Below are 57,671 nucleotides of genomic sequence, written 5' to 3'. Positions count from 1 at the left end.
AGCTATCGGTTTATAGCAGGTACGAATGGGTACAGAAATCGACGGAGGAATTAAATTTAAACAAAAATATTTATGGTAGTAATCTTTTCGGTGTAAACGCACTAAGTGCAGGTTTAAATTATGATGTGCTGAATCTAAAAAAATTTAGAGGCGCAGTTGGTGCCCAAACTTCTTTGTATAATACAAACAATGCTTTGAATAATTTATATGGAAAAAACCCGATTAGTGGACAGGTTTTTTTTAGGATTTATCCGGCTTTAATGAAAATGTAGAGAAGAAATTAAATTTCTGATTAACAACAATGTGTTGGTCAGAAATTTAATTATTTTATTGCCGATGCTCCAGCCTCAGCAACTGCATGATCATCATCAACACTACTTCCGGATACGCCTATTGCTCCAATAATTTCATTGCCTTTATTTTTCAAAATCACTCCTCCCGGAAAAGTAATTAGCCCACCATTGGATTGTTCAATATTAAATAATGGTTGACCTGGCTGAACTAAAGGTGAAAGTTCTTTAGTATCCATTTGAAACCATGCTGCTGTTTTGGCTTTTTTCATTGAAATATCTACCGAACCAATCCATCCACCGTCCATGTGAATAAAGGCAACTAAGTTGCTGCCCGAATCTACTACCGCAATGTTCATTTTGGTGTTAATTTCTACTGCTTTCTTTTTGGCTTCCGCGATTACAGCCTCTGCTTGCTCTAAAGTAATATTCATGATTTATCTTGATAAGTTGAAATACAACAACTTAAACAAGATAAAGTTTGCTAATTTTCAACTTTCAAAGCTTTTAAAACCGCAATAATATCTTCATCTCCATACTCGGTTTCTGCATTTTGAAAAGTAGTAAAAGCTGCAGCAGCCAATGGAGAAGAAAGTCCTTCGGCTTTAGCTAGCCTTAAATCTTTAACAATATGTTTGAGTGCAAATGCAGCCGAATAGTTATCTGCAATAATTGCATCGCCTTTAATTTTACCGAAAACAGTACCGATTGCACTATTACTTATTAATGTGAGTAAATCTTCTGGATTTATATGATTAGCCTGTGCAAAAAGCACCGTTTCTGCCAAGCCTTGCGCATGAATAGCCAGTAAAGAATTTATAGCTAGTTTTGTACTATTACCTGCACCATTAGCCCCAACTAGCATCGACAGTTTACCAAGTTTTTCGAAAACGGGTTTCACTTTTTCAAATGCTTCTTCATTTCCACCAGCCATAATTACCAATGTACCTGTTTCTGCTTGCTTTACACTTCCTGACACAGGCGCATCTAGGTAAAAATTCCCTTTACCCTCACACAAAGCAGCCATTTCTCTACTAATGCCAGGAGAAACGGTACTCATGTTGATAATGATTTTCCCTGTAGATTCATCAGCCAGTAACCCATCTTCAGCTTTAAAAATTTGGCTTACAGCTTCATCATCAGATACCATTAGGAATACAATATCGCATGTAGCCATTAAAGCCGATGGCGCCGACGCTGTTTGTGCACCCATTGTTTTTAAAGCAGCTTCCTTGTCTTTACTTCGGTTATAAACACTTAGCAAATATTTAGCTTTGAGCAATTGTTCTGCCATTGGAATACCCATTTTACCGAGACCAATCCATCCTATTTTTAAGTTCTGCATAACGCAAATATCAGTAATCCTATCCATAAACAAAATGTGCAAAAGGTTTTTATTAAGCTCTAAAATTTATCATTTAATTTGTGGTACAATTCTAATTTATGAGCTATTTGTTAAAAGACCTCTATTCTCCTCTTTTTTACGATAAACTATCGGATGTTTTAACTAAAACCATTCCTGATTTTGACAAAAAGAAATTCATCATACAAATTTACAGCACCGAATTTGAGTCGAAAGAATTAAAACAAAGGATGAAGCATACTACAAAGGTGATGAATAGTTTTATGCCTGAGGATTATGCAGAGGGCGTGAAGTTTATCGAAAAAACAATTAATCAATTAAGAGCAGAAGGCATTGGAGAAGATTCTTTACCGTATATGTTTATCCCCGATTATATAGAAACCTATGGTATACATGATTTTAAAAATTCGGTTAAGGCACTAGAGTTTACCACACAGTTTGTAAGTTGTGAATTTGCAGTTCGCCCCTTTATATTAAAATATGGAGAAGCGATGATTAGTGAAATGCAAAAATGGTCGAAACATAAAAATCATAAAGTAAGAAGGCTTGCCAGCGAAGGAAGCAGACCGCGTTTACCTTGGGCAATGGCTATTCCATTTTTAAAGAAAGACCCAAAAACCATCTTACCAATTTTAGAAACCTTAAGAAATGATGATTCTGAATATGTAAGAAGAAGCGTAGCGAATAGCATCAATGATATTGCTAAAGACCATCCATCAATTGTACTGGATATTGCAAGCAGATGGTCGGGTTTAAGCAAAGAAACCGATGCAATTGTGAAACATGGTAGTCGTACCCTTTTAAAACAAGGACATCCTGAAATTTTAAAACATTACGGTTTAAATGATAAAGGAATTCACCTACATGATTTTAAAATTTTAACGCCTAAAGTTAAAATTGGTAGTGACTTAATATTTTCTTTTTCTGTTGAAAACACAAACCTTACTGAACAGAAAGTTAGGATAGAATACGCTATTTATTATATGAAACAAAATGGGCAGCTCTCTAAAAAAGTATTTAAAATTTCTGAAAGGCCTTATCCAGCCGGAAGTAAAATAAGCATTATTAGAAAGCAAAAATTTGTATTGATTACTACAAGAAAGTTTTATACTGGTCTGCACAAAATCTCTTTAATCATTAACGGAATTGAAAAAGATGTTTATGTTTTTGAGTTGTTTTAAAATGTTAATGCTTATTAGTGTAGCGTTTTGAGTATTTTAAAAATGTTTACAAATGATATAATGAACTTTTATTTATCAGCTTTTAATATTCTAATATTATGGTAATTAAAAAGATTTACTGGTTTGCTCTCAAAAGTGTAACATAGCCCTTAAATGTTTTCCATTCAGAATCTTCTGATTCCTTAATCATTAACAAATAATAGTAATTACCTTCTTCAAGCCCTTCTCCAGTCCAATCATTCTTGTATTTTCTTCTTTTAAAAATTTCTTTTCCCCCACCTGTTAACAATATATAAATTACTATCGAAAAGACACTCAAGACCATTTATTTTAAAGCCTTCAAATATTCCATTCATTTCTGGAATAAATAAATTTGGTATTAAAATCTCATTCTCTTTTACCTGAATACAAAAGGTGAGTGAAATCACTATAATAATGAAAATCATTATTTTTATGGTAAGCTCCCATTTCCATGGTTATTTTTTAAATACGCAATTAGCGCAGCATATTTATTAAATTCAGACTACAGTGTGCCTGATATTTATTTTACCTCCATTTAAAGAAGTAATTCCTGCAAAAAAAGTTTGCTTTTCAGTATAGATATTAGCCAATATTCAAAAACTAATCCAAAATAATATGGTAGTTTTTAAATGCTTTAATAGGAGGAAAATAGGTTATAGTTTAAAATAACGGGGAAAATAGTCCTCTTAAAGAAAATAAAAGAGAAATAATGGGCAATTTGATTCCCAACAGATAAATACTTACAGAAGTAACATCTAACTATTTAAAATAAATTCAGAATGATTAAAAAAAAAGACAGAGCTGATTAGCATATCAGCTCTGCAATAAAGTATTTTATAACAAGCCGTACAAACCATGCGCATAGGTACGCAAAGAAGAAGAAACTGATTTCATTTTATCGGGCGCTGGTCCTTTAACTTTATAGGCTTCGGGATGCATTTCTAAAGATTGATTTTCTTCTATTTCTGAATTGTTTTTGTGAGTTAGCGTATCGTTTTGGATTTCGTTTATTTTCAAAGGAGCCATGTTCTAATATTTTTTATAAACACATAACACAGCATAATAGGATAAAGTTTTTCGGTCTGAAAAAGAAAAATCGATTTTACACAAAACATACAATTTACTCTTCTATTGATGAAATCCAGTTTTCAGTTTTTGATACTTTTTCTGGTACAGCTGATGCGGTAATTTTTAAAACTCCGCCTGCTTCGATATTCTGTTGGGTGATGTAGTTTTTATTAAAAGCGCTACCATTCAGCGTAACTGATTTAATATATTTATTTTTAGGGTTAAAGTTTTCTACTTCAACTTTGAAGGTTTTACCTTTTGGCAATCGGTAGGTAATCGATTGGAATAATGGCACATTTAAATAATAAACCGGCCAGCCAACACAAGCTGGAGAAAAACCACTTGCCGTAAAAATATACCAGGCACTCATTGCTCCAGCATCATCATCCATCGTTCTGATATAGGCTTTTGGTTCATTTTTATAAATCTTATCAATAAAAGAACCTATCCCTCTGCTGTTATCATTAAAATAATTCTGAATCACGGTATCGGCAGCTAAAGTATGCATCCAATATTGAGATTTATAACCAGATTTTGTGAAATTATACATCAATGGAACTTGTAAATCAGGCTCATTTGCATGGTTGTATAAGTCTTTCTCAAAAAACTCATCAAGCTTTGCCAAGTAAGCCTCTTCTCCTCCATCAAGTTCTACCAAGCCTTTAAAATCATAGGGAACAAACCACCTGTATTGCCAAATAGTGCCCTGATATAGGCCACGAGCCTGCATTCTATCTACATCTCCTCTAGTTATATCCTTAAAATCTTTGTTCCAATAGGTTTTATATTCTAAAGCTTTATTCAAATAGAAATCAGATTTTTCTTTATTCTTTAGGATTTTAAAAATTTGTGCCATTGCCCAGTTATCATAACTCGATTCTAAAGCTTTATCTGGGGATTTATAGTCTAAACCATTAACTTCTTTAACTAAAGAATCGGCAATTTTACTAAAATCTACTTTATAGCCTTTACTGTAAGCATCTAATAAAACAACAATTGCATGTTCTGTTCTTACGGTATTCGATGGCTCGGTTTGTGTAGCATAATCCTTTTTGCCCGAATTGTACAAATCTGCGATTGAATTAACCATTCCCTGATAACGTTCTGGTGTAACGATAGAAAGCAAAGGAAGCTGCGTACGGTAATTATCCCAAATTGCCCATCCATTGTAACGAACTTCATTATCCTGTTTAATTTCGCCCTTGGTATTTCGGTATCGGCCATCCTTTTCAGAAATTACGTAAGGCGATTGCATTGTACGATACAATAATGAATAGAAAAGTTTAGCATCTTCTAAATTACCTTCAACAGCAATTTTACTTAAATTGTTATTCCAATCATTACTACTTTCCGCCCGTAATTTTTCGAAAGAGCTTTTATTTAATGATGATTTTGCCGATTCAATGCTAACCGATGAAAATGCAACATTAACACCAATTGACGTAGAATTATTGCTTAACATTGCTACCAATTTATGTTCAGATAAGGCTTTCCAATCTGCATTTCCATCGAGCTCGATATAATAGAACAACTTATATTTGCCAACACTACAAGTTGTTTTTGAAACAATGTAACCACTCACCGAATTCCCCTTAATTTCATGTTCTTCGGCTACAAAAGCATTGTTAAACGCATAACTCAAATCTAAATATATGCCTTTTTCTCCCTTCGGGAATTGATACAAATGTTTGCCCGACTTACCTAAAACAGTTAGCTGCGCTTTAATTTTATTTTCAAAACCAACTTCATAATATCCTGGATATGCTCTTTCTGATATTTTTAAAAGTTCTGATTTTAACTCATCATTTCCTAAAAATGGTTTAATTAACATATTTCCACCCGAACCCTGACAGCCAACACCTTCGAAACGATTGTGGGTAAAACCCAAAAATTTCTTCGCCAAATACTCGTAGCCTGTATGTGTTTTGGGATAAGTTTGTGGCCCTATGCTTAACATACTAAAAGGATAAGATGCAGCCGGCGACATCTGACCATGATCTCCAGATGAGCCTAAAAAGACATTAACCAAATCTACTGGTCTTGTGTTTTTTATGGAAAAATTATTGACTTTAGTTTGAGCTAAAACGTTTAAATTAACAATCAAAGTCAGAATGATAAAAATTCTTTTCATAGGAAAAACTGGATTTATCGGCCTAAATTATACAATTTAAGATTAACTGAAAGTTATCTTTTTTAGATTCTTCACGCGCGAAATTTGGGCACAAAAAAAGTCCTGATAAATCAGAACTTTCATTTTAAAAAAATTGAAAATTATTTTATCGCTACCGGAACTGAAACTTTATCCCAATCCATAGTAAAACCAGCTTTGTTTACTTTGTAAACCAAAGTTTCTTGTGTTGCTTTTAATGGTTTAACTTTTACATCTACACGTAAAGCATCCTTAGCTTCTTCGTATTTGTAAGCGCCCCATTGCTTTGGTTCTTTATTAAAAATTGCGGTCCATGTTCCGCTTTCTCTTGGAATTAAGAAAAAGCTGTATTTTCCTGCTGGTAATGCTTTGCCTTGAACCATAATGTCGTTATCCGTTTCGAAAGTAGTTGCCTCATTTGCACCCGCACGCCAAACTGCATCGTATTTTTCTAAACCGCCCCAAATTTTACGTCCTTTTACCGATGGGCTGCTGTAAGCAATTGTAATAGTTGCATTTTTCACTTTGCCAGTTGCCGTTGCCGCTGGACTTGCTGGTGGAGCGGCAGCTTTTTTAGCATCTTGCGCAAATGTACTCACTGAAATTGTAACTGCCGTAAACAGCAATGCAATAGATTTTGTAATCGTTTTCATAGTATTTCTTATTTGTTTTTGTTGTTTAATTTTTACGAATCTAATTCTTTAGGTCGATAAAATAATAATCCGATTGTCGAAAAAATTATTACTGCAACTGCGCCAATAATGTTTAACCAAAGGAATGAAACTACATCGAGCTTATAAACGGTAATAACTGTAATTTCTGATAATATGGCAGAAATAAAAACATTTGCTCCGTTAATTTTTTTGAAATAAAACGCGACTAAGAAAATTCCTAAAATCGGGCCATAGAATAACGAACCCAAAACATTTACCGCTTCAATTAAGGAGCCCATTTGTGTGGCAAACATAGCAACAGCTATGGAGAAAATCCCCCAGGCTAAAGTATGTAACCTACTATATTTTAATTCTGTCGCATCATCTGGCTTGTTCTTATTGAATATTAAATGAACATCTTTTAATGAGCTTGACGCTAATGAATTTAAAGCTGCAGAAATAGAACCCCAGCTTGCCAAAAATATTACAGCGAAAAGTAAACCAATCATCCCAGCTGGAAGTGTGTTTTTTACAAAATATAGAAAGATGTAATTTGTATCTGTTTTTTCTGCATTATAATTTGAGCTGTTGATTGCCTCTTCTACTTTACTGTGCAAAGTTGCAACTTCTTTTTGTGTGGCTTTAAAACTTTCTATCGATTGATTTAAAGAGGAGGATTGGCTATCTTTTTTGGATAGAATTTCTTTTGATTCATTATTAAATTTTTCCTGCAAAGCCCGATGCTCTCGCTCAAAGACCGCAGCTTGTGCAGGCTTAGTTTCCTTTAAATATTGATAGGAACGTTCGTTAAAGTAAATTGGAGCAGGTTTTAAAGAGAAGAAAGCGAAAAGTAAAGCTCCTATCAATAAAATAGCAAACTGCATCGGAATCTTAACCAAACCATTTAACAGCAAGCCCATTTTTGCATTAGTATTATCTTTTGCAGTAATGTATCTTCCAACCTGACTTTGGTCCGTTCCGAAATAAGAGAGTGCAAGAAAAAATCCACCAAATATTCCACTCCAGATGTTGTATTTATCTTTCCAATCGAAATTTGTAGTAATTACGTTTAGTTTGCCCGATTTACCTGCTAGATAGAGTGCATCCTTAAAACCGATGCCATTAGGCATATTCTGAACCAACAGGTAACCAGCAAAAGCCATCGTTCCTAAAATAATTAAAAACTGTAACTTTTGAGTATGTGCTATCGCCTTTGCGCCACCAACGTAAGTGTAAATTAAAAGTATTCCACCAGTTAAAACATTGGTCATATAAATATTCCAGTTTAAAACGCTCGATAGTATTATACTTGGCGCATAAATACTAATTCCGGTTGATAAACCACGGGAAAACAAAAAAAGCAAAGACGTTAAAACCCTTGTCTTCTTATCGAACCGATTCTCCAGATATTCGTAAGCTGTGTAAACATTTAATCGTTGAAATATTGGTATAAAAGTTATACAAATTACAATCATTGCCAATGGTAAACCAAAGTAATATTGTACGAAACGCATGCCATCGGTATAAGCCTGGCCAGGAGCTGATAAAAATGTAATTGCACTTGCTTGCGTAGCCATAATACCCAAAAGCACAATGTACCAAGGCATTTTACTATCGGCCTTTAAATAAGATTCGTTGCTTTTTTGCCCGCGACCAATAAAAACGCCGTAGGCAACAACCGCAACAAGGGTGAAAATGAGTACAAACCAATCTAAATTACTCATGCCCAGAATTTAGTAAACAGATAATAAAACACTATCTGAAATACCAAAGCAAGTGCTAGTAAAATGTACCAGGTATTCCAGTTTTTAAATTGGTTTTTCATTTATTTCCCAGCCGATATAAAGTTAAAGAACAACCTTGCCGCACCTACATTACCCGCTGGCAACTGACGGAAAAATGCCAATGGCGTATAAATAAAATTTCCTTTGCCATATTTTGCATATAAAGTTGAGCCTTTTAAAGGTTCTTCTCCTGTATCATTCATTTCGAAAAGCGGTTCGTACTTCTCATCCCATTTATCTGGGAAATAAGCACCACGCTCTTGTACCCAGCCATTAAAATCTTCGGCGGTAATTTTGTTCGGGTAATTTAACAGTTTGTGATTTGGATCTAAAAATTTAACAGGAGCATTTTCTTCGGTTACTCTTTTGCTACTGATGCTGAAAGGGTAAATTCCAAAATCTTGCAAAGCCATATCTTGTGTTGTATTGTACTGCATTACAATTGTGCCTCCATTTTCTACATAAGTTTTTAATGCCGACTGCCAGTTTTTAATTCTCTTTTCGGTATTAATTACGCGAACACCAGTTACAATAGCATCGTAAGCAGCTAATTTAGTTTGGCTTAAAATATCTGCCTCACCTAGTATATCAACTTGTAAACCTGCTTGTCTTAAAAACTCAGGTATCAAATCTCCTGCTCCTTGAATGTAGCCTATTTTTTTCGCCAATACTTTAACATCGCCTTTTAACAACCAGGTTGTTGCGGGAATGAAATATTGCAGGGATGGCAAATGAGGATATTGAATCAAGACCTGACCTTTGGAAAATTCATCGCTTTCTGACGAAAAAACTGCTTCCAACTTATTCTGACTTGTTTTTATTTTTGCCAAATCTTCTGCAGGTATAACGAAATCTTTAATCGTAACAGTATTTTCAGCCAGATTAATTCCAGTAAAAGTTTTGATTATGGTATTTCCAATTTTGAAACTTACTTTACCGTAATTCAAATTTTTATTAGCTTTTAAGCTCAGTGAAACTGATAAACCCTCTTTATCTCTCGCAAAGTAAACGGGTTCTTTAAAACTTAAATCAAGCGCTGGCACAATACGAAGCTGCTCTACAACATCACCTTTAACCGGATCTGTCTTTTTGAAAGACAAAGGCAGTTTCAAACTGAATTTTTCAGTACCAACCCTTAGCGATAGTATTACATTCAATGCCGATTCATTCTCTGCCAAACCAATTAAAGTGTCGTTTGCAACACTAAACGTTGCTGCATTTTTTGCAGGTTTTTCTAACCAATATGGCTCTGTTAAAGCCGCATTTGTGGGAATCTGAATTTTTCTTTCTATTGTAAGTAAAGAATCGCCAGAAACTCTACGATTTAAATTATCTGTTTGATTTATCCAATTGACTTGTTCTAAAATTACAGGTTCTGATGACCTTGAAATCAAGTTTAAACGGAAATTATAGCTATTGCCAGCAATGGCCTCTGCTTGGTTGGTAACTACTTCACCCATAAATCCGGTGCAGCTTAAAATGATGTGGTCTATTGCTGCAAGCTTATCCTTTCTCAAATTTACATCTTGTAATTCAGCAATTCTTTTACGAAGCATTAGTAAGCCGTGTAAACTTTTATCAGGATGATTGTAATCAAAAGACAAAAGAACGATGTCTATCAATTCATCAATATCTCCAATTCCTTTATCAGACCAATTCATTGGAACCCTATCAAACAAAGATAACTTAGCAACATCACCTAAAACCGGAGAAAAATACTCGGTTCTAATGCCTGCTACAGATTGTGTCCCAGCGCCTTGACTTTTATGTAAACTTCTGCTTAAACCAGCCAATTCGCCATAACCCATACCTAATTGCGCATCATATTGGCCAACATTAATTTTCAGCTGACTTTCTGAAGTGGTATTGGTTGCCCCGAACCTGAAGGTATTCCAAAGCACTCTTTTAGGCTGCCAAACATCTACATATTTTAATTGATTTGGGAAAGCACTTTTATCACCAGCCAATTTAAAAGCCTTTTCTGCTACAACTGCAGATGCCGCATGTTGCCCATGCCCTGCCGCAGCAGTTGGCGGAAAGCGACAAATAATCACATCTGGTCTGAATTTTCTGATTACCCAAACTACATCAGCGGTAATACTATCTGCATCCCATTGTTTAAAGGTATCATTGGTATTTTTAGAAAAACCAAAATCAATTGCTCGGGTAAAAAACTGTTGAGCTCCATCTAATTTTCTGGCTTCTAAAAGCTCATGCGTTCTAATTAATCCTAAAGCTGCCCCCTGTTCTGTACCCAAAAGATTTTGGCCACCATCACCTCTGGTTAAGGACAAATAACCAGTTTCTACGTTTTGCTCATTAATTAACCAGGAGAGTAAACCCGTATTTTCATCGTCAGGATGAGCCGCCAAGTATAAAACCTTTGGTATGTGTTTAAGTGTTTTTAAATCGCGGTAAATTTCTGAGGATTTTGCAGGCCTAAATTGTTGAGCTGAACTTGCAATAGATAAGAAACAGAATATAAAAAGAACATTAATTATTTTAAACATACGATTTGCTTTGTAGTTTCAAATATGCTGAAAAAGGTTTTATTTCAAGCGATCGGAAACGAAAAAGGTACAAAGTACTTATGTTGTTTTCTCAAAAATAGATTCAAGTAAACGAATGTAAATCGTAATTCCTTCCTCAATCTCATCAATCAAAATGAATTCATCAGCCGTATGCGAGCGGGCAGAATCACCAGGCCCCATTTTTACAGATGGCATATCAAGCCATCCCTGATCTGAACTTGTTGGAGAAAGATACGTTTTACGACCCAAATTTAAACCATTTACAACAAGTGGATGCAGTAAATCGATGTTTGACGGACTCAAAATATTTGGCCGTACATTAAAGGTACACATGGTATGATTGATAATTACATTTAGAATTTCCCTCGGCGTATAATTATGATCGAATCTAATATCTACCGTAAAACTACACTCGCCAGGTATAATATTATGCTGCAAGCCTGCATTAATTTGCGTAACGGTCATTTTTACAGGTACTGGCAAGTTATCTTCTATCGGGAATTTATGCTGCGAAAACCACTCAATATCTTTTATTGCCTTATAAATGGCATTATCTCCTTCTGCTCTGGCGGCATGACCGGAGCGGCCTTTAGATATACAATCGATTACCATCGAGCCCATTTCTGCAATAGCCATGTGCATTCCGGTGGGTTCACCAACAATTGCAAATGCGATAGGTTTAAAATCATTAAGAATACTTTTTATACCATTCTCTCCCGAATTCTCTTCTTCTGCCGTGGCGGCTAAACAAAGGTTAAATGGCAGGTTTTCCGTATCGTAGAAATAGGTAAAAACAGCCATTAAAGAAACCAAAGATGCGCCTGCATCATTACTTCCTAATCCGTAAATCTTTTCATTTTCCATAATCGGATTAAATTGATTGAGCGTGTATTGCCCATTCGGTCGAACCGTATCGTGATGGGAATTAAGTAATATCGTTGGCTTTTCTGGATTATAAAACTTATTGTAACACCATACATTATTGTATTTGCGAATGGTACTAATTTGATGCTTGATAAAGAAATTTTCTATTTCTGCCGCTGTTTCTTGTTCTGAACCACTAAAAGATGGAATGGCAATCAGTTTTCGCAAAAGTGATATGGCTTCATTATACAATTGATTTAAATCTGGATGATTAGAAATTTTCCTTTCGGTAATGGTATTCATGTTTTTTTAGTTAATGGTTTGTAAAATGGTATCTGTATTTAATTCTTCTTTGGGTTGAAGAACTTGAATTGCCTGCCCGGCATTTTTTTCTGGAGTATAGAGCATGGCGGTACATAAACAATTACAATTTTTCTTTTGCTTAAGAATATCGTAATTGACACAGCTTTTGCAACCTTCCCAGAAATTAAAATCATGTGTAATCTCTTCAAAAGTTACAGGCTCAAAACCAAGGGCACTATTCATTTTCATAATTGCAGCCCCAGAGGTGATGCTGAAAATTTTTGCTTCTGGATAAATTCGGCGGGACATTCGAAAAACACGGTTTTTTATACACCTCGCAACACCCGAATTTCGAAATTTCGGCGCAACAATAAGCCCAGAATTTGAGACGAAATTACCATTCTCCCAGGTTTCGAAATAAGAAAAACCAACCCATTCACCCAAAGAGGTTAGCGCAATAACCGCCTTACCAGTAGTCATTTTTTCCACTACAGATGATATGCTTCGCTTTGAAATACCTGAACCCCTGGCAATCGCTGAACTTTCCGTTTCCTTTACAATTTCATCGGCATAACACGCATCTTCTGCAGTTGCGATGCGAACAAAAATTAATTGATTATTCATTTTAATAAAATTTCATCAACGGACTTCAAACGGAATGCCTTTCGGTAGATTTTATTATAAATAGCGTTTAAGAGTATCAATAGCCGATAAAAAAAAATATTCATCACCATCAGCGTTTTAAAAACACTACCATAATGGAAACTTAATTTTCATTATGGCAAGCTTTTTATTTTTTTGATAAAATGTAGCATTTTGAGATGTTAATATGTCCGAGCCAAGCAAATTTTCATTTTATTTTTTAGAAATTTTTATCCTTAATATTGCACCATAAATTATACCTATGAATGGGATTGTGCTCATCATTGATGATGAAAAGAAGATTTGCAGTTTACTTTCCAGAATTATAGAACTCGAAGGGTTTAAAACTTTACAGGCCAATACTGGAAAAGAGGGCATTAAACTTCTAAAAAACAATGAAGTTAGTCTTGTTATCAGCGATGTAAAATTGCCTGATGTAAACGGCGTTGCCTTGGTAAAAGAAATTAAATCAATTAAACCCTTTGTAGAAGTTATTAACCTTACCGCTTACGGAACCATTGCTGATGGCGTTTTAGCTATTAAAAATGGTGCTTTCGATTACCTTGTTAAAGGTGATGACAACGACAAGATTATCCCGCTGATTTACAAAGCAATGGAAAAAGCTAACCTGCAGCAAAGAGTTTTCGATTTAGAGCATAAGATTACAGGAAAACACAGTTTCAGCACAATTATCGGCCAATCCAAAGCCTTAAAAGAAGCTATAGATTTAGCCCGAAGGGTTAGCCAAACCGATACAACAGTTTTACTTTTAGGCGAGACTGGAACTGGAAAAGAAGTTTTCGCCCAATCTATTCATTATGAAAGTCCAAGGGCATTAAAACCTTTCGTTGCGCTTAATTGCAGCGGCTTTAGTCCTGAGCTGCTAGAAAGTGAGCTTTTTGGCTACAAGGCTGGCGCTTTTACTGGTGCGAATAAAGATAAAAAAGGCTTATTGGAAGAGGCTAACGGCGGCACGTTATTTCTGGATGAAATTGGAGAAATGAACCTTGATTTGCAGGCGAAATTGCTAAGGGTTTTAGAAAACCAGAGTTTCATTAAAGTCGGCGATACGCATACCCAGCAGGTAAATGTGCGTATTTTGGCTGCAACCAATAAAGATTTAAAAGCTGACGCTGCATCAGGTAGATTTCGTTCTGATTTATATTATCGACTTTCTGTTTTTAGCATAACTTTACCTCCATTGCGTGATAGAAAAGGCGATATTCCTGCTCTGGCAAAACATTATCTGAAAGAATTTTCTGATAAAGTAAACCTGACCGCACTTAAAATGGATGAAGAAACATTGTCTATTTTAACAGAGCATAGCTGGAAAGGTAATATCCGTGAGCTTAAAAATGTAATTGAGCGTCTGGTTATTTTATCAGATGGAAAACTACTAAATAAATCGGCATTGCCTCCTGAGTTCTTTGAATATACACCTATGGAAAACGATTACAATTTACAGCAAATCGAAAAACAACACATTCAAAAAGTGCTCATTCATACCAAAGGAAACAAGGCGGAAACTTCGCGATTATTAGGAATTGGATTGACAACACTCTACCGAAAAATTGAAGAATATCAAATTAAAGAATTCTGAAAAATATAAACGTACTTGGGAGAAAACAAAAAATATTGTCATTCTGAGCTTGTAGAAGGACAAATATTTTTTGTTTTTGACTTTAAAAAGGTTATTCGACAGGCTCAGAATGACACCCAACTTTGGTGTAGCTTAATGGCATTGGAAAGGTTCCTCGAGTACCATAAAAATTTAATCTAAAAAAAACCGTTCTATCTTTACATTCATTTTGATAAATAAATTATCTTTCGAAAAAAAATAAATATGCAGAAAAGCTTTCTAACCATCTTACTTTCCCTTATTTCAATATCGATTTTTGCACAACAAAATTATTTTCAACAACATTTAACTTATAATATTGATGTTACTTTAAACGACAAAGACAAATCTTTGAAAGGTTCTGAAAACATTGTTTATAAGAATAATTCGCCGTCTACGCTTGATTTTATCTGGTTTCATATTTGGCCAAATGCCTACAAAAACGAATCGACTGCTTTATTTCAGCAAATTAGAAATGATACTTCTCGCAAGGAAAAACTCAAAGATGTAGCTTATGGCAGTATTGATGGATTGGGTTTTAAAGTAAATGGAAAAGCGGCAAAAACTCAAGCGCATCCTAATCCTCAGTATATCGATATCGTTAAGGTTTTACTTCCAAATTCATTAAAGCCCGGCGATTCTATTACGATTTCGACAGATTTTAATGTAAAACTTCCAAGTTATTTTTCTCGTTCGGGTTATGCTGAAACAGAATTCATGGTTACACAATGGTACCCAAAGCCAGCAGTTTTTGATAAGGATGGCTGGCATGAGTTTCCATATTTAGATATGGGTGAATTTTATAGTGAATATGCAGATTACAAGGTAAACATTACTTTACCATCAAGCTATGTGGTTGGTGCGACAGGTGTTTTACAGAATGCAAATGAACTTGCCGCTTACAAAACCATAGGGGCAAAAAACAATGCTAACCGTGGTGATAAGCCCACAATTTATACACCAATCGAGAAATCCGCAACCAAAAAACTAAGCTATTCAATTAGCAATGTTCCAGATTTTGCCTGGTTTGCAGATAAGGATTTAGTTATCCAGTATGATACAGTAAAGCTTGCGTCTGGTAAAGTTGTAGATGCTTTTAGTTATTATCACAATAAAAAAAATACACTTTGGGTAAACAGCATCGATTATATTAAAGATGCCACTAAAAAATACAGTCAATGGGTTGGAGAATACGAATATCCTGTTGTTCAAGCTATCGAAGGGCCAAAAAATAATGCGAGTGGTGGCATGGAATATCCAACCATTACTTTAATTACAAGCCCTGATGCGAAAAAAGAAACTTTAGATGGTGTAATTACCCATGAGGTTGGACACAATTGGTTTATGAGTATGCTGGGAAGTAATGAAAGAATGCACACCTGGCAGGATGAAGGATTTAATACTTTTTATCAGTTCAGATACGAAGCTGAAAAGTATAAGGCCAATTCTATTTTCGGCGATGCCATTCCGGCAAAGATAAAAGAGCTTCCAACGGATAAATTCCTGGCAAGTATTTATGGCGCATTAACGAATGTACCAATGGAATCGGCAATTGAAACACCAGCGGCTGATTTTAAAACCTCAGAAGAATATGGCATAATTTCTTATGCCAAAACAGCATTGTGGCTATATATTATAGAATCACAAATCGGTCAGGAGAAATTTGACAAAGCATTTCAGGCTTACTTTAGCGAATGGAAAAACAAACATCCAAGCCCCGCTGATTTTAAAGCATCTTTCGAAAAATCATTAGGTGTTAATTTGGATAAGTATTTTGAATTATTAAATCAGAGAGGGAAGTTTTAGAGGAGCTGAAAGCAGAAAGATAAAAGCTGAAAGACTAAAGCGAAAAGAATGTATTTTATTAGGTCAAAAGCTTGGCCTAAGCGAACGGTATGTTTTATAGAAAAATTTTAAGCCGGCAATTCTGTGTTTTTATAAAATCTTTTCAAAACGATAAAAACCTTTCCAAAATGGAAAGGTTTTTTTATGCCCAAAATTTCAAAAACCACACAAAAACAAAACAAAACACTAATAACCAACAACTTAACTACAATTCGTTTTCTACGGCATAAGAGTTGGCAATAGGCATTTCATAAATCAATAAGTTATGACAATTATCCTGTTTCTAATTCTAATCCTGCTCTGTTGGGCAACTTACCTTTCTATCGATTGGTTCGAAAAAATCTAAAGAAAATGTTAGCACTATTCATCATCGCAGTCGCCGTATTTATCTATATGATTTACGTGTTGATCAAACCAGAAAAATTTTAAAGTCGATGTCATATTGAGATAGTCGAAACAAATTCTTCGATAAACTCACAATGACAATTACGTTGTAAAAACATTAAAAATGAACACTGAATTAACCGGCATCATTGCCACATTCTTGCTTACCTTAATCATAGCCATTCCTTTAGGAAAATATTTGGCAAAGGTTTTTGCAGGGGAAAAAGTCTGGACAGACTTTTTAAAACCGCTCGAAAACGGAATTTATAAACTCTCAGGCATCAACGTTAAAGAACAGATGAACTGGAAACAACAATTAAAAGCCTTATTAACCATCAATATTTTATGGTTGGTATATGGTTTTTTTGTATTAATATTTCAAGATAAACTGCCTTTCAATCCGGATGGTAACCCGGGAATGACACCAGACTTGGCTTTTAACACCGTTATCAGTTTTGTAGCCAACTGTAATCTTCAGCATTATTCTGGCGAAACTGGCGTAAGTTATTTAACGCAGCAATTCGTATTAATGTTTCTTCAATTTGTGAGTGCGGCGACAGGGATTGCTGCTGCAGTTGTGCTATTTAAAGCCTTCAGAGATAAAACAGCAACACAATTAGGTAACTTCTGGGAGTTTTTTGTAAAAGCAATTACCCGTTTGTTATTACCATTATCAATTGTAATGGCCTTGATTTTAACTTTCAATGGTACACCAGCAAGTTACGAAGGTAGAGATCAATTCATTTCGATGCAGGGCGATACCGTAAACGTTTCTCGTGGACCAGCAGCACAAATGATTGCTATAAAACACTTGGGAACGAATGGCGGAGGGTATTTCGGTGTGAATTCTGCCCACCCATTCGAAAACCCAAGTTATTTTACCAACATGGTTGAAGTTATTTCTCAAGTGATTATACCTATAGCAATGGTTATTGCTTTCGGTTATTTCGTCCGCAGAAGAAAATTAGGCTGGACTATATTCGGCGTAATGACCATTGGCTTATTTTTATTGCTAATTCCAATGCTAAGTTCAGAGTTAGGTGGTAACCCAGCTTTAGCTAAAATGGGTATCTCTCAAACCACAGGCGCAATGGAAGGCAAAGAAGTTCGCTTCGGTCCTGCCGCTTCTGCATATTGGAGTACAGTTACAACGATTATTTCTACAGGTTCTGTAAATAGTATGCACGATAGCACCATGCCAATGTCTGGCACATGGCAATTATTGGGCATGATGATTAATGCATTTTATGGTGGTTGTGGTGTGGGTTTGTTAAACTACTTCATCTACCTAATTATCGCAGTATTCATTTCTGGATTGATGGTTGGCAGAACGCCGGAGTTTTTAGGTCATAAGGTGGAGGCAAGAGAAATCAAAATAGCTGCAATCATCACATTGTTAAGTCCGTTTTTAATTTTAGCGGGAACAGCAATTTCCAGTTTCGTTTTTGTTAACCATGGCGATGCGAGCTGGGCTGTTCAGCCGAAAGCTTGGTTAAATAACCCGGGTTTTCATGGCTTTTCTGAAATGCTATACGAGGTAACTTCATCAAACGCAAACAACGGTTCTGGCTTTGAAGGCTTAGGTGACAATAATATTTTCTGGAATGTTTTAACAGGCGTAATCATTTTTCTTGGTCGTTTCCTACCGATTATTGGTCCGGTTGCTATTGCAGGTTTACTAGCCAATAAAAAGTTCATTCCAGAATCTGCAGGAACGCTTAGAACCGATACCAAAACTTTTGCACTGATGACTTTCGCTGTGATTGTGGTGTTGAATGCACTTTCATATTTCCCTGCTTTGGCCTTAGGTCCGTTGGCAGAATACTTTACAAAATTGATGTAACAGGTAAGATGGATATTGGAAAAAACCATGTACATCAAACATCTTACATTTTAAATTCTACATTTTAAAATATAAAAAATGAAACCCAATAATAAATTGTTCGAACCTGCTTTAGTGCAAACTGCATTAAAACAATCTTTCATCAAGTTAGACCCTCGGGTAATGGTTCGCAACCCGGTTATGTTTACTGTTGAAATCGGAACGCTGGTAATGGCTTACGTTACCGTTTACTCTTTCAACCATAACGGACAAGGTTCTCCACTTTACAATTTCTTTATCTTTTTAGTACTTCTTTTAACTGTTTTATTCGCCAATTTTGCAGAGGCGATTGCCGAGGCAAGAGGGAAAGCGCAAGCAGACAGCTTACGTAAAACCAGGGAAGAAACACCTGCTAAAGTACTTCTAGATAATGGCACAATCGAAATCCGTTCATCCAATCAGTTAAAAAAAGGTGATATTTTTGTATGCGAAACCGGAGATACCATCCCAACAGATGGAGAAATTATAGAGGGAATTGCAACCATCGACGAATCAGCAATTACAGGAGAATCTGCTCCAGTAATCCGTGAGTCTGGTGGCGATAAATCATCGGTTACTGGTGGAACAAAAGTTTTATCAGACGAGATAAAAGTGCAAGTAAGCACAGCGCCTGGCGAAAGCTTTTTAGATAAAATGATTGCTTTAGTGGAGGGCGCATCTCGTCAGAAAACGCCAAACGAAATTGCTTTGACTATTCTTTTAGCAAGTTTCACCTTAGTATTTATCATCGTTTGTGTAACATTAAAGCCTTTCGCAGATTATGCAAATACACCAATTACTATCGCTGCATTAATCTCTTTATTTGTTTGTTTAATTCCAACAACAATTGGGGGCTTACTATCAGCCATTGGCATTGCCGGTATGGATCGTGCATTAAGAGCAAACGTAATTACCAAATCTGGTAAAGCAGTAGAAACTGCCGGGGATATCGATGTATTACTGTTAGACAAAACCGGAACAATCACAATCGGTAATCGTAAGGCAACTAACTTTTACCCTACTTCTGGTGTAATTATTAAAGATTTTACAGATGCTTGTGTATTGAGTTCTCTAGCAGACGAAACCCCAGAGGGAAAATCAATTATTGAATTGGCAACAGAGCAAGGTTTTAAAAGCACAGGTACTCCAGCAGGCTCTACATTCATCAAGTTTACAGCTGAAACTCGTTCAAGCGGATTAGATACCAAAGAAGGTAGAAGAATTAGAAAAGGTGCTTTTGATTCCATCAGAAATATTGTCGAAAAAGCAGGAAATATTTTTCCATCGGATATTGAAGACCACGTTAAAGCCATAGCTACCAACGGGGGAACACCTTTAGTGGTTTCGGAAAACGAAAAAGCATTAGGCGTTATAGAATTACAAGACATTATCAAACCAGGTATCAGCGAACGTTTCGAACGTTTGAGAAAAATGGGTGTAAAAACGGTAATGGTAACGGGTGATAATCCTTTAACGGCAAAATATATTGCAGAAAAAGCGGGAGTAGATGATTTTATCGCAGAAGCAAAACCTGAGGATAAAATGAATTACATTAAAGATGAACAAGCTCTAGGAAAACTAGTTGCTATGATGGGCGATGGCACAAATGATGCGCCTGCGCTGGCACAAGCTGATGTTGGCGTGGCCATGAACAGCGGAACACAAGCTGCTAAAGAGGCTGGTAATATGGTCGATTTGGATAATGATCCAACTAAATTAATCGAGATTGTAGAGATTGGAAAACAACTATTAATTACCCGAGGTACGTTAACCACTTTCTCAATAGCGAATGATGTAGCTAAGTATTTCGCTATCGTACCTGCGTTGTTTATTGCCTCAATCCCAGCTTTGCAAAGCCTGAATATCATGGGCTTGCATACCCCAGAAAGTGCAATTATGTCGGCCGTTATTTTTAACGCGATTATCATTCCTATTTTAATTCCATTGGCACTAAAAGGGGTGGCATACAAACCTATCGGAGCAACTGCATTGTTGCGCAGGAACTTATTTATTTACGGAATTGGTGGTGTTGTCGCTCCATTTATCGGTATCAAATTAATTGATTTGGTTGTGGGACTTTTTGTATAAACAGAAGATAGTAAATAGATAAAATAATAAGTGAAAATAGGGAGCTAGGAAATAGATCTATCGGTTAATTAGGCATGTGGCCAATTTCCCATTATCTATTTTCTTTTACCAAAACAATAAAAAAATGAAAAAGTACATCATACAATCTATACGCTTAACCTTAGTTTTAATCGTATTATTATGCATCATTTATCCCATCAGCATTGCCGTTGCAGGCAAACTTTCTAAAGGAAATGGTGGTGGTGAAAAAATCACAAAAAATGGAAAAACAGTTGGCTATGCTTTATTAGGTCAATCGTTTACCAAACCAGAATATTTCTCTGGCAGACCATCAGCAGTTAACTACAATGCAGCAGGATCTGCGGGTTCAAATAAGGGCCCATCAAATCCTGACTATTTAAAAGAAGTTCAATCGAGAATTGATACGCTTTTAAAATATAATCCAGGTTTAAAGAAATCAAATATTCCAGCTGATATGGTTACCGCATCGGGAAGTGGTTTAGACCCAAATATTTCTGAACAAGGCGCCGCAATACAAGTTGCAAGAGTGGCAAAAGCCCGTAAAATAAGCGAACAAAAGGTTAAACAGTTAGTGGCGATAAATACGCTTAAACCACTATTGGGTTTATTCGGTCCATCATCGGTTAATGTATTGAAATTAAATATGGCGTTGGATAGTTTGTAATCAATTGTTAGTTTTTAGCCGCTTCGTTTCGACTGGAGCATAGCGAAATGGAGAAATCTTTGAAAGTTGCGTTTTATCTTGAAAAGATTTCTCCACTACGGTCGAAATGACGATGAACTACTAACCGCTTTAAAAATCTGTAAAATCATATCATCTGTCTTATCATCCTTTAAAAAAATGAAAAAACTAATCACTTTTATTACAACAATAACAACCTTAAGCGCTTTTGCTCAAGACGCACCTAAAGTTAAATTCTCTGGATATCTTGAAACTTATTACGGCTACGATTTTAACAAACCAGCCGACCATAATCGCCCAGCTTTTATCTATTCGCATAACCGCACCAATGAGGTAAACTTAAATTTAGCATTCATTAAAGCGGCTTATGATGATGGCGCTATCAGAGCAAACGTTGCAGTAATGGCCGGAACTTATGCCAATGCTAATTTATCAGCAGAGCCTGGTGTTTTGAAAAATATTTTCGAGGCTAATGCCGGCGTTAAATTATCAAAATCAGAAAATCTTTGGATTGATGCTGGTGTATTTTCATCTCATATTGGTTTCGAAAGTGCAATTTCTAAAGATTGTTGGGTATTAACACGGAATATTTCTTCAGAAAATACGCCCTATTACGAATCTGGAGCAAAAATAACTTACGGCACAAAAGATGGAAAATTAACCGCGACTCTACTCTACTTAAATGGATGGCAAAGAATTACCCGTGTAGATGGAAATAATAAACCTGCCGGAGGGTTACAATTAACCTGGAAACCAACCGATAAAATCACCGTAAATTATAGTAACTATTTAGGTACTGAAGGCGTAGATTCTATTCGTACAAATCGTTTTTACCACAACGTTTACGGGATTTTTCAGTTAACTGATAAGTTTGGATTAACACTTGGTTTCGACTACGGAACACAACAAAAAGTTAAAGGAAATAACGATAAAAATGAAATTTTATCGCCTGTCGCTATTGCGCAATATAAGTTTGCACCTAAATGGGCCGTTGCAGGAAGATTTGAGTATTACGAAGACAAAAACGGTGTTTTCATTTCAACTGGAACACCAAATGGCTTTAAAACAAAAGGCTATTCTTTAAATCTAGATTATTCTCCCATTCAAAATGCAGTTATCCGTTTAGAAGGAAAAGCTTATGATAGTAAAGACAAAATTTTTAACCGCGAAGGAATTCCGGTAAATGCAAATGCAACAGTTACGGCAAGTATAGCGGTAGCTTTTTAAAAAAATGCTACCACGGAAACACAAAATTTACAGAAGATTTATTCCGTGTAAATCCGTGTTTCCGTGGTAAATTGAAATATACACCATGCAACAAAAAGACGATTCTGTTAAAAAATTTCTCGAACTGATCAAAAAATCAAGAAGAGGAAAGCTCAAAATCTATATTGGGATGAGCGCTGGAGTAGGCAAAACCTACCGGATGCTGCAAGAATCTCATGCACTTTTGCGCAGCGGAATTGATATTTGTATTGGGTATGTGGAAACGCATAAAAGAGTCGAAACGGAGGCTTTAGTCGCTGGTTTACCCCTAATCCCACGAAAAAACATTTTTTACAGGGGGAAGGAAATTGATGAAATGGATTTGCAGGGTATTCTAAATCGTCATCCGGAAATTGTTGTAGTTGATGAACTGGCACACACCAATGCCGAAGGAAGTAAGAATGCAAAACGTTGGCAAGATGTTTTTGACCTTTTAGAGGCCGGAATTAGTGTAATCTCTGCTGTAAACATTCAGCATTTAGAAAGTATAAATGAAGAAATTGAGCACATTACAGGCATTAATGTTACCGAACGAATTCCTGATAAAATATTAGAGATTGCTGATGAAATTGTAAATATCGATTTAACGGCTGATGAATTGGTTACTCGATTAAAAGAAGGAAAAATATATGATAAAAGTAAAATCGAGCGGGCTTTAGAAAACTTTTTCCAAGCCGATAAAATTCTACAGTTAAGAGAATTGGCATTAAAAGAAGTGGTGCATCAGGTGGAAAGAAAAATTCAAACCGAAATACCCAAATCAATTAAATTACGTCCAGAAAGGTTTCTTGCTTGCATTTCATCCAACGCCGAAACTGCAGGCGTAGTAATTAGAAAAACTGCAAGGTTAGCCTCCTATTACCGCTCGCCATGGGTTGTTTTATATGTGCAAAGCGATGCTGAAAGTTTCGATAAAATTAAACTGGATAAGCAGCGGTATTTAATCAATCATTTTAAACTGGCTACCGAATTAGGCGCAGAAGTGGTTAAAATCAAAAGCAATCAGGTTACTCAAACGATTATTACTATGGCGACTGAAAAAGAAATAACTACGATTTGTATAGGCAAACCACATTTAAATATTTTTCAGGTTATTATGCGAACGGCAATTTTTAACCAACTGTTGCGTAATTTAGCCAGTCAGGAAATAGATTTGGTTATACTATCTTAAAATTTCAACCATTTAAGGGCCTGAGAACATCTAAGTTAAGCTAGCTGAGATGTTGTAAATAGCAAAAAATAAAACTGACGATACTATATTAAAATATTTCATCTCCTAAAACACGTAAAAACGCCGATACAAAATCGAAGATGATCTTAGGTGTCTTAGGTGGTAATTAAATCAAAAGTCATGAAAATAAAAACCAAGCTCCGCCTGGGATTCGGGTTTCTCTTTATAATCGTTTTGTCCTTTGGATTGATTGCTCTATTCTTCTTGAATGAGCTTTCTGATAAATCGAAAGTTATCCTAAAAGATAATTACAAATCACTGAAATATGTAGCCTCGATGCGAAACCTAGTTGATGAAAACACTTTTCCATTGGAAAATAATAAGGCACAAATTTTTGAGCAAAACTTAAAGAACGAAGGGGAAAATATTACTGAAAACGGCGAAAAATCAGCTTATCAAAACCTAAACTTGGCGTACCGGACGTTGCAAAACTCATCTACAAATTCCATTAAAGAAAATGGATTAAAAAATCTTCGTTCAGCTCTTCAACATATAGAAGAATTAAACATGAAAGCCATATACGATAAAAATGAACTAGCAAGTGCGGCATCGGCCAGGGCAAATTTATACATTTCTATTGCTGCCGTGTTAAGCTTTTTAATTCTATTCACTTTCATTGTTAATTTCCCAGGTTTTGTAGCTAATCCATTAGCTGAATTTAGCGCCGCCATTAAACAAATCAGTAGAAAAAACTACAAACAGCGACTTAATTTCACAAACGATGATGAATTTACAGAACTCGCAGATTCTTTTAACGGCATGGTGGCTAAACTAAACGAATGGGAAAATAGTAATCTTTCTAAAATAAAATCAGAAAAATCGCGTATCGAGGCCATCATTGCACAGATGCAGGATGCTATTATTGGCTTAAATGAGAAAGGCGAAGTGCTCTTTTTAAATCATTTGGCAGCCAGGCTGATGAATTTGGACGAAGAAAAAATTATCGGTCAGAATGCAACTGAATTGATAAAAAAGAATGAGCTTTTGAAAAGGATTATCAAACCTGAAACTGAAGATAAAACGCTTAAGATTTTTGCTGATGAAAAGGAATCATACTTCTTGTTAGAAAATCGTGAAATTATCATTCCCAATTATGAAGAGCAGGAAGAAAAAGCGCTTACCTCTTCATCAAAATCTGCAGGAAGTGTTTATGTGTTGAAAAACATTACCCAGTTTAAGGAATTAGATGAGGCAAAAACGAACTTCATTGCTACCGTTTCTCATGAGTTAAAGACACCTCTTTCGTCTATAAAAATGAGCTTAAAACTCTTAAATGATGAGCGTGTTGGCTCCATGAATGAGGAACAAAGCCAGTTACTAACACATATAAAGGAAGATAGCGACAGATTATTAAAAATAACCAGCGAGCTTTTAGACCTATCGCAAGTAGAAACGGGCAATTTAAAACTCACTTTTGCCATTACGAAACCGGAAGATATCGTGAATTATGCTATAGATGCTGTTAAGTTTCAGGCAGAACAGAAATCAATTAATCTGGAATTAAATTGCGACAGAAATCTACCAAATGTAAATGCTGATATTCAGAAAACGGCTTGGGTTATGGTTAATTTTCTATCCAATGCATTACGTTATAGTGCAGAAAAATCAAAAGTAGTTATTGATGTTTTCCAAAAAGATAAGTTCATTCAATTTTCTGTTCAGGATTATGGAAAAGGAATTGATGAAAAGTATCAGAAACGATTATTTGAAAGGTATTTTCAAGTTCCTACTGATGGCCAAAACAAATCGGGTTCGGGTTTAGGCTTAGCTATCTCGAAAGACTTTATAGAGGCCGAAGATGGGAAAATCTGGGTAGTTAGCGCAATTGGTGAGGGTAGTAAATTTTGTTTTACACTGCCAATTGTTGGTTAAGCTTTAACCATAAACCACGGGAGGTAAAAAGTATATTTTCCTTTAAACCATTGTATACTGTAAAAAATCAGATTTAAGCGTAATAGATATCGCCAATTTTTTTTACCATTTCGTCAATAAGGTTATACTTTAAATTTATCCAATTCTTTTCTGTCACTGAATATTTTAAAAGTTCTTTTGTTTTTGACGTCTGTAATTCTGGCAATTCCTTTAAAGCATTTAAGATGTCCTCAATATTTTTGGGATTATAAATTTTAATCATTTCGGCTTTCATCACAAGGTTTTGCAATGAACTAATACGGTTTTGATTTTCCATTATAATTTTGATTTATAACAAAAATAAATCAACTTCATATCAAATCATACCGTAAAAACACCCTAATTTAATTCTGATTTTCTAGACAAATCCAGTATAAAAATCGATGAAGTAAACATCTATCCAATCTTAAACAATGTAAGGTTCCATTTCTTTATCAATGCTTTTTCGTAACTCCATTAATTTTATTGCGTAGCCATGCATGGCAATTTCCCTGTCTGTTTTAGGCTTAAAAGCAGGCACCGATTTTGGTTGTCCATTTTCGTCAACAGCAACGAAAACAATTATACAATGTGTGTTTTTCACAAAATCTGATTTACCAACAGGTTTCGAATAAGCATCTACAGCAATATGCATACTGGTTTTACCTGTGTAAATAATCCTGGCTTCCATCTTAACCAAATGACCGATATGAACCGGATGGAAAAATCGTATCCCACCAACATATACCGTTACGCAATAAGAATCGCTCCATTGTAAAGCACAAGCAAAGGCAGCTTGATCAATCCATTTCATCATCATTCCTCCATGTACTTTTCCACCGTAGTTTACATCAGAGGGCTCGCTTAAAAATTGAAGTTCGATGTGGTTTTTAGTTCTGGCCATTTTTTGCTTGATTTATGTTGTTTATTCAACCGCAAAGTACAAAAAGTGAAAACGCAAAGAAAGAAAAGCTAAAATTTTTAAATAAAAAAGTCGCAGCGAAACGCTACGACTTCATTTTTCAACTTTGTGTTATTTGTATCCCAGTGGTAAAAAATCCGCGAAAACTTGGTGGTCTTTGCGGTAAACCACAAAAAATTATTTTGCCATTATACTTATCGCATAGCCCCCACCAGGTGCACAATACTGCGTTAATTTCGTTTTACTTGTTACCTCCATTTTGCGAATCGTATACGCTTTAGGATTGGTTTCATAATTCGCATCTTTTGCATCAGCATAAATAGTTGCCGTATATTTTTTACCTGAATCTAGAAAACTGAAATCGATTTTCGAAGTACGGGCAACTTCATCATTGGTTCGACCAACAAACCAATTATCTTTTCCTTTAGCTTTACGGGCAAATGTGATGTAGTCGCCTGGTTCTGCTTCTAAAACTTTGGTATCATCCCAATCAACCGCCACATCTTTAATAAACTGGAAAGCATCCATGTACTTATTGTAAGTTTCTGGTAAGTCTGCTGCCATTTGCAATGGACTATACATTGTAACATAGAGCGCCAATTGGCGAGCCAAAGTACTGTGCACAAAAGAATTGTTCTCCGGATTGTATACACTCACTCTAGTTTCAAAAATACCGGGTGTATAATCCATCGGACCTCCAATCAAACGGGTGAAAGGTAAAATGGTAGTATGATCGGCATTGTTACCACCGAAAGCCTCATACTCGGTTCCACGGGCAGATTCGTTACCAATTAAATTTGGATAAGTACGAGCCAAACCAGTTGGGCGAACAGCCTCATGTGCATTAACCATAATTTTATACTCAGCCGCTTTTTGAATTGCATATAAGTAATGATTGTTTAACCATTGTCCGTAGTGATGCTCGCCACGAGGAATCATATTACCCACATAACCACTTTTTACCGCATCGTAACCATTAGCTTTCATAAATTTGTAAGCGGTATCTAAATGCCTTTCATAATTACGAACCGAAGAAGAAGTTTCATGGTGCATAATCATTTTAATGTTTTTACTTGCCGCATAGCGATGTAATTCCTGCACATCAAAATCCGGGTAAGGCGTTACAAAATCAAAAACATAATCTTTTGTTTTACCAAACCAATCTTCCCAACCTTCGTTCCAGCCTTCAACTAAAACGGCATCTAAACCATTTTTAGCAGCAAAATCGATATATTCCTTAACGTGAGCTGTATTTGCAGCGTGTTTTCCGTTAGGTTTAGTTTTAGAATAATCAGTTATACCTAGTTGTACGCTGGTTAAATCGTTATAAGCCCATGTGCTCTTTCCTGTAATCATTTCCCACCAAACACCAACATATTTAGTAGGTTTAATCCACGATACATCTTTAAATTTTGTTGGCTCATTAAGGTTATACGTTAATTTTGAAGTCAAAATATCGCCCGCCTTATCGCTTACAATAATGGTTCTCCATGGCGATAAACAAGGCGCTTGCATATAGCCTTTGTCACCTACTGCGTCTGGAGTTAACCAAGATTCTAAAACCATATTTTTATCATCAAGATTTAGCGACATTAATGAGTAGTTGATTAGCGCCGCCTCGTGAATGTTGATGTATAAGCCGTCTTTACTTTTCATCATTAAAGGTGTTTGCAGACCTGTTGGCGAGAAAGTAGTTTGCGATGCATTTGGGGTTACCGCAGCTTTCATTTTACTACGCACTTCTGATAAGTTTGAAGTTACCGTACTATATTCTTGCGTATCATAATCGCCAGGTAACCAAAAAGCCTTATGGTCGCCAGCTAAAGCAAACTGTGTTTTTTCTTCCTTAATGACGAAATAATCGAGGTTTTTCTGCTCCGGGAATTCATATCTAAAACCCAAACCATCATTAAATAGACGCAAGCGAATGATGATAAAACGATTGGTTTCCTTTTGAGTTAAGGTAACAGCCAATTCGTTATAATGATTCAGAATTTCTTTTACTTCGCCCCAAACCGGTTTCCAGGTTTCGCTAAATGTTGAAGTTTTACTATCAGAAATGGCAAAACCATTCATCAAAGATTTACCTTCCTTAAGCTCCAAACCAAGCTTACTGGTTTTAATTACATCTTTTCCTTTGTATTTCAAACTGTAAGTTGGCACACCACCATCAGCCAGAGAAAAGTTTGCCACCAAATTCGCATCTGGCGATTTTAATTCCTGTCCGGAAACGTTCCCGGAAAATATTAAAAGGCAAATAAATGCTAATAATTTAGAGTAGTTAAGGGATTTGTTGTTTTGTTTTCTATTCACTGTATATAATTTATTTGATAATTGTATTTTATCTTGAACCGCAGATTTTCACAGATAAACACAGATTTTGTTTAATATTTTTATCTGTGTCTCTCCTGTTTATCTGAGGTTAATTTATTAATTAATCCAACAACAAAGCATCATCGTCGTCATCCGTTAAACTTAACTGAATACTGTCACTTCCGGCAATACCTTCAATCGAACCACGGATGTGTGTCGCGTTCAACAAAACTTTTTCCAACTGTTTTTCTCGTGCTTTCCACAAACGTTCCATTGCATCACGCTCACGCTGGATAGATAATTTCATACTCATAAAACCCTCACGAATCGCTTTCCATTGCTCCGAAAACTCAGCTCCGGTTAAATAATCGTAAAGCATATGCATTTTATCTCCTCGGTTTTCTTGAGATTTCATTGCGGTAGATAATCGCAAAATTCCATCACGTAAAACATAAGCAACTGCATTAACTTCTTCGAATGAGCAAATCCAAACACCATCTCGCTGCCCGAAACTTGTCATTCCTTTCGGATAACATTGGCTCACAATTACGGCAACATCTACGCCCATGCTGCGCATATCTTTTTTCAGTTTTTCAATCCAATCGCCACCAAAATCTTTTGTTCGTTTACTCTCATAAATGATTTTACCGCACTCTTGCCCAAATTGGTTACGAACTACTTGAACACAATCTGCTCCACGAACGCCTTTACCAACTTCTTCAATTAAATCGAAAGGGAAATTACTACGCAATAATTCTTCTAAAATCAATTCTTGCACTTCGCCCTGCAATTGCATACTACCTTGCTCTGCTTTGCGTTTCATTTCTTCTGCCAACTTTTTCTGGTCGTCAAGTTGTTTTTCCAGCTCTCTTAACCGCAACTGATGCTCTGTATCTTTAATGCTATTTTTTTCGGCTTCCTGCTTACGTATTTGCTCTACCAACTCATTTCTCTGCTCTTGCATTTTCCGCTGGAAAGCCAATTCCATTTCTTCCTCTTTAAGTTTTAAGCTTTGCTCTCGGCGCAAAAACTCCAGCTCCTTTTCGCGGGCAAGCTTCAGTTTTTCTTCATTATCCTTAGCATTCCCTTCAAGCATTTGCAATTTGGTTTCGAAATCGGCCGCGATACTCTTGCGTAAGTTTTCTTCCAAATCGCCTTTCAACTTGTTTTTTTCTTCTGCAAGTTTTACATCAAAAGCTTTTTGCTGTAGTTGCTTTTCGTTTTCCAATAAAGCAACTTTCTCCTGAAATTCCTTGTCGCGTTGCTTTGTAAAAGTAACCATCTTCTCTCGCAGCTCTTTCTTATAATCTTCGGCCATGGCTTCTTCCATCGGAAAAACATGAGCACAGTTGGGGCATTTAATTTCAGTAGCCATAAATATTTTTTCACTTCAGAGAACACTGAAGCATTACAAATATATTAAAGCTTTTTAGGAATAAGTAAACGAGTTTTACACCATTTAATTACAACACTTTCGAGCGAACTTCGTTACCTGCCGTAAGAATTTTACTCACTGGACATTTTGCGGCAATATCTTCCAATCTCAGTTTCTGTTCTTCGGTTAAATCGCCCGTGCACGTAATTTCCTCAAAGAAAATATTTTCCGCATTTTCAATACCCATGTTTACTTCCACTTCAATTTTATCAACCGTCCAGCCTTTTCTATCCACATACATTCTTAAAGTTATCGCAACGCAAGATGCAAGCGAGGCCATCAATAAACCCTTGGGTGCAAATCCTTTGTGCGTTCCACCCAATTCTACTGGCTCATCTACTATAACTTGATGAGAACCATTTGTTACTGAACAAGCATAGTGCTCTTTATTTATCGTTGCTTTTACCATGTTTTTATTTTTTTCAAATATTAAGGTTTAACCTCTAAAACTTACAATTTCTTTATCATTTTTTTTTTGAAAATCAATGCGCAGTATTCCATCGCATCTGTAGTCCTGCTGTCCATTATATCCCAATTGAAAAAATTGGGGACGCCATTACCATCAGGTTTAAAAATTAAAGCCAGCTTTTCATTTGATTAGCTTGCTCCTATCATCCGCCAAAGTAAGTATTTACAATGGTTTATAACTGGATTTTAGGGCTGTATTCTATTGTTTGCAGCACAAAATTTGCATTCTAAACCCGATTTAGCGAGATGCTGCGATTTAAGCATCAGCAATCTTGTTTTTTCACAGGTTTCATCGGAGCAGAAGCTATAGCGGGATTAACTTTTCATAATATTACTCCAAGTGCTTTCCAAAAAAACATCAAACATTCTACCCTCAAATTTGTTGCCTTTAAAAAACACATTATCATGAAATACAGAAAGTTAATCGGAAAATATTTAGAGCATAAATCACATAACAATGCACAAATAGCCATTGCTTTAGTAGCAGGCTTAGCCGCTGGCGCAGTAATTAGCGTTTTATTCGCACCTGAAAGTGGCGCTGGAACCCGTGGAAAAATTGTAGGAGGTGCAAAAAATCTACGTTACGGCTTTCAGGATAAATACAACCTGTTAAAAGAAAAAGTATTTGGCGTAGAAGCAATTGAGGAAGATATTGTAGAGCATGAAATCCCACATTTTAAACATAAAACAGAGAAAAAAAGAAAATCTGATGTAAAAGATATTTTAGAAAATGCATATCAAAACGGGCAAGTTCAAGAAGGACAGGGTTAATTTCTTGGAAAGCAAATATTAAATATTAGTTTTGAGATTATTTGCTTTCCATGTTTTTCATTCTCTCAAAAATTATCGTTTTCTTGATCAAACCATTTTTTTGGATTTGCATATTTTTAATTTTAGCGCTCCTTGCTAAAAAAGAAAAAATTAGGAGACTGTTCTTTTTTGCAGGAATAATATTACTGTTACTTTTTTCAAACAGTTTTTTAATCGGAAAAGTGTTTAATGCATACCAAGCCGATTATCCACCAAAAAACAAAAAATACGACGTTGCAATTGTTTTGGGAGGTTTTTCTGGATTAAATAAACGCAATAATGAAATTTCTTTCGGCAATTCGAGCGATAGACTATTCCAGGCAATTGCACTTTACAAAAAAGGCATTGTAAGTAAAATTCTGTTAAGTAGCGGAAGTGCCAACTTGGTTGACACAAGTGCAAAAGAAGCAGATTTAGCACTTGCTTACTTGAAATTGATTAATATTCCAGATTCTGCAATATTAATAGAAAACAAAAGTAGAAATACGGTAGAAAATGCAGAATTCAGTTTAGCACTTATTAAAAAACATCATCCAACTGCCCACATTTTAGTGATAACAAGTGCCTGGCACATACCCAGAGCAAAGTTAATTTTCAATAAAAAAAGCAAAGAAATAGACTTCTATCCTACTGACTTTAGAGGTGAAACTGAATATAGTTTTGGAGATTACTTTATACCTAATGCTTCAGCGCTTTCAGGTTGGGATACACTTCTAAAAGAATGGATTGGCTTGTTAGTAGACAAAATAAGAAGCTAAATATCTACTTCCTGTTCTGTGTTATCTGTTTGGATGCCAAATTTTAGGTTAAATTATTCTTTAACTTAATATGCTAGCAACTAAATACTGGTAACTGACAAGAGCAAATTCGTAAATCAATTATGCGTCAATTGCTTTCCAAAGCATATCTTTCAATTCCAAAATGTTTTTTTCTGCAACTGATGAAATAAATATCGAAGGAATATTAGGCAAATCCTCTTTCATTTCACTCATTAATTCATCGTCAAGCATATCAGATTTTGTAATTGCCAAGACATGGGGTTTTTGCATTAATTCGGGATTGTAAGATTCTAATTCTCTTTTAAGAATTTCGTATTCTTCTTTTATTGTTCTGCTTGTATCAGCCGGAACCATAAACAACAATACAGAGTTTCGTTCTATATGACGTAGGAAACGGTAACCTAAACCTTTACCTTTCGATGCGCCTTCGATAATTCCGGGAATATCAGCCATTACGAAAGATTTTCCTCCACGATAACTAACAATACCAAGATTTGGAACAATCGTAGTAAAAGGATAATCGGCTATTTCTGGTTTCGCGGCAGAAACTACAGAAAGTAAAGTAGATTTACCTGCATTTGGGAAACCAACTAGGCCGACGTCAGCTAAAACTTTGAGTTCAAGAATATTCCAAACTTCTTTTCCTTGTTCTCCTGGTTGTGCAAAGCGTGGTGTTTGCTGAACAGAGTTTTTAAAGTGTGCATTACCCAAACCGCCACGTCCACCTGCGGTTAAAATTTTTGTTTCTCCATCTTTTGTGATCTCGAAAAGTACCTCGCCAGTTTCGGCGTCCTTAGCAATAGTTCCAAGCGGAACTTCTAAAATTTCATCTTTACCCTGACGACCGAATTTATGAGAACTTCCTCCTGCCAAACCATCTTCAGCGATAATGTGCTTACGATATTTAAGGTGTAACAATGTCCAAATGTTGCTACTCCCAACAACAATAATGTGGCCACCACGACCGCCATCACCACCATCAGGACCGCCCATTGATGTTAAAATATCACGATGCAAATGTGCTGAACCTGCACCGCCCTTACCAGAACGGCAACATATCTTTACATAATCTACGAAATTTGAACCTTGAGACATATTGATTTATGATTTTAGATTGATGATTTTAAGTTCTAAAGTCACCAATTAACTATTATTATATTTTGCACTCACGATTTTAACACCATAAAAATCGCTAAAAAACAAACATCCGCAAAAAACAACTTATGCCTTTTTTGCGGATGTTATTATTTTAAAAAACTTAACTATTTAAAACTGATCAATTACAGCACAAAGATCGGTATAAACTCTATCTATTTCACCTATTCCATCTACTCTCTTTAACTTTCCTTGTTCCTCATAATAAGGCAATACATGGATAGTTTTATCAAAGTATTCTGAAATACGTTTTTTCAATTTCTCTGCATCATCATCTGGCCGACCACTGATTTTATGGCGTTCAGCAATGCGTTTAGTTAATTCATCCTGATCAACATCTAAAGCGATAACACCAGCAATTTTACTGCTTTTACGTTCCAAAAATAAATCAAGTTCAATAGCTTGAGGAACAGTACGAGGAAAACCATCAAACACAAACCCTTTCGCATCTGGATTTTTATCTACTTCTTCTTCAAGCATGGCAATTGTTATCGCATCAGGCACTAATTCTCCCTCAGCTAATAATTGACTAACTTTTTTTCCTAGCTCTGTTTCTCCTTTAACATGCGCTCTAAAAAGATCGCCTGTTGAAACATGTACCAACTGATATTTTGCAATCAGCTTTTCAGATTGGGTGCCTTTACCAGCCCCTGGAGGGCCAAAGAGAACTAAATTAAGCATTAACGTGGTTTAGGTTGTCTTAAAATTAAAAAGCCAAATTCCTGTGGCTTTACTAAATGTGAAAGATTTTGTTTTAAATTAATTAAAGCACCGCCTTTCAAGGCTGCAAATATATAATTATTAATTTAGATGCTATTTATAAATGATAATTTATTTAAAAATCAGACGGTTTTAAAAGCATTTGAATCGTATTACAAAGAATCTTAGGTTTAGCTTCCTTTCAACCAAACATTCTATTTAAGCAGGCTATTTCAACAAATAATCAACCCGAATTGGATACTTCTTTTAAGAAAATTAAACTTTAAAATAAAAGCTATTGCTTTTTAAGCTTAAACAGAAAAGAGGACTTCATAAATGAAATCCTCTTTTAGTGCACTTGTAGGGATTCGAACCCCAAACCTTCTCATCCGTAGTGAGATGCTCTATCCAATTGAGCTACAAATGCATTTTCCGTTTGTTAACGGACTGCAAAGGTAAGATTTGAGATCTAAATTCAAAATAATATTTGAAAAAAATATTCAAAAATCTAACCAACACAAAATTTTAAGCTTTCAAAGCATCATCAATCGACTTAAAGTCAGGCAATTCATGTGCATCTTCTAAAACCTCTGCATATGCAATTTTTCCAGACTCATCTATAACAAAAGCTGCTCTTTTCGATACACCTTTCAATCCGAACACAAATTCTTTGTATAAAGAGCCGTAAGCATCTGATACTTCTTTGTTAAAATCGGATAATAATGGAAACTGATAATTCTGTACTTCTTTAAACTTAGCTAATGAGAAAGGAGAATCAACTGAAATACCTAGAACTTGCGCATTGATGCCTTCATAAAAACTAAAATTATCCCTCATTGTACATAATTGCTCCGTACAAGTACCTGTAAAAGCCATTGGGAAAAAGTGGATAATTACTTTTTTACCTTTAAAAGCTGACAAGGAAACTTCGGCTAAATCTGAACTGTATAATTTAAAATCTGGGGCTTGGTCGCCTATTTGTAATGACATATTTTAATTGCTTTATTGTTAAGTGTTTTATTGTTAGTTAATTGAACAATGCATCCAATCTTGATACCTGATACTATCTACTTGATACTATTCTTTATCTGCTCATCTACAATCTTTAAGCCTTCTTCAAAACTATGCGGATTGTATTCCAAATCTCTAACTGTTTTATCTAAAATAAACCCTGTTTTAGCAGGTCGTTTTGCCGTTTGATTCAAGCTATCTGAACTTATCTCAGAAATTATCGATTTATCTAAAGACCAATAATCGGCAACTTTTCGCACTAAATCTGCAATACTCATGTAATCTTTGCCCGAAACATGATACACACCTTGAGCATTTTTTTCAACAGCCAGGAGACAGGCATCAGCCAAATCCTCAGCAAGAGTTGGCATCCGCCACTGGTCGTTAACTACATTTATTGGCAAGCCTTTCTCTAAAGCACCTTTCGCCCAAAGCACAATATTACTCCGACTCATATCATTAGTGATTCCGTAAACTAAAATGGTACGCAAAATTGCCCAATTTGCTTTTGATTGCTTAACAGCCAACTCAGCCAATAGTTTTGTTTCCCCATAATAACTTAAAGGATTTGGTGCATCATCTTCAACATAAGGTCCTTTAGCACCATCAAAAATAAAATCGGTACTTAAATGTACAAAATGGATATTGTTTTCTTCGCAAAGCGCCACCAGATTTTGGGTAGCGGCTACATTTAATTGATAACAATGTTTTTTATTAGCCTCGCCTGTATCTACATTAGTCATTGCAGCAGTGTGTACAATCGCATCGGGCTTGTAATTTTCTATAACCTGCTTTACCTGCTCAAAATTTAAAATATCCATTTCTGCATATTCATAGCCATCTCCTATCGGATAACGGTTCACTCCTTTTGAAGTGGCAATAAGTTTTACTTTTCTGTCTGAGAGAACTTTTTCAGTTAATTTTTGCCCCAAAAGGCCGTTACTTCCAGTTACTAAAATAGTTTTCATTTTATGATTTTATGCCTCTAAATTATCTATAAAAACCTTGTTTAAAAATTTTATAAAATATATTTAAAATATAGCGAGAATAACTTAACTTTGCCAACCGAATTGGAGCCCTTTCAAACAGCTTTAATTCACTGACTATAATAAATTTACTCACAACAGATATGCCTAACTTAGGAAAAATAGCACAAATTATCGGCCCAGTGGTTGACGTTAGCTTTGCTGATGATGCCCATCTACCTAAAATTTTTGATGCGTTAGAGATAACGAAAGAAAATGGACAAAAAATTGTTTTAGAAGTTCAACAACACTTAGGTGAGGATCGCGTTCGTGCGATTTCGATGGATTCTACTGATGGTTTAGTTCGTGGAATGAAGGTACTTGATACTGGTTCAGCAATTAAAATGCCAGTAGGCGATCAAATTAAAGGTCGTTTATTTAACGTAGTTGGTGATGCAATTGACGGTATTACTGCTGTTGATAAAGCAGATGGTCGTCCTATTCACGCAACTCCTCCTAAGTTTGAAGATTTATCTACCGAAACTGAAGTACTTTTTACGGGTATTAAAGTTATCGATTTATTAGAGCCTTATGCAAAAGGTGGTAAAATCGGTTTGTTCGGTGGTGCTGGTGTAGGTAAAACAGTATTGATTATGGAGTTGGTAAACAACATCGCTAAAGCTTACGCTGGTTTATCTGTATTTGCTGGTGTTGGTGAGCGTACTCGTGAGGGTAATGATTTACTTCGTGAGTTTATCGAATCAGGTGTAATTAACTATGGTGATGAATTCCTACACTCAATGGAAAAAGGTGGATGGGATTTAAATGCTGTTGATACTGAAAAATTAAAAGAATCTAAAGCAACATTGGTATTCGGTCAAATGAACGAACCTCCTGGTGCACGTGCTCGTGTAGCATTATCAGGCTTAACAGTTGCAGAATATTTCCGTGATGGTGATGGCGAAGGCGCTGGAAAAGATATCCTTTTCTTCGTAGATAACATCTTCCGTTTCACTCAAGCAGGTTCTGAGGTATCGGCACTATTAGGTCGTATGCCATCTGCAGTAGGTTACCAACCAACATTGGCAACTGAAATGGGTTTAATGCAAGAGCGTATTACTTCAACTAAACGCGGTTCAATTACATCTGTACAAGCGGTATATGTACCGGCAGATGATTTAACTGACCCTGCTCCGGCAACAACGTTTGCCCACTTAGATGCAACTACAGTACTTTCTCGTAAAATTGCTGAGCTAGGTATTTATCCTGCAGTAGATCCATTAGATTCTACTTCACGTATTCTTTCTCCTTCTGTTTTAGGCGATGAGCATTACAATACCGCTCAACGTGTGAAAGAAACATTACAACGTTATAAAGAATTACAAGATATCATCGCGATTTTAGGTATGGACGAATTATCTGAAGAAGATAAATTAGTAGTATCCAGAGCTCGTCGTGTTCAGCGTTTCTTATCTCAACCTTTCCACGTTGCTGAGCAATTTACAGGCTTAAAAGGTGTGTTGGTTGATATTAAAGATACAATAAAAGGTTTCAACATGATTATGGATGGTGAAGTTGACGAATATCCTGAAGCTGCATTTAACTTAGTTGGTAGCATTGAAGATGCTATTGAAAAAGGTAAAAAATTATTAGCAGAAGCGAACAACTAGTATCGAGACTTGAATATCAAGTATCAAGATAACTAAACTCTAACTTGATACTTGATACTTAATACTTGCTACTCAATATAAAAAAGAATGAACTTAGAAATATTAACTCCAGATAAAAAAGTTTTCGAAGGTGAAGTAACAGCAGTTACGGTTCCTGGTACTTTAGGTTCTTTTCAGATTCTGAAAGACCATGCCCCTATCATCTCAACTTTGGAAGATGGAGAAGTTATTATAAAAGCAAACACTAAAGACGAGCAACGTTTTTTTATTAAAGGCGGTGTAGTAGAAGCTATTCACAATAAAATTGTTGTCTTAGCAGAAGGTATAGCTTAAAAAGTCTTGATGCTGAATTTATTTCGGCTCTAATAACATAGATGGCCTTTTCGATTAATTTCGGAAAGGCTTTTTTTGTTTTCGACATGTTATAAAAAATATTTAGACATCATTTATAAAGGTTTTGTAGCAAAAATTCATTTATTTAAATGTATCCACACCCCAAGATGCTTTTTTATCTTATCTTATATACCAGCGTAATATCTATGACTTTAGCTAAAAGAATATTATTTTCATTTCACCCATTTTTTGCTTTAATAAAGTAAAAGCTAAAGAATTTGATTCACTAAGCGATTACGTTAAGATATTCTCAAAGAAAAAATATAATGGTTTAGATGGGAACTGGCTAAAAGAAGACCGAACAAAAAATACTGAAATTTGGAATCGAGCCAATAAAGCCAAGATCAAAAAATCTAACGGTATATTGAACATATCGATATTTATCACCGTTGTGCTTTCTATAAGTGGTTCGAACATAAAACGGATTCATAAGGATTTGAAACCCGTTGGGCAGGAGCTGCAAAAACCACAACCATAAAACTCAAAAATTTGCTTAACCCTATCGCTAAAACCTTCGGAAATTCTAGCACTGAAATTGAAGCATTCGTAAGAAAAGGCAATGGAACTATTTTTAACGACATTTCGAAAGACCTAAAATCTCTTTACGAACATTCACCCTTGAAAAGTACTGATGCTGAAAATTGGTATGGTTATTTATTGCTGAAAGAACAAAAATTAATTGAATCTTATTACCAGAACCTTAGTGAAACCTCTTTAAGAAAACTTCAAAAATCCTTAAGAAAGGAAAGTACATTTTCCAAAATACTACCCGGATTAGAATTTGAAGGAAATCTATTAAACATTCCTGGCAGATGGCATTATGGAATGAAAATGATGCAGTATAAAAATCCTGATATTACATTGTTAAACTGACCAGTTTTAAAGTACAACTTTTCAAAATTCCATGCACTAAAGGCAATTTTAGGCAGAAAATCAGAAAATTTATAATGCAAGCATAACAAACATACCATATACCGTTTTGATATTTAGTCTACGGTCGTCGGCATTAAATCACAAATTCGACAACAATAAAGAATATAATTCTGTATTAAACATAAAAAATAAAATTATATTCTTATTTCATTTTTTTCTTATTTCTCTTGCATATTAATGAACCAAAAACTAAATTGGTTTTATAAACAATAAGGCAATAATGACTTTAACAAATAACACATTTTCAAACCACTCTATCGCAATTGCGATTGGAAATGTTGTGTTATTACCTGTCATTATACTTAACCTCCTACTCCTAAATATTTTATGGGATAATAGACAGGGCAGCTTTTAAATAGATTTAAGAAAAAAATATACCTAAAGCGTCCTGATAAAAACAGGACGCTTTTTTTAAATAAAAAAACATGGTATTATGAACCGTTCATGATTAAAAAGCCAAAATAAAAAGTGGAATATTTATTTAATCATGACAAGCTCCATCTGACAGATGAAGAAAAGTAAAATAAAAAATGAAATACTATAATTCTAATACAATTATTTACCTTGATGGGCAGTTTGAAAAAGCTGTAGATAGCAGTACTGACCTTTACGGGCAATCGCTACATTATGGCTATGCGGCATTCGAGGGTATTAGAGCCTACAAAACGCATAATGGTAATCGCATTTTTAAAGCTGCAGCTCACTTCGACCGCTTAGAGCGTTCTTGTCAGCTGGCAAATATTCCTTTCCCTTGGGATAAGCAAGAATTAATTAAAGAAACTTATAAGCTACTTACTTTAAACAAACTGAAAGATGCTTACATCCGTCCGTTGGTTTTTTGCCACCCAAACATGAAATTAAATGAACCAACAGGTGTTTCGATTTTGATTTGCGCCTGGGATTGGGACGCTTATTCGGGTAATAAATTATTAAAGCTAACGATCTCAGATTACGAAAGACCAAATCCAAAATCAACTCCAATGGAGGCGAAATTAAGCGGAAACTATGTTAATTCTATTTTAGCTACAACTGCAGCCAACATTAAAGGGTATGATGAAGCTTTGCTTTTAGATATGCATGGTTTTGTTGCTGAAGCATCGGGCGCTAATATTTTTATAGAAAAGGATGGCAAACTTTACACACCATCTTTAGGAAATATTTTACCTGGGATTACTAGGGCGACCGTTAAAGAGCTTTGTACTGTTCTGGATATCGAATGCATTGAGAAAAAATTAACCGTAGAAGACTTAAAATCTGCAGACAGTGCTTTCTTGTGCGGTACAGCTACAGAAATTGCAGGCATTGCCTCTATAGATGATATTGTTTTCCGTAGTTTGTGGAGAGAATCCATCGGTTATACTATACAGCGTGCCTATAAAAATCTTGTACTTGAGAAGGTAAACTACGAGGTGATTATTTAGTATCAAGTAGCGAGAATCAATTATCAAGATAAAGAACTAACAGAACCAGAATATACATTTTAAACAATGAATCAAGATATCAATCAACATTTTCCCAAGGCTTATCATCAAATTGAGGAGGCAACAAAAGCGTCGGGATTTGATATGGCTTCTGATGTATTGACTTGTTCATTATTGAGAACTCTTGCAGCTTCAAAACCAGCAGGTAGTTTTTTAGAATTAGGTACGGGAACGGGTTTATCAACCTCTTGGATATTAGACGGAATGGATAAAGACTCCAACTTAATATCGGTAGATAACGATGATAAATTTTTAAACATTGCGAAAAGTTTTTTAGAAACAGATAGCCGTTTAAATTTAATTCCTTCAGATGGCGGTGAGTGGATAGAAAACAATAGAGACAAAAAATTCGATTACATTTTTGCAGATACCTGGCATGGAAAATATTTGCTTTTAGATGAAGCAATTGCAATGCTTAATAAAGGTGGGTTTTATATTATTGATGATATCTTACCTCAGCCAAATTGGCCTGATGGACATCAAGAGAAAGCAAACAAATTGATAGAAGATTTAGAAGCTCGAGAAGATTTAATCTTAACCAAACAAGTTTGGGCAACAGGAATTGTAATCGGAGTAAAAAATTAACAACTAACAGAACCAGAATATACATTTTAAACAATGAGCGAATTAAACAAGTACAGTAAAACATTTACACAAGACCCAACACAACCTGCGGCGCAAGCTATGCTTTATGGAATCGGTTTAACTGATGCAGATATGGCAAAAGCACAAGTCGGGATTGCAAGTATGGGTTACGATGGTAACACTTGCAATATGCACCTTAACGACCTTGCAAAAGATGTTAAAGCGGGCGTCTGGAAAAATGATTTAGTCGGTTTAGTTTTTAATACCATCGGGGTAAGTGACGGGATGAGCAACGGCACCGATGGTATGCGTTACTCTTTGGTAAGCAGAGATGTAATTGCAGATAGTATCGAAACCATTTGTGGCGGACAATATTATGATGGAATTATATCTATACCAGGTTGCGATAAAAATATGCCCGGTGCTATTATGGCAATGGCTCGTTTAGATCGACCTTCTATTATGGTTTACGGCGGTACAATTGCGCCCGGACATTACAAAGGTGAGGAATTAAACATTGTTTCTGCTTTTGAGGCTCTAGGCCAAAAAATCTGCGGTAATTTGTCTGAAGAAGATTATCAGGGAATTATTAAACATACTTGCCCAGGTGCTGGTGCTTGTGGAGGTATGTATACTGCAAATACAATGGCATCGGCAATCGAAGCTTTAGGAATGAGTTTACCTTATTCTTCTTCGAACCCGGCAATTAGTGAAGAAAAAAAACAAGAGTGTTTAGACGCTGGAAAGTATATCAAAATTTTATTAGAAAAAGATATTAAACCATCAGATATCATGACGAGAAAAGCATTCGAAAATGCAATTCGCTCGATCATCATATTAGGAGGAAGTACAAATGCTGTATTACACTTCATTGCAATGGGTAAAGCCATCGGTGTAGAAATTACACAAGATGATTTCCAAAAAATGAGCGATATCACACCTGTGTTAGCCGATTTTAAACCAAGTGGAAAATATTTAATGCAGGATTTACATCAGTACGGCGGCATTCCTGCAGTTTTAAAATATATGTTAAACGAAGGCTTATTGCATGGAGATTGTTTAACAGTAACGGGTAAAACAATGGCTGAGAATTTAGCTGATGTGAAATCGATTATGGATTATGACCAGAAAATTATCCAAAAATTAAGTGAGCCTATTAAAGCTACAGGTCACTTGCAAATTTTGTACGGAAATTTAGCTGAGAAAGGTTCTGTAGCAAAAATCTCTGGTAAAGAAGGTGAAAAATTTGAAGGTCCAGCACGTGTATTTGATGGCGAAAAAGACTTGGTTGCCGGAATTTCTTCGGGTAGAATTAAATCCGGCGATGTTGTGGTTATCAAGAACGAAGGTCCCGTTGGTGCACCAGGAATGCCAGAAATGTTAAAACCTACTTCATTAATTATTGGCGCTGGTTTAGGTAAATCTATCGCATTAATTACAGATGGTCGTTTTTCTGGAGGAACACACGGTTTTGTGGTTGGCCATATCACACCAGAAGCTTACAAAGGCGGTTTAATTGGTTTGGTTGAAGATAACGACAGGATTTTAATCGACGCTGTTAATAATGTTATTACGCTTCAAGTAAGCGAAGAAATTATCGCAGAACGAAGAAAAAACCACAAACAACCAGCTTTGAAAGTAACAAAAGGTGTTTTATATAAATATGCCAAAACCGTATCAGACGCAGCCAGTGGCTGCGTAACTGATGAATTTACCCCCTAAAGGGGAATAAAACCTATAAAATTACAATTTTAATAGGTTTAGAAATCTTGATGTCACAAATTGTGATATCAAGATTAAAACTTAGGTTAATGAATTCGGGTAATTATAAAACAAAAATACCAACCAGTCACAAATTGTGACCGGTTACTAAGAAACACTTAGGATATTATCACTAATTGTGATGACATCCTAAAAAATAGTAGAACCACAAAAATATAATTATGGAGACTGCACAAGATACATTACAAAAGGAGGCACAAGCAGAAACCTCAAAAAAACTGTTTAAAGGAACAGGTTCGCAGGTTCTTTTGAATGGGTTAATTGAAGAGGGTGTAACCACCATTTTCGGCTATCCAGGAGGTGCGATTATGCCAATTTACGATGCGCTTTACGATTATACCGAAAAATTGCAACACATTTTGGTTCGCCATGAGCAAGGCGGAATACATGCTGCACAAGGCTTTGCAAGAACAAGTGGCAAAGTTGGTGTTTGTTTCGCTACCAGCGGACCAGGTGCAACCAATTTAGTTACTGGTTTAGCTGATGCACAAATCGACAGCACACCATTAGTCGTTATTACTGGGCAGGTTTTCGCTCATTTATTAGGAACGGATGCTTTTCAGGAAACTGATGTAATTAATATTACAACACCTGTTACCAAATGGAATTATCAGGTTACTGATGCGAATGAAATTCAAGAGGTTTTAGCTAAGGCTTTTTTTATTGCTAAAAGTGGTAGACCAGGGCCGGTTTTAATCGATATTACTAAAAATGCACAAATGCAGATTGAGGAATTCCCTGAATATGTAAAGTGTAATCATATCCGTTCTTATCGTCCAAAACCAAAAGTTAGGGTTGAATATATAGAAAAAGCTGCTGCATTAATTAACGCTGCTAAAAAACCATTTGTATTATTTGGGCAAGGTGTTGTTTTAGGAACTGCGGAAGAAGAATTTAAAGCTTTTATAGAAAAAAGTGGTATTCCAGCAGCCTGGACAATTATGGGTGAAGGTGCTATTCCAACTTCGCATCCATTAAATGTTGGTATGTTAGGTATGCATGGTAATTATGGTCCAAATGTTTTAACCAACGAGTGTGATGTTTTAATCGCTATTGGAATGCGTTTCGACGATCGTGTAACTGGTCGTTTGGATAAATATGCAAAACAGGCTAAAGTAATTCACTTAGATATTGACCCTGCGGAAATCGACAAAAATGTTAAAGCCGAAGTTGGTGTTTGGGGCGATTGTAAAGAAACTTTACCGTTATTGACAAATATAGTCGAAGCTAAGAAACATGAGGACTGGGTTGCAAAATTCAGAGATTACAATCAACAGGAAATAGACCAGGTGATTACTCCAGAGCTTTATCCATCTGGCGATGAAATAACAATGGGTGAAGTATTGCGTAACATCAACGAAATTTGTGGTGGTGATGCTGTAATTGTAACCGATGTTGGTCAGCACCAAATGGTAGCCTGCCGCTACGCCAAGTTTAACAATACACGCAGTAACATTACTTCTGGTGGTTTAGGCACAATGGGTTTTGGTTTGCCGGCTGCAATCGGTGCTAAATATGGTGCTCCAGATAAAACGGTTATCGCTATTATTGGTGATGGAGGTTTCCAAATGACACCACAAGAACTAGGTACCATTATGCAATTTGGTGCAGCTGTTAAAATTTTAATTTTAAACAACCGCTTTTTAGGAATGGTTCGCCAATGGCAGGAATTATTTAACGACAAACGTTATTCTTCGGTAAACATAACCAGTCCAGATTTTGTGGCTTTGGCCAAAGCTTATTACATCGAGGCTGATAAAGTTGATGAGCGTGCAAACCTGAGAAATGCTTTACAAACCATGATTAATCACGAAGGTTCTTACCTGTTGGAAGTAATGGTTGGCAGAGAAAATAACGTTTTCCCAATGGTTCCACAAGGAATGAGCGTAAGCGAAATTAGGTTGAAATAATTGAGAACAAAGAGCAAGGAACAAAGAATAAGGATTTAATTCATGTCTTTATTCATTGCTCCTTCATCCTTAATGTAAGAAAAATGAGTACTGAAAACACATTAGAACATAAAATAGATAAAGCTGATTTAGAAGGTAAGCAGGAATATACCATCACAGTTTATGCGGAGAATCGTATTGGTTTATTAAACAGAATTGCGATTATCTTTTCCAAAAGAAAAATCAACATCGAAAGTATAAATAGCTCGGCTTCAGAAATTGAAGGTATACACCGTTTCAATATTGTGATTACCGAAAGTTATGAAGTAGTTAGAAAACTTTCCCGTCAGATTGAAAAGCAAATCGAAGTCTTGAAAGTTTATTTCAACACAAATGAAGAAATCATCTGGCAAGAATTGGCTTTATACAAAGTTTCTACAGATGAAATTGCGGAGAAAGTTACGGTAGAGCGCTTATTGAGACAATATGGTGCAAGTGCAGTGGTAATTCGCAAAGATTATACTGTTTTTGCTGTAACAGGCCACAGAGAAGAAACTGATGCTTTAGTGAAAGCTTTAGAGCCTTATGAATTAATCGAATTCGTTCGCTCGGCGAGAGTAGCGATTATTAAAGATAGTGCTGGTTTCCATGAGAAACTGAAAGAATTTGAGGCTTTCGAACCTGGAGAAGAACTTGTAGAGAATGAGTTTTTAGATAAGGGAGAGAAAATATTTACAATGTAGGAGAAAGGTAAAGGTTGGAAAGGTTTAAGGCGGAAGGTGTCTAATCTTTACACTTACTACTTGATACTAACTATTTGATACTAAAAAAATGAACGAAGTATTTGAATTTATAATAAACTCGAGAAAAGCATTTATCCAATTAATTGAGGGATTATCCATTGAGCAGTTGAATAAAATTCCTGATGGATACAATAATAACATCATCTGGAATTTCGGTCATATTGTAGTAAGTACACAAACACTTTGTTATGTTAGAACAGGAGTTTTGAAAGATGCATCAACTGTAAAATTCAATGAGTTTTACAAAAAAGATACCAAACCAACTTATACTGTAACAGCAGAAGAAGTTGCAGAATTAAAAGCTAACGCATTGGAAAGCATCAAAAAGATCGAGGAAGACTACCAAAGCGGAAAGTTTGGAACGATTACACCATTTGCAACGGCTACTTTTCATGCTCAAATGAAAAGTATTGAAGAGGTACTAATTACGACAGTTGGGCATGATAATTTACATTTTGGATACGCCTTGGCTTTGAAGAAAATAGTATAGGAGATGGAAAATGGATGTGGGTTTGAAACAAAAACATAAATAACATAATCCGATTGCAGTGGAAATACTTTTACCAAGTCCCCTTCAGGAGATTTAGGGGTAAAATATTGAAACGGAAAGCGGGATTGAACTATACGAAAAGTACAGAACATTGCTTTTCAAGATCCTTAGACTACACTCAGGATGAAAAATTGAAAAATGTTTCGTGAGGAACGAACCATGGCTATAAAGAAATAAGATATAAACCGATAAATAAATAGAAATTAACCAATAAAAACGATGTCAAATTATTTTAACACATTACCTCTTAGAGAAAAATTAAACCAATTAGGTGTTTGCGATTTCATGGACAGTTCTGAATTTTTGGACGGTGTAAACGCATTAAAAGGCAAAAAACTAGTAATTGTTGGTTGTGGTGCTCAGGGCCTAAATCAAGGTTTAAATTTAAGAGATAGTGGTTTAGACGTAAGCTACACTTTACGCAAAGAGGCGATTGAAGGCAAAAGAGATTCGTGGAAAAATGCAACTGAAAACAACTTCAAAGTTGGAACTTACGAAGAATTAATTCCTACTGCTGATGTAGTAATTAACCTTACACCGGATAAGCAACACACTGCCGTTGTGAATGCAATTATGCCTTTAATGAAAGATGGAGCAACGTTATCTTATTCGCATGGTTTCAATATTGTGGAAGAAGGTATGCAAATTCGTAAAGATTTAACCGTAATTATGGTTGCTCCAAAATGTCCTGGTAGTGAAGTTAGAGCAGAATATGTTCGTGGTTTCGGTGTTCCAACGCTAATTGCTGTTCACCCAGAAAACGACCCACAAGGCAAAGGATTAGCACAAGCTAAAGCTTACGCGGTTGGTACTGGTGGACATAGAGCTGGTGTATTAAAATCATCATTCGTGGCTGAAGTAAAATCTGATTTAATGGGCGAGCAAACCATTCTTTGTGGTTTATTGCAAACAGGTTCTATCCTATCTTTCGATAAAATGGTAGAAAAAGGAATCGACGCTGGTTATGCCTCAAAACTGGTTCAATATGGTGTTGAAGTAATTACGGAAGCCTTAAAGCAAGGTGGAATTACGGCAATGATGGATCGCTTAAGCAATGTTGCTAAAATTAAGGCTTTCGAAATTTCGGAAGAATTGAAAGACATTATGCGTCCTTTGTTCCAAAAACACCAGGATGATATTATGAGTGGCGAATTTAGCCGTATTATGATGGAAGATTGGGCTGCTGGCGATAAAAACTTATTGGCCTGGAGAGCTGAAACTGGCGAAACTGCATTCGAAAAAACGCCTGCTGGTGATGTTAAAATTGGGGAACAGGAATATTTTGATAACTATACATTAATGGTTGCTTTTGTTCGTGCGGGTGTAGAATTAGCTTTCGAAACGATGGTGCAAGCAGGTATCAAACCAGAATCTGCTTATTACGAATCATTACACGAAACACCACTTATCGCAAACACGATTGCCCGTAAAAAATTGTTCGAAATGAACCGTGTAATTTCTGATACTGCAGAATACGGTTGTTATTTATTTGACCAAGCTTGTAAACCATTATTAGCTGATTTCATGAAGAAAGTGGATACTGATTTAGTTGGCAAAAACTTCAATGAAGATAAAGATGGTGGCGTTGATAACAGACAATTAATTGATATTAATGAATCAATCCGCTCGCATGAAGTAGAACAAATTGGTGCGACTTTGCGTAAAGCAATGACAGCAATGAAAGCAATTAAAACCGCATAAAAAGCCTCACCATAAATCCCCTCTCTATAAGAGAGAAGGCTTTTATACAGAAGCAAAAAGAAAAAATGCAGAATTATTCACTGCACAAAAATAACATACTCGCTACTCCCTCTCCTTCGGTGAGGGTTGGGGTGGGGCTAAAAATAACAAAGGGATGTCAAAAACATTAGTAGAAAAAATTTGGGATGCACACGTTGTAAAAAGTGAAGAAGGATTTCCTGATATTTTATACATTGATACACACTTAATACACGAGGTAACTTCTCCGCAGGCATTTGATGGCTTGCGCAAAAGAGGCTTGCCTGTTTTGCGCCCGAAACAAACGGTGGCAACTGCAGACCATAACGTACCAACTTTAAACCAGTTGCAGCCAATTAAAGAAGAGCTTTCCCGATACCAAGTGGATACGCTGACTAAAAATTGTGCCGAATTTGGGATCGAACTTTATGGTTTAGGGCATCCGTTTCAAGGGATTGTTCATGTAATCGGTCCTGAGCTAGGTATTACCTTACCTGGAAAAACGATGGTTTGTGGCGATAGTCACACTTCCACGCATGGCGCTTTCGGAGCGATTGCTTTCGGTATCGGAACTTCACAGGTAGAGCAGGTTTTTGCAACGCAATGTTTATTGCAATCGAAACCTAAAACCATGAAAATCGAAGTGAATGGTAAACTTGAGAAAGGTGTTGGTGCAAAAGACATTATCCTATACATTATTGCGCAGATTTCTGCAGCTGGTGGCACAGGATATTTCATTGAATATGCAGGATCCGCAATCGAAGCTTTAAGTATGGAAGCTCGTATGACCATTTGCAATATGAGTATAGAAATGGGTGCGAGAGGTGGATTAATTGCACCAGACCAAACTACTTTCGATTACATTAAAGGTAGAGAATTTGCTCCGGCAGGTGGAGAATGGGATAAATCTTTAGCATACTGGAAGACATTATACAGCGATGCTGATGCGAAATTCGATAGTGTTTTAACTTTCGATGCGGCAGAGATTACACCAATGATTACTTACGGAACCAACCCAGGAATGGGAATGGGTATCCAAGAAAATATTCCTGCGACAAATGCTCAGCCTGAGAAAGAAAAACTTTCTTATCAAAAAGCGTTGGATTATATGGGTTTTGATGATGATGCATCTTTAATTGGCAAACCAGTTGATTATGTTTTCATCGGCAGTTGCACCAACTCTCGTATCGAAGATTTACGCGAAGTTGCCGCTTTTGTAAAAGATAAACGCAAAGCGGATAATGTTACGGTGTGGATCGTTCCAGGCTCAAAACAAGTAGAACAACAAGCCATAAACGAAGGTTTGGATAAAATTTTCGAGGCCGCAGGGTTCCAACTACGCGAACCAGGTTGCAGTGCTTGTTTAGGTATGAACGAAGATAAAATCCCTGCTGGAAAATATTGTGTTTCTACATCGAACAGAAATTTTGAAGGTAGACAGGGGCAAAATGCAAGAACGTTATTGGCTAGTCCATTAACCGCTGCTGCTGCTGCTGTAATGGGTGTGATAACAGATGTTAGGGAATTATTAACCCCCTAACCCCCCTGAAGTGGGAACACAGGGTTCAAAAACTTGGATGCAAAACAATAAAGATGGAAGATAGCAATACCGATAGAAAGGCAAAAGCCCCCTTTAGCGGGTTAGGGGTTTTAGAAGTTGCTATATTATTTATCAAACCTGGTTTATCAGCTGATTTTGAAAAAGCTTTTAGCGAGGCGCAAAAAGTTATCTCTTCAACGGATGGTTATATTTCTCATCAATTGAAGAAGTGTTTAGAGGAAACAGATAAGTACATATTGCTTGTAAACTGGCAAACTTTAGAAGCACATACTGAAGGTTTCAGAGGTTCGGCAGCATATCAAGATTGGAAAAAGTTATTACATCACTTTTATGAGCCTTTTCCAGTAGTTGAACATTATGCTGAGGTAAATCAAAGCTGAAAGATAAAAAACCAAAGTAAAATAAATCTTAGATGTGCTTAGGTGTCTTAGATGGTGAAAAATTAAGCAAAAAGTTATGCCAGAAATAGTTTGGGATGCAACATTATACGACAAGCAACATCATTTCGTATCTGATTACGGAGCGGATGTTTTGCAATGGTTGGCGCCGAAAATCGGCGAACATATTTTAGATATCGGTTGTGGCACAGGTCAGCTGGCTGCGCAAATTGCAGAAAGTGGAGCAACTGTTTTAGGAACTGATGCTTCGGCCGATATGGTTAATAATGCAAAGACTGCCTATCCGAATTTAAAATTCGAAGTAGTTGATGGAACGAAACTTCCTTATCAGGAAGACTTCAATGCAATTTTTAGTAATGCGACTTTTCATTGGATTGAAAACCAGGAAGCATTGGTTGAAGGTTTATTTAAAAGCTTAAAAACCGGCGGAAGATTAGTTGCAGAATTTGGTGGAAAAGGAAATGTAAAAAGCATAACAGAGGCTATAAAATCTGCAGCTGAACAATTAGGATTTATTGATAAAGTAGTCACTAATTTTTGGTTTTTCCCATCAATTGGTGCTTACACAACTTTGTTAGAATCGAAAGGTTTCGAAGTAGAACAAGCCTGGTTATTCGACAGGCCAACTAAATTAATTAGCGAAGAAGGCATGTACATTTGGATCAACCAATTCGCCTCACATGCTTTCAAAAACTTAGATAACCAGCAAGCTGAATCAATTAAAAACTTGGCTGTAGAAATTCTAAAACCCAATTACTTCATCAACGGAGAATGGGTTGCAGATTATAGAAGATTGAGAGTGAAGGCTTGGAAGAAAGCTTAAAGACTAAAGACCAAAGAATAAAAATAATTAATCATAAAAATTTCCCCTTAAGGGGAATAAGGGGTATGAAAAAATTCACAAAATTAACATCGGCAGTTGTGCCTTTAAACATAGAGAACATCGATACCGACCAGATTATTCCTGCCAGGTTTTTGAAAGCCACCACTCGTGAAGGTTTCGGTGAGAATTTGTTCCGCGATTGGCGTTATGAAAATGATAGCCAACCTAAAGCAGATTTCGTTTTAAACGATCCCACTTATAGCGGTAAGGTTTTGGTTGCCGGTAAAAACTTCGGTTGTGGTAGCAGTCGTGAGCATGCCGCTTGGGCCATTCAAGACGCAGGTTTTGATGTGGTAATTAGCAGTTTCTTTGCTGATATTTTTAAAGGAAATGCATTAAACAATGGCTTGCTTCCTATTCAGGTTAGCGAAGAATTTTTAGCTCAAATTTTTACCGCAGTTAATGCCAATGCAAAATCGCCTTTAACAGTTGACTTAGAAAATCAAACGGTTACCATTGTTGAAACAGGTGAGGCTGAAACTTTTGAAATTAACGTCTACAAAAAATCTTGCTTAATTAATGGCTATGATGATATCGATTTCATTTTAGCCCAAAAAGAGTTGATTGAGGAATTTGAGAAAAGCTGAAAGACCAAAGCTTAAAGACTTAAGCGAACACACACGTCATTACGAGGCACGAAGCAATCTAACAACTATCGCTAGGTTCTTCAACCCATCGCTTTAAAATTGCTTAATTCCTCTCAATGACGAATGAACATAACAGAATTTAAAAAAACTTAGGTGCGCTTAAGTTTCCTAAAGTGGTTAAAAAAACAGTGAAAGAAAGTATAGTCAGCATTCAAAACTTAAACCTTAAATACCCGCAAAAATCGGTGTTAATGGATTTGAATTGGACTATAAATACCGGCGAAAACTGGGTTTTATTTGGCAAGAGTGGTAGTGGAAAAACCTCATTGGCAAAAATTATTGCTGGTTTAGAAAAGGCAATTGGCGAAGTAAATATCGATTTCAAAACTGATACTAACCTACCTCCCGAAGTTTTATTTGTAGAGAGCTGGTACCAGTTTAAAAACTTAGAAGGCGTTGCCAATTTCTATTATCAACAACGTTATACCAGTCAGCAGGCAAAAGATACGCTTACTGTTCATGCAGAATTAGTTGGTTACGGCAAAGAGAAAGGACTTCATTTTGATAAAGTTGAACCTATTTTAGAGGCATTAAATTTTTCTTCTTTTGCAAGTTCACAGTTAATTGAATTATCAAGCGGAGAGCATAAAAAATTACAACTGGTTAAGGCTTTATGGTTGAAGCCACAATTGTTAATCATCGACCAACCTTATACCGGCTTAGATGCTGCATCACGTAAGAATTTAAACATTCTTTTAGATGAAGTTTCGGCCAAAGGTGTGCAAATGATTTTAATTTCTAACGATGCGGAATTACCAGCTTCAATCAATCGCTATGCGGAGATAAAAGATGGACAGATCTCAGTTTCTGATATAAGAAAAATAAAATCCTTTTCTACGGAAAAACATAATAGAGAAATTCCAGATTTTTTAAAGGAATCGCCAGTTTATTCATCTAAAAACATCATTAAAATGGTTGATGTAAACATCAGCTATGGCGAAAAGCAAGTCCTCAAGAACATCAATTGGGAAGTTAAAGCTGGAGAAAAATGGTTATTGCAAGGACATAATGGCTCGGGTAAATCTACTTTGTTAAGCTTGGTAAATGGCGACCATCCACAATCTTATGCCAATGAACTTTATTTATTTGGTAAAAGGCGTGGGAGCGGTGAGAGTATTTGGGACATTAAACAACACATAGGCTTAATCTCACCAGAGTTTCACTGGTATTTTGATGCCTCAGCTACAGTTTGGCAAAGCATTGCATCAGGCTTTTACGATACCGTTGGATTATTTCAGCAGTTACCTTATACCAAAAGCAAACAAGTTGATGAGCTGGTAGAATATTTTGGGTTAACAGCTTCTAAAAATGAATTATTAAAATCTCTGCCATTGGGAAAACAAAGGTTGGTTTTGTTGGCAAGAACCATTATCAAAAATCCTGAATTATTAATTCTGGATGAACCCTGCCAGGGTTTAGACCAACAGCAAACACAGCATTTCAATCAATTAATTGATGAATTGTGTAGCAATGGAATGACCTTAATTTATGTTGGCCATTTTGAATCGCAGTTGCCAACCTGCATAGAAAAAAGAATATTATTAGAAAAAGGCGAGGTAAAATCGACTGAAGTAATTGAAGAACTGATTTAATAACAAAACTCGTCATCGCGAGGCACGAAGCAATCTCATTTATGGAGATACCGCGAAAAAGATTGCTTCGTGCCTCGCAATGACGATAAGATTTATACAATGAAGAAGAACATTTTAGTAATACCTGGAGACGGTATTGGACCCGAAGTCACCACATGGGGGAAAGCAGCATTAGAAAAAATTGCTGAAATTTTTGGTCATGAATTTTTGTTTGACGAGGCGTTGATGGGCCATGCGGCCATTGAAGTTACAGGTGAACCACTACCAGATGAAACCTTAGAAAAAGCAAGAAAAAGCGACGCTATCCTCTTTGGTGCCATCGGTCATGCCAAATATGATAACGACCCAAGTTTAAAAGTTAGACCTGAGCAAGGCTTATTGAAAATCCGTAAAGAACTTGGCTTATTCGCAAACCTCCGCCCAATATTACTATTTGATGAACTTCTTCAGGCATCAAGCATTAAACCAGAAATTTTAAGAGGTACAGATATTTTGTTCTTCCGCGAATTAACTGGCGATGTTTACTTTGGTGAAAAAACACGTTCCGAGGACAGAAATACAGCTTCTGATTTGATGATTTATCACCGTTACGAAGTAGAACGCATCGCACATAAGGCTTATCAAGCTGCACAACAACGGAGCAAAAGGTTATGTTCGGTAGATAAGGCAAATGTTTTAGAAAGTTCTCGCTTGTGGCGTGAAACTGTTCAGGAAATAGCAAAACAATATCCTGATGTAGAAACTGAACACATGTTTATTGATAATGCAGCGATGCAGCTAATCAAAAACCCTAAGAAATTTGACGTGGTTTTAACCGCCAATTTGTTCGGCGATATCCTTACCGATGAGGCATCTCAAATTGCAGGTTCGATGGGCATGTTGGCATCAGCATCTGTTGGCGAAAGCACAGGTTTCTTTGAACCTATTCATGGTTCAGCACACGATATTACCGGTAAAGATTTAGCCAACCCACTGGCCTCTATCCTATCTGCAGCACTGATGCTGGAAATTGGTTTCGGATTAAAAGAAGAAGCTAAACTACTGGTTGATACCGTTGATGCCGTTTTGAAAGAAGGTTTCAGAACGCATGATATTGCAGATCAAACTACTAACCGATTTAAAGTTTTAGGTACTGCCGAAATGGGCAAATTAGTCTTAAAGTTTTTATCACAAAATTCAATCAATTCCTAAACAAAGCATAATGATACTCGACCCAAATAAAGTATATATTTTTGATACAACCTTACGCGATGGAGAACAGGTTCCAGGCTGCCAGTTAGATACCGACCAAAAAATTGTAATTGCGAAAGCACTAGAATTACTTGGCGTAGATGTAATTGAAGCAGGATTTCCAATTTCTAGCCCTGGTGATTTTCAAAGTGTTGTAGAATTATCAAAGGCAATTAAAAATCCAACCATTTGTGCCTTAACAAGAGCAATAAAAGGTGATATTGATGTTGCTGCCGAATCTTTAAAATATGCTAAACATCCACGAATCCATACAGGAATTGGCTCTTCGGATATGCACATTAAATATAAATTTAACAGCACCAGAGAAAAGATTTTAGAAAGAGCTGTTGAAGCGGTTAAATATGCCAAAAAATTTGTTGAAGATGTTGAATTTTATGCAGAAGATGCAGGAAGAGCAGACAATGAATTTTTAGCGCAAATGATTGAAGCGGTTATTGCTGCTGGTGCAACTGTAGTAAATATTCCAGATACTAATGGTTATTGCATGCCCGACCAATATGGTTCTAAAATCCTTTACTTAAAGGAAAATGTTAAAAATATCGACCAAGCAATTATCTCTGTTCACTGCCATAACGATTTAGGTTTGGCTACTGCAAATAGTATTGCTGGGGTTGTTAATGGTGCTCGCCAGATTGAATGTACCATAAATGGAATAGGCGAAAGAGCTGGAAATACGGCTTTGGAAGAAGTTTCGATGATTTTGAAAACCCATAGTTTGGGCTTGCACACCGGAATTAACAGCAAACATTTTACTGAAATTAGCGGAATGGTGAGCAGAATGATGCACATGCCTGTTCAGCCGAATAAAGCAATTGTTGGTAAAAATGCCTTTGCACATAGTTCTGGTATCCATCAGGATGGTTTCTTAAAACATCGTGAAAACTATGAAATTATCAACCCTGAAGATGTTGGTTTAAATAGTGCTGATATTATTTTAACAGCTCGCAGTGGGCGCCATGCTTTAAAGCACCATTTAGAGCGTTTAGATTATGATATCGAAAAAATTAATATTGATGATATTTACGAGCGTTTCCTGGTTTTAGCTGATGAGAAAAAAGATATTACAGACGATGATTTGTTGTTCTTAATGAGTAATGGCGAAACAGAATCATATAAAAATGGCTACAAATTAAACTTATTGCAAGTGGTTTGTGGCGATTTGGAAAAACCAACTGCAACCATTAAACTTCAATACAATAACGAAGAAAAGGAAGCAAAAGCTGAAGGTAATGGACCTGTTGATGCTACGATTAACGCCATTGTAAGCATCATTGATAAAGATATCACACTTAAAGAATTTACTATTCAGGCGATGCATGGCGGAAGCGATGATGTAAGTAAGGTGAATATGAAAGTAGATTACCAAGGAAAATCTTTTGTAGGTTTTGGCTTCAGCACCGATATTGTAAAAGCATCTGCCAATGCATATTTAGATGCAATTAATAAGTTTTTGTAAGAGAGCTAAAAGCTTAAAGACCAAAGTGGAAAAAATAAAAAGTAAGGAATAAAGCGAAATGCGAATAGTCCTTCCGTCATTACAAGGCACAAAGCAATCTGATAATGGATAAATTGAAAAGTAGAGCTTTTAAACTATGAGGGGAAAATCCCCCTCCTTATTTTCAAGGAGGGGTTGGGGTGGTTTCGATTATAGAAGCACAAAACTGAACAATCTAAACCCGATTGAAGTGAAACCTTTTTTATTACCCTTCAACTACGCTCAGGATGGCAATAAAAAAGCTTGAAACGAAAAGCGGGACTACATTAACCGATTAGCACCTGAATTGCTTTTCAAAAAACATAAGTAAAAAATCTAGTCTTGATTCTACATACTCGATACTTAAAATATGAATGATACAATAAAAAATACTTTCGATTTTGAAGGTGCATTTAAAACTTTAGAAGGGGTTGTAAAACGCACTCCGCTTGAGTATAATGCAGGATTGTCGTTAAAATACAATGCAAATATTTATCTAAAAAGAGAAGATTTACAAATTGTTCGTTCTTACAAATTGCGTGGTGCCTATAATAAGATAAGCACCTTAAATACTGATGCTTTAGAGAATGGAATTGTATGTGCCAGCGCTGGTAATCATGCTCAGGGCGTAGCTTATTCTTGCAAAAAGCTAGGCATTAAGGGTGTAATTTTTATGCCTGAAATAACCCCTAAGCAAAAAATCAAGCAAGTAAATATGTTTGGTGGCGATAATATTGAAATTGTTTTAGTTGGTGATACTTTTGACGATTGTTTAAAAGAAGCATTAATATATTGCGAAGAAAAATCATCAACCTTTATTCCGCCTTTTGATGATGACAAAGTGATTGAAGGACAAGCTTCAGTTGCAATGGAAATTTTTCAGGATTTACCGGACTTAGATGCCATAATTGTACCTGTAGGTGGTGGCGGTTTGGCATCGGGAGTTAGTGCTTACCTGCAAACAGTGAAACCTGATGTTAAAATTTTCGGTGTAGAGCCAATGGGCGCTCCATCGTTAAGTGAAGCGCTTAAAAATGGCGGACCGATAACAGTTGAAAACATTGAACGTTTTGTTGATGGGGCAGCAGTAAAAAGAATGGGCTGGATTACCTACAAATATTGTAAGGAACTACTTAGCTCAACCTACTTAATTCCAGAAGGGCAAATTTGCACAACTATTTTAAAGCTATATAATGAAGATGCCATTGTTGTAGAACCTGCTGGTGCTTTATCTGTTGCAGCTTTAGAACAGGTAAAAGACCATATTGTAGGTAAAAACATCGTATGTGTAATCAGCGGAGGTAATAACGACATAGAGCGCATGCAGGAAATCAAAGAGAAATCTTTACTTTTCGAAGGCTTAAAACATTACTTTATTGTACGTTTCCCACAAAGACCAGGTGCATTAAAATTATTTGTGAACGAGGTTTTAGGTCCTCATGATGATATTACACGTTTCGAGTTTATTAAAAAAACAAATAAAGAAAACGGCCCTGCTTTGGTTGGAATTGAATTAACGAATAAAGATGATTATGCAAGTTTGGTACAACGTATGAAATATTTTAAATTCGAAATTATTGAGTTGAACCAAGACCAGACTTTGTTTGAGTATCTGGTTTAATCTTTTAACACAATATAAATTTTACCATCTAAGAAATCTAAGTTCATCTAACCTAAATTCCTTAAATGTTAAATAAAACAACATTATGAATTTCAAAGATTTAACAAACAAAACATTAATTGCTGATAACGACATCAATTGGGAAGA

51 protein-coding genes and 1 tRNA gene (2 of these 52 cut by a window edge) are annotated in these 57,671 nt (G+C 36.0%); 32 read left to right on the top strand and 20 right to left on the bottom strand.

Features of this window, described 5'->3' with window-relative positions; translation table 11 throughout:
- A protein-coding gene (locus ACFOUY_RS07250) for a hypothetical protein (protein WP_378959822.1) crosses the window boundary here: on the top strand, positions 1-272 show its end. It extends 1,096 nt beyond the left edge of the window; only the last 272 of its 1,368 coding nucleotides appear in the window; its start codon lies beyond the left edge, outside the window; it ends in the stop codon at positions 270-272.
- 50 nt (positions 273-322) lie between these two features.
- On the opposite strand, the gene ACFOUY_RS07245 is transcribed toward ACFOUY_RS07250, so the two are convergent.
- Both ACFOUY_RS07245 and ACFOUY_RS07240 read right to left on the bottom strand, forming a co-directional pair.
- Positions 323-724: a GlcG/HbpS family heme-binding protein gene (locus tag ACFOUY_RS07245; RefSeq protein ID WP_378959821.1), complete on the bottom strand. Its 402-nt coding sequence runs from the start codon at positions 722-724 to the stop codon at positions 323-325.
- Between the two features lie 50 nt (positions 725-774).
- The gene (locus tag ACFOUY_RS07240; RefSeq protein WP_378959820.1) at positions 775-1,635 is read right to left on the bottom strand and encodes an NAD(P)-dependent oxidoreductase; all 861 of its coding nucleotides are present in this window, start codon (positions 1,633-1,635) and stop codon (positions 775-777) included.
- A gap of 98 nt (positions 1,636-1,733) precedes the next feature.
- Here ACFOUY_RS07240 and ACFOUY_RS07235 point away from each other — a divergent pair, with 98 nt between their 5' ends.
- A complete protein-coding gene (locus ACFOUY_RS07235) occupies positions 1,734-2,834 on the top strand; it encodes a DNA alkylation repair protein (RefSeq protein ID WP_378959819.1) in 1,101 nt (366 codons plus the stop codon).
- A gap of 115 nt (positions 2,835-2,949) precedes the next feature.
- Here ACFOUY_RS07235 and ACFOUY_RS07230 read toward each other — a convergent pair whose 3' ends face one another.
- The 8 genes from ACFOUY_RS07230 to ACFOUY_RS07195 form a co-directional block, all read right to left on the bottom strand.
- Positions 2,950-3,153 carry a T9SS type B sorting domain-containing protein gene (locus tag ACFOUY_RS07230; protein ID WP_378959818.1) on the bottom strand — a complete coding sequence of 68 codons (204 nt, stop codon included), beginning with the start codon at positions 3,151-3,153 and terminating at the stop codon, positions 2,950-2,952.
- A 536-nt stretch (positions 3,154-3,689) separates the two neighbouring features.
- Positions 3,690-3,881 (bottom strand): hypothetical protein, encoded by a 192-nt coding sequence (locus ACFOUY_RS07225; RefSeq protein ID WP_378959817.1) that lies wholly within the window; start codon positions 3,879-3,881, stop codon positions 3,690-3,692.
- A gap of 94 nt (positions 3,882-3,975) precedes the next feature.
- Entirely contained in the window at positions 3,976-6,054 is a 2,079-nt protein-coding gene (locus ACFOUY_RS07220) for a glycoside hydrolase domain-containing protein (protein WP_378959816.1), read from the bottom strand.
- 140 nt (positions 6,055-6,194) lie between these two features.
- Positions 6,195-6,725 (bottom strand): DUF2911 domain-containing protein, encoded by a 531-nt coding sequence (locus tag ACFOUY_RS07215; protein WP_378959815.1) that lies wholly within the window; start codon positions 6,723-6,725, stop codon positions 6,195-6,197.
- A 32-nt stretch (positions 6,726-6,757) separates the two neighbouring features.
- The gene (locus ACFOUY_RS07210; RefSeq protein WP_378959814.1) at positions 6,758-8,449 is read right to left on the bottom strand and encodes a sodium:solute symporter; all 1,692 of its coding nucleotides are present in this window, start codon (positions 8,447-8,449) and stop codon (positions 6,758-6,760) included.
- Between the two features lie 101 nt (positions 8,450-8,550).
- Positions 8,551-11,019, bottom strand: coding sequence for a PIG-L family deacetylase (locus ACFOUY_RS07205; RefSeq protein WP_378959813.1), 2,469 nt, complete (start codon positions 11,017-11,019; stop codon positions 8,551-8,553).
- A gap of 78 nt (positions 11,020-11,097) precedes the next feature.
- On the bottom strand, positions 11,098-12,207 hold the full coding sequence (locus ACFOUY_RS07200) for a M20/M25/M40 family metallo-hydrolase (protein ID WP_378959812.1): 1,110 nt from the start codon (positions 12,205-12,207) through the stop codon (positions 11,098-11,100).
- 6 nt (positions 12,208-12,213) lie between these two features.
- Positions 12,214-12,831: an N-acetyltransferase gene (locus ACFOUY_RS07195; RefSeq protein ID WP_378959811.1), complete on the bottom strand. Its 618-nt coding sequence runs from the start codon at positions 12,829-12,831 to the stop codon at positions 12,214-12,216.
- Positions 12,832-13,111: 280 nt separating this feature from the next.
- Here ACFOUY_RS07195 and ACFOUY_RS07190 point away from each other — a divergent pair, with 280 nt between their 5' ends.
- From ACFOUY_RS07190 to ACFOUY_RS07150, 9 genes are all read left to right on the top strand, one after another.
- Positions 13,112-14,449, top strand: a complete 1,338-nt coding sequence (locus ACFOUY_RS07190; RefSeq protein ID WP_378959810.1) for a sigma-54-dependent transcriptional regulator — start codon at positions 13,112-13,114, stop codon at positions 14,447-14,449.
- 243 nt (positions 14,450-14,692) lie between these two features.
- The gene (locus ACFOUY_RS07185; protein WP_378959809.1) at positions 14,693-16,273 is read left to right on the top strand and encodes a M1 family metallopeptidase; all 1,581 of its coding nucleotides are present in this window, start codon (positions 14,693-14,695) and stop codon (positions 16,271-16,273) included.
- A gap of 390 nt (positions 16,274-16,663) precedes the next feature.
- The gene (kdpF, locus tag ACFOUY_RS07180) at positions 16,664-16,741 is read left to right on the top strand and encodes a K(+)-transporting ATPase subunit F (RefSeq protein ID WP_378959883.1); all 78 of its coding nucleotides are present in this window, start codon (positions 16,664-16,666) and stop codon (positions 16,739-16,741) included.
- A 79-nt stretch (positions 16,742-16,820) separates the two neighbouring features.
- Positions 16,821-18,539: a potassium-transporting ATPase subunit KdpA gene (gene kdpA, locus ACFOUY_RS07175; RefSeq protein ID WP_378959808.1), complete on the top strand. Its 1,719-nt coding sequence runs from the start codon at positions 16,821-16,823 to the stop codon at positions 18,537-18,539.
- Between the two features lie 78 nt (positions 18,540-18,617).
- Positions 18,618-20,645 carry a potassium-transporting ATPase subunit KdpB gene (gene kdpB / locus ACFOUY_RS07170; RefSeq protein WP_378959807.1) on the top strand — a complete coding sequence of 676 codons (2,028 nt, stop codon included), beginning with the start codon at positions 18,618-18,620 and terminating at the stop codon, positions 20,643-20,645.
- 124 nt (positions 20,646-20,769) lie between these two features.
- The gene (locus tag ACFOUY_RS07165) at positions 20,770-21,330 is read left to right on the top strand and encodes a K(+)-transporting ATPase subunit C (RefSeq protein WP_378959806.1); all 561 of its coding nucleotides are present in this window, start codon (positions 20,770-20,772) and stop codon (positions 21,328-21,330) included.
- 177 nt (positions 21,331-21,507) lie between these two features.
- A complete protein-coding gene (locus ACFOUY_RS07160; RefSeq protein WP_378959805.1) occupies positions 21,508-22,575 on the top strand; it encodes a porin in 1,068 nt (355 codons plus the stop codon).
- A gap of 85 nt (positions 22,576-22,660) precedes the next feature.
- Positions 22,661-23,785 carry a sensor protein KdpD gene (locus tag ACFOUY_RS07155; RefSeq protein WP_378959804.1) on the top strand — a complete coding sequence of 375 codons (1,125 nt, stop codon included), beginning with the start codon at positions 22,661-22,663 and terminating at the stop codon, positions 23,783-23,785.
- 180 nt (positions 23,786-23,965) lie between these two features.
- Entirely contained in the window at positions 23,966-25,717 is a 1,752-nt protein-coding gene (locus ACFOUY_RS07150; protein WP_378959803.1) for a HAMP domain-containing sensor histidine kinase, read from the top strand.
- A gap of 73 nt (positions 25,718-25,790) precedes the next feature.
- Here the strand turns inward: ACFOUY_RS07150 and ACFOUY_RS07145 are convergent, their stop codons facing one another.
- The 5 genes from ACFOUY_RS07145 to ACFOUY_RS07125 all read right to left on the bottom strand — a co-directional run bounded on the left by ACFOUY_RS07145 (position 25,791) and on the right by ACFOUY_RS07125 (position 30,814).
- Positions 25,791-26,033, bottom strand: coding sequence for a hypothetical protein (locus ACFOUY_RS07145; RefSeq protein ID WP_378959802.1), 243 nt, complete (start codon positions 26,031-26,033; stop codon positions 25,791-25,793).
- A 129-nt stretch (positions 26,034-26,162) separates the two neighbouring features.
- Positions 26,163-26,639: an acyl-CoA thioesterase gene (locus ACFOUY_RS07140; protein WP_378959801.1), complete on the bottom strand. Its 477-nt coding sequence runs from the start codon at positions 26,637-26,639 to the stop codon at positions 26,163-26,165.
- A 195-nt stretch (positions 26,640-26,834) separates the two neighbouring features.
- Complete coding sequence (locus ACFOUY_RS07135) at positions 26,835-28,970, bottom strand: glycoside hydrolase family 97 protein (RefSeq protein ID WP_378959800.1); 2,136 nt, start codon at positions 28,968-28,970, stop codon at positions 26,835-26,837.
- A 121-nt stretch (positions 28,971-29,091) separates the two neighbouring features.
- The gene (locus tag ACFOUY_RS07130) at positions 29,092-30,345 is read right to left on the bottom strand and encodes a DUF2130 domain-containing protein (RefSeq protein WP_378959799.1); all 1,254 of its coding nucleotides are present in this window, start codon (positions 30,343-30,345) and stop codon (positions 29,092-29,094) included.
- 88 nt (positions 30,346-30,433) lie between these two features.
- The gene (locus ACFOUY_RS07125) at positions 30,434-30,814 is read right to left on the bottom strand and encodes an OsmC family protein (RefSeq protein ID WP_378959798.1); all 381 of its coding nucleotides are present in this window, start codon (positions 30,812-30,814) and stop codon (positions 30,434-30,436) included.
- Between the two features lie 305 nt (positions 30,815-31,119).
- On the opposite strand from ACFOUY_RS07125, the gene ACFOUY_RS07120 reads away from it, so the two are divergent.
- Together ACFOUY_RS07120 and ACFOUY_RS07115 are read left to right on the top strand one after the other, a co-directional pair.
- A complete protein-coding gene (locus tag ACFOUY_RS07120; protein WP_378959797.1) occupies positions 31,120-31,644 on the top strand; it encodes a YtxH domain-containing protein in 525 nt (174 codons plus the stop codon).
- Between the two features lie 221 nt (positions 31,645-31,865).
- Positions 31,866-32,441, top strand: a complete 576-nt coding sequence (locus ACFOUY_RS07115) for a YdcF family protein (protein WP_378959795.1) — start codon at positions 31,866-31,868, stop codon at positions 32,439-32,441.
- 120 nt (positions 32,442-32,561) lie between these two features.
- Here the strand turns inward: ACFOUY_RS07115 and obgE are convergent, their stop codons facing one another.
- From obgE to ACFOUY_RS07090, 5 genes are all read right to left on the bottom strand, one after another.
- Positions 32,562-33,557 (bottom strand): GTPase ObgE, encoded by a 996-nt coding sequence (gene obgE, locus ACFOUY_RS07110; RefSeq protein ID WP_378959794.1) that lies wholly within the window; start codon positions 33,555-33,557, stop codon positions 32,562-32,564.
- Positions 33,558-33,728: 171 nt separating this feature from the next.
- Positions 33,729-34,298 carry an adenylate kinase gene (locus ACFOUY_RS07105; protein ID WP_378959793.1) on the bottom strand — a complete coding sequence of 190 codons (570 nt, stop codon included), beginning with the start codon at positions 34,296-34,298 and terminating at the stop codon, positions 33,729-33,731.
- A gap of 371 nt (positions 34,299-34,669) precedes the next feature.
- Positions 34,670-34,743, bottom strand: a tRNA-Arg gene (locus ACFOUY_RS07100).
- A gap of 98 nt (positions 34,744-34,841) precedes the next feature.
- The gene (locus tag ACFOUY_RS07095; RefSeq protein WP_378959792.1) at positions 34,842-35,306 is read right to left on the bottom strand and encodes a redoxin domain-containing protein; all 465 of its coding nucleotides are present in this window, start codon (positions 35,304-35,306) and stop codon (positions 34,842-34,844) included.
- 77 nt (positions 35,307-35,383) lie between these two features.
- Complete coding sequence (locus tag ACFOUY_RS07090; protein WP_378959791.1) at positions 35,384-36,295, bottom strand: SDR family oxidoreductase; 912 nt, start codon at positions 36,293-36,295, stop codon at positions 35,384-35,386.
- A gap of 161 nt (positions 36,296-36,456) precedes the next feature.
- Between ACFOUY_RS07090 and atpD the strand changes: the two genes are divergently transcribed.
- From atpD to ACFOUY_RS06995, 19 genes are all read left to right on the top strand, one after another.
- Complete coding sequence (atpD, locus tag ACFOUY_RS07085) at positions 36,457-37,962, top strand: F0F1 ATP synthase subunit beta (protein ID WP_378959790.1); 1,506 nt, start codon at positions 36,457-36,459, stop codon at positions 37,960-37,962.
- Positions 37,963-38,049: 87 nt separating this feature from the next.
- The gene (gene atpC / locus ACFOUY_RS07080; RefSeq protein WP_378959789.1) at positions 38,050-38,295 is read left to right on the top strand and encodes an ATP synthase F1 subunit epsilon; all 246 of its coding nucleotides are present in this window, start codon (positions 38,050-38,052) and stop codon (positions 38,293-38,295) included.
- Between the two features lie 549 nt (positions 38,296-38,844).
- Positions 38,845-39,228 (top strand): hypothetical protein, encoded by a 384-nt coding sequence (locus tag ACFOUY_RS07075; protein ID WP_378959788.1) that lies wholly within the window; start codon positions 38,845-38,847, stop codon positions 39,226-39,228.
- Between the two features lie 590 nt (positions 39,229-39,818).
- On the top strand, positions 39,819-40,709 hold the full coding sequence (gene ilvE / locus ACFOUY_RS07070; RefSeq protein WP_378959787.1) for a branched-chain-amino-acid transaminase: 891 nt from the start codon (positions 39,819-39,821) through the stop codon (positions 40,707-40,709).
- Positions 40,710-40,775: 66 nt separating this feature from the next.
- Positions 40,776-41,354 carry an O-methyltransferase gene (locus ACFOUY_RS07065; RefSeq protein WP_378959786.1) on the top strand — a complete coding sequence of 193 codons (579 nt, stop codon included), beginning with the start codon at positions 40,776-40,778 and terminating at the stop codon, positions 41,352-41,354.
- A 33-nt stretch (positions 41,355-41,387) separates the two neighbouring features.
- Positions 41,388-43,076, top strand: coding sequence for a dihydroxy-acid dehydratase (ilvD, locus tag ACFOUY_RS07060; RefSeq protein WP_378959785.1), 1,689 nt, complete (start codon positions 41,388-41,390; stop codon positions 43,074-43,076).
- Between the two features lie 221 nt (positions 43,077-43,297).
- Entirely contained in the window at positions 43,298-45,046 is a 1,749-nt protein-coding gene (ilvB, locus tag ACFOUY_RS07055; RefSeq protein WP_378959784.1) for a biosynthetic-type acetolactate synthase large subunit, read from the top strand.
- 83 nt (positions 45,047-45,129) lie between these two features.
- Positions 45,130-45,768 (top strand): acetolactate synthase small subunit, encoded by a 639-nt coding sequence (gene ilvN, locus ACFOUY_RS07050; RefSeq protein ID WP_378959783.1) that lies wholly within the window; start codon positions 45,130-45,132, stop codon positions 45,766-45,768.
- An 88-nt stretch (positions 45,769-45,856) separates the two neighbouring features.
- Complete coding sequence (locus ACFOUY_RS07045; RefSeq protein WP_378959781.1) at positions 45,857-46,318, top strand: DinB family protein; 462 nt, start codon at positions 45,857-45,859, stop codon at positions 46,316-46,318.
- A gap of 279 nt (positions 46,319-46,597) precedes the next feature.
- Positions 46,598-48,079, top strand: a complete 1,482-nt coding sequence (gene ilvC / locus ACFOUY_RS07040) for a ketol-acid reductoisomerase (RefSeq protein ID WP_378959780.1) — start codon at positions 46,598-46,600, stop codon at positions 48,077-48,079.
- Between the two features lie 154 nt (positions 48,080-48,233).
- Positions 48,234-49,637 (top strand): 3-isopropylmalate dehydratase large subunit, encoded by a 1,404-nt coding sequence (leuC, locus tag ACFOUY_RS07035; RefSeq protein WP_378959779.1) that lies wholly within the window; start codon positions 48,234-48,236, stop codon positions 49,635-49,637.
- Positions 49,638-49,690: 53 nt separating this feature from the next.
- Entirely contained in the window at positions 49,691-50,038 is a 348-nt protein-coding gene (locus ACFOUY_RS07030) for an antibiotic biosynthesis monooxygenase family protein (RefSeq protein WP_378959778.1), read from the top strand.
- A 76-nt stretch (positions 50,039-50,114) separates the two neighbouring features.
- Positions 50,115-50,879 (top strand): class I SAM-dependent methyltransferase, encoded by a 765-nt coding sequence (locus ACFOUY_RS07025; protein WP_378959777.1) that lies wholly within the window; start codon positions 50,115-50,117, stop codon positions 50,877-50,879.
- 65 nt (positions 50,880-50,944) lie between these two features.
- Positions 50,945-51,526 (top strand): 3-isopropylmalate dehydratase small subunit, encoded by a 582-nt coding sequence (gene leuD / locus ACFOUY_RS07020; protein ID WP_378959776.1) that lies wholly within the window; start codon positions 50,945-50,947, stop codon positions 51,524-51,526.
- A 251-nt stretch (positions 51,527-51,777) separates the two neighbouring features.
- Entirely contained in the window at positions 51,778-53,178 is a 1,401-nt protein-coding gene (locus ACFOUY_RS07015) for an ATP-binding cassette domain-containing protein (RefSeq protein ID WP_378959775.1), read from the top strand.
- Between the two features lie 99 nt (positions 53,179-53,277).
- On the top strand, positions 53,278-54,369 hold the full coding sequence (leuB, locus tag ACFOUY_RS07010; RefSeq protein ID WP_378959774.1) for a 3-isopropylmalate dehydrogenase: 1,092 nt from the start codon (positions 53,278-53,280) through the stop codon (positions 54,367-54,369).
- A 10-nt stretch (positions 54,370-54,379) separates the two neighbouring features.
- Complete coding sequence (locus ACFOUY_RS07005) at positions 54,380-55,885, top strand: 2-isopropylmalate synthase (RefSeq protein ID WP_378959773.1); 1,506 nt, start codon at positions 54,380-54,382, stop codon at positions 55,883-55,885.
- 388 nt (positions 55,886-56,273) lie between these two features.
- Complete coding sequence (ilvA, locus tag ACFOUY_RS07000; RefSeq protein ID WP_378959772.1) at positions 56,274-57,524, top strand: threonine ammonia-lyase IlvA; 1,251 nt, start codon at positions 56,274-56,276, stop codon at positions 57,522-57,524.
- A gap of 85 nt (positions 57,525-57,609) precedes the next feature.
- Positions 57,610-57,671 carry the beginning of a cupin domain-containing protein gene (locus tag ACFOUY_RS06995; RefSeq protein ID WP_378959771.1) on the top strand. 289 nt of this gene lie beyond the right edge of the window, so only the first 62 of its 351 coding nucleotides appear in the window; the start codon lies at positions 57,610-57,612; its stop codon lies beyond the right edge, outside the window.

Origin of the sequence: Pedobacter jamesrossensis, from assembly GCF_042650905.1 — a bacterium.
Taxonomy (GTDB): domain Bacteria; phylum Bacteroidota; class Bacteroidia; order Sphingobacteriales; family Sphingobacteriaceae; genus Pedobacter; species Pedobacter jamesrossensis.
The sequence above is the reverse complement of the archived record's forward strand: the minus strand, read 5'-3'. Positions and strand labels throughout refer to the sequence as shown.

Bases quoted from the DNA above. Each gene is read 5' to 3' on its own strand.
- ACFOUY_RS07145 (WP_378959802.1), bottom strand. From the start codon at position 26,033: ATGGAAAATCAAAACCGTATTAGTTCATTGCAAAACCTTGTGATGAAA.
- ACFOUY_RS07190 (WP_378959810.1), top strand. From the start codon at position 13,112: ATGAATGGGATTGTGCTCATCATTGATGATGAAAAGAAGATTTGCAGT.
- ilvD (WP_378959785.1), top strand. From the start codon at position 41,388: ATGAGCGAATTAAACAAGTACAGTAAAACATTTACACAAGACCCAACA.
- ACFOUY_RS07225 (WP_378959817.1), bottom strand. From the start codon at position 3,881: ATGGCTCCTTTGAAAATAAACGAAATCCAAAACGATACGCTAACTCAC.
- ACFOUY_RS07125 (WP_378959798.1), bottom strand. From the start codon at position 30,814: ATGGTAAAAGCAACGATAAATAAAGAGCACTATGCTTGTTCAGTAACA.
- kdpB (WP_378959807.1), top strand. From the start codon at position 18,618: ATGAAACCCAATAATAAATTGTTCGAACCTGCTTTAGTGCAAACTGCA.
- ACFOUY_RS07155 (WP_378959804.1), top strand. From the start codon at position 22,661: ATGCAACAAAAAGACGATTCTGTTAAAAAATTTCTCGAACTGATCAAA.
- leuB (WP_378959774.1), top strand. From the start codon at position 53,278: ATGAAGAAGAACATTTTAGTAATACCTGGAGACGGTATTGGACCCGAA.
- leuC (WP_378959779.1), top strand. From the start codon at position 48,234: ATGTCAAAAACATTAGTAGAAAAAATTTGGGATGCACACGTTGTAAAA.
- ACFOUY_RS07200 (WP_378959812.1), bottom strand. From the start codon at position 12,207: ATGAATACCATTACCGAAAGGAAAATTTCTAATCATCCAGATTTAAAT.
- kdpF (WP_378959883.1), top strand. From the start codon at position 16,664: ATGTTAGCACTATTCATCATCGCAGTCGCCGTATTTATCTATATGATT.
- leuD (WP_378959776.1), top strand. From the start codon at position 50,945: ATGAAAAAATTCACAAAATTAACATCGGCAGTTGTGCCTTTAAACATA.
- ACFOUY_RS07045 (WP_378959781.1), top strand. From the start codon at position 45,857: ATGAACGAAGTATTTGAATTTATAATAAACTCGAGAAAAGCATTTATC.
- ilvC (WP_378959780.1), top strand. From the start codon at position 46,598: ATGTCAAATTATTTTAACACATTACCTCTTAGAGAAAAATTAAACCAA.
- obgE (WP_378959794.1), bottom strand. From the start codon at position 33,557: ATGTCTCAAGGTTCAAATTTCGTAGATTATGTAAAGATATGTTGCCGT.
- ACFOUY_RS07210 (WP_378959814.1), bottom strand. From the start codon at position 8,449: ATGAGTAATTTAGATTGGTTTGTACTCATTTTCACCCTTGTTGCGGTT.
- ACFOUY_RS07195 (WP_378959811.1), bottom strand. From the start codon at position 12,831: ATGAATAATCAATTAATTTTTGTTCGCATCGCAACTGCAGAAGATGCG.
- ACFOUY_RS07235 (WP_378959819.1), top strand. From the start codon at position 1,734: ATGAGCTATTTGTTAAAAGACCTCTATTCTCCTCTTTTTTACGATAAA.
- ilvB (WP_378959784.1), top strand. From the start codon at position 43,298: ATGGAGACTGCACAAGATACATTACAAAAGGAGGCACAAGCAGAAACC.
- ACFOUY_RS07140 (WP_378959801.1), bottom strand. From the start codon at position 26,639: ATGGCCAGAACTAAAAACCACATCGAACTTCAATTTTTAAGCGAGCCC.
- ACFOUY_RS07215 (WP_378959815.1), bottom strand. From the start codon at position 6,725: ATGAAAACGATTACAAAATCTATTGCATTGCTGTTTACGGCAGTTACA.
- ilvN (WP_378959783.1), top strand. From the start codon at position 45,130: ATGAGTACTGAAAACACATTAGAACATAAAATAGATAAAGCTGATTTA.
- ACFOUY_RS07160 (WP_378959805.1), top strand. From the start codon at position 21,508: ATGAAAAAACTAATCACTTTTATTACAACAATAACAACCTTAAGCGCT.
- ACFOUY_RS07090 (WP_378959791.1), bottom strand. From the start codon at position 36,295: ATGAAAACTATTTTAGTAACTGGAAGTAACGGCCTTTTGGGGCAAAAA.
- ACFOUY_RS07220 (WP_378959816.1), bottom strand. From the start codon at position 6,054: ATGAAAAGAATTTTTATCATTCTGACTTTGATTGTTAATTTAAACGTT.
- ACFOUY_RS07025 (WP_378959777.1), top strand. From the start codon at position 50,115: ATGCCAGAAATAGTTTGGGATGCAACATTATACGACAAGCAACATCAT.
- ilvE (WP_378959787.1), top strand. From the start codon at position 39,819: ATGAAATACTATAATTCTAATACAATTATTTACCTTGATGGGCAGTTT.
- atpC (WP_378959789.1), top strand. From the start codon at position 38,050: ATGAACTTAGAAATATTAACTCCAGATAAAAAAGTTTTCGAAGGTGAA.
- ACFOUY_RS07065 (WP_378959786.1), top strand. From the start codon at position 40,776: ATGAATCAAGATATCAATCAACATTTTCCCAAGGCTTATCATCAAATT.
- ilvA (WP_378959772.1), top strand. From the start codon at position 56,274: ATGAATGATACAATAAAAAATACTTTCGATTTTGAAGGTGCATTTAAA.
- ACFOUY_RS07015 (WP_378959775.1), top strand. From the start codon at position 51,778: ATGGATTTGAATTGGACTATAAATACCGGCGAAAACTGGGTTTTATTT.
- ACFOUY_RS07150 (WP_378959803.1), top strand. From the start codon at position 23,966: ATGAAAATAAAAACCAAGCTCCGCCTGGGATTCGGGTTTCTCTTTATA.
- ACFOUY_RS07245 (WP_378959821.1), bottom strand. From the start codon at position 724: ATGAATATTACTTTAGAGCAAGCAGAGGCTGTAATCGCGGAAGCCAAA.
- ACFOUY_RS07165 (WP_378959806.1), top strand. From the start codon at position 20,770: ATGAAAAAGTACATCATACAATCTATACGCTTAACCTTAGTTTTAATC.
- ACFOUY_RS07240 (WP_378959820.1), bottom strand. From the start codon at position 1,635: ATGCAGAACTTAAAAATAGGATGGATTGGTCTCGGTAAAATGGGTATT.
- kdpA (WP_378959808.1), top strand. From the start codon at position 16,821: ATGAACACTGAATTAACCGGCATCATTGCCACATTCTTGCTTACCTTA.
- ACFOUY_RS07120 (WP_378959797.1), top strand. From the start codon at position 31,120: ATGCTGCGATTTAAGCATCAGCAATCTTGTTTTTTCACAGGTTTCATC.
- ACFOUY_RS07030 (WP_378959778.1), top strand. From the start codon at position 49,691: ATGGAAGATAGCAATACCGATAGAAAGGCAAAAGCCCCCTTTAGCGGG.
- ACFOUY_RS07105 (WP_378959793.1), bottom strand. From the start codon at position 34,298: ATGCTTAATTTAGTTCTCTTTGGCCCTCCAGGGGCTGGTAAAGGCACC.
- atpD (WP_378959790.1), top strand. From the start codon at position 36,457: ATGCCTAACTTAGGAAAAATAGCACAAATTATCGGCCCAGTGGTTGAC.
- ACFOUY_RS07095 (WP_378959792.1), bottom strand. From the start codon at position 35,306: ATGTCATTACAAATAGGCGACCAAGCCCCAGATTTTAAATTATACAGT.
- ACFOUY_RS07185 (WP_378959809.1), top strand. From the start codon at position 14,693: ATGCAGAAAAGCTTTCTAACCATCTTACTTTCCCTTATTTCAATATCG.
- ACFOUY_RS07005 (WP_378959773.1), top strand. From the start codon at position 54,380: ATGATACTCGACCCAAATAAAGTATATATTTTTGATACAACCTTACGC.
- ACFOUY_RS07205 (WP_378959813.1), bottom strand. From the start codon at position 11,019: ATGTTTAAAATAATTAATGTTCTTTTTATATTCTGTTTCTTATCTATT.
- ACFOUY_RS07130 (WP_378959799.1), bottom strand. From the start codon at position 30,345: ATGGCTACTGAAATTAAATGCCCCAACTGTGCTCATGTTTTTCCGATG.